50 protein-coding genes and 2 pseudogenes (2 of these 52 cut by a window edge) are annotated in these 57671 nt (G+C 59.2%); 25 read left to right on the top strand and 27 right to left on the bottom strand.

Features of this window, described 5'->3' with window-relative positions; genetic code table 11:
* Both J2X76_RS30030 and J2X76_RS30025 read left to right on the top strand, forming a co-directional pair.
* Positions 1-278 carry part of the coding region annotated (locus J2X76_RS30030; protein WP_310221351.1) for a PepSY domain-containing protein on the top strand (this coding region is incomplete at its 5' end). 271 nt of the annotated region lie to the left of the window's left edge, so 278 of the 549 annotated nt are shown.
* A 178-nt stretch (positions 279-456) separates the two neighbouring features.
* A pseudogene (locus tag J2X76_RS30025) lies at positions 457-814 on the top strand (transposase); the annotation flags it as partial.
* A 118-nt stretch (positions 815-932) separates the two neighbouring features.
* On the opposite strand, the gene J2X76_RS30020 reads toward J2X76_RS30025, so the two are convergent.
* On the bottom strand, positions 933-1796 hold the full coding sequence (locus tag J2X76_RS30020; protein WP_310221349.1) for an NAD(P)H-binding protein: 864 nt from the start codon (positions 1794-1796) through the stop codon (positions 933-935).
* Between the two features lie 86 nt (positions 1797-1882).
* Here J2X76_RS30020 and J2X76_RS30015 point away from each other — a divergent pair, with 86 nt between their 5' ends.
* Complete coding sequence (locus J2X76_RS30015) at positions 1883-2779, top strand: LysR family transcriptional regulator (RefSeq protein ID WP_310221348.1); 897 nt, start codon at positions 1883-1885, stop codon at positions 2777-2779.
* 179 nt (positions 2780-2958) lie between these two features.
* Here the strand turns inward: J2X76_RS30015 and J2X76_RS30010 are convergent, their stop codons facing one another.
* Positions 2959-3294, bottom strand: a complete 336-nt coding sequence (locus J2X76_RS30010) for a hypothetical protein (RefSeq protein ID WP_310221346.1) — start codon at positions 3292-3294, stop codon at positions 2959-2961.
* Positions 3295-3749: 455 nt separating this feature from the next.
* Positions 3750-4400 carry a LysE family transporter gene (locus tag J2X76_RS30005; RefSeq protein ID WP_310221344.1) on the bottom strand — a complete coding sequence of 217 codons (651 nt, stop codon included), beginning with the start codon at positions 4398-4400 and terminating at the stop codon, positions 3750-3752.
* Between the two features lie 613 nt (positions 4401-5013).
* Between J2X76_RS30005 and J2X76_RS30000 the strand changes: the two genes are divergently transcribed.
* On the top strand, positions 5014-6324 hold the full coding sequence (locus J2X76_RS30000; protein WP_310221342.1) for a sensor histidine kinase: 1311 nt from the start codon (positions 5014-5016) through the stop codon (positions 6322-6324).
* Between the two features lie 139 nt (positions 6325-6463).
* On the opposite strand, the gene J2X76_RS29995 is transcribed toward J2X76_RS30000, so the two are convergent.
* Together J2X76_RS29995 and J2X76_RS29990 are read right to left on the bottom strand one after the other, a co-directional pair.
* Positions 6464-6982: a hypothetical protein gene (locus J2X76_RS29995; protein ID WP_310221340.1), complete on the bottom strand. Its 519-nt coding sequence runs from the start codon at positions 6980-6982 to the stop codon at positions 6464-6466.
* Positions 6983-7476: 494 nt separating this feature from the next.
* Complete coding sequence (locus J2X76_RS29990) at positions 7477-7872, bottom strand: DUF1236 domain-containing protein (protein WP_310221338.1); 396 nt, start codon at positions 7870-7872, stop codon at positions 7477-7479.
* Between the two features lie 255 nt (positions 7873-8127).
* Between J2X76_RS29990 and J2X76_RS29985 the strand changes: the two genes are divergently transcribed.
* Entirely contained in the window at positions 8128-8433 is a 306-nt protein-coding gene (locus tag J2X76_RS29985) for a DUF1236 domain-containing protein (RefSeq protein WP_310221336.1), read from the top strand.
* Between the two features lie 49 nt (positions 8434-8482).
* Positions 8483-9358, top strand: coding sequence for a DUF1236 domain-containing protein (locus J2X76_RS29980; RefSeq protein WP_310221334.1), 876 nt, complete (start codon positions 8483-8485; stop codon positions 9356-9358).
* A 602-nt stretch (positions 9359-9960) separates the two neighbouring features.
* Here the strand turns inward: J2X76_RS29980 and J2X76_RS29975 are convergent.
* The 3 genes from J2X76_RS29975 to J2X76_RS29965 form a co-directional block, all read right to left on the bottom strand.
* Positions 9961-12138: an EAL domain-containing protein gene (locus J2X76_RS29975; RefSeq protein ID WP_310221332.1), complete on the bottom strand. Its 2178-nt coding sequence runs from the start codon at positions 12136-12138 to the stop codon at positions 9961-9963.
* 921 nt (positions 12139-13059) lie between these two features.
* On the bottom strand, positions 13060-13620 hold the full coding sequence (locus J2X76_RS29970; protein WP_310221330.1) for a LysR substrate-binding domain-containing protein: 561 nt from the start codon (positions 13618-13620) through the stop codon (positions 13060-13062).
* A 340-nt stretch (positions 13621-13960) separates the two neighbouring features.
* A complete protein-coding gene (locus J2X76_RS29965; RefSeq protein ID WP_310221328.1) occupies positions 13961-14869 on the bottom strand; it encodes a LysR family transcriptional regulator in 909 nt (302 codons plus the stop codon).
* Positions 14870-15102: 233 nt separating this feature from the next.
* Between J2X76_RS29965 and J2X76_RS29960 the strand changes: the two genes are divergently transcribed.
* From J2X76_RS29960 to J2X76_RS29915, 10 genes are all read left to right on the top strand, one after another.
* Positions 15103-17166, top strand: a complete 2064-nt coding sequence (locus J2X76_RS29960; RefSeq protein ID WP_310221324.1) for a hydantoinase/oxoprolinase family protein — start codon at positions 15103-15105, stop codon at positions 17164-17166.
* Between the two features lie 3 nt (positions 17167-17169).
* Positions 17170-18879, top strand: coding sequence for a hydantoinase B/oxoprolinase family protein (locus J2X76_RS29955; RefSeq protein WP_310221323.1), 1710 nt, complete (start codon positions 17170-17172; stop codon positions 18877-18879).
* 4 nt (positions 18880-18883) lie between these two features.
* Positions 18884-20002, top strand: coding sequence for a Xaa-Pro peptidase family protein (locus tag J2X76_RS29950; RefSeq protein WP_310221321.1), 1119 nt, complete (start codon positions 18884-18886; stop codon positions 20000-20002).
* Positions 19999-21054, top strand: coding sequence for an aminopeptidase P family N-terminal domain-containing protein (locus J2X76_RS29945; RefSeq protein ID WP_310221319.1), 1056 nt, complete (start codon positions 19999-20001; stop codon positions 21052-21054). Before J2X76_RS29950 ends, J2X76_RS29945 begins: the two co-directional genes overlap by 4 nt.
* Positions 21051-22337, top strand: a complete 1287-nt coding sequence (locus J2X76_RS29940) for an MmgE/PrpD family protein (protein ID WP_310221317.1) — start codon at positions 21051-21053, stop codon at positions 22335-22337. Before J2X76_RS29945 ends, J2X76_RS29940 begins: the two co-directional genes overlap by 4 nt.
* Before the next feature lie 64 nt (positions 22338-22401).
* Positions 22402-23382, top strand: a complete 981-nt coding sequence (locus tag J2X76_RS29935; protein ID WP_310221315.1) for an ABC transporter substrate-binding protein — start codon at positions 22402-22404, stop codon at positions 23380-23382.
* Between the two features lie 62 nt (positions 23383-23444).
* Complete coding sequence (locus J2X76_RS29930; protein WP_310221313.1) at positions 23445-24239, top strand: ABC transporter ATP-binding protein; 795 nt, start codon at positions 23445-23447, stop codon at positions 24237-24239.
* Positions 24236-25051, top strand: a complete 816-nt coding sequence (locus J2X76_RS29925; RefSeq protein ID WP_310221311.1) for an ABC transporter permease — start codon at positions 24236-24238, stop codon at positions 25049-25051. Before J2X76_RS29930 ends, J2X76_RS29925 begins: the two co-directional genes overlap by 4 nt.
* Positions 25048-25827 carry an ABC transporter permease gene (locus J2X76_RS29920; RefSeq protein ID WP_310221310.1) on the top strand — a complete coding sequence of 260 codons (780 nt, stop codon included), beginning with the start codon at positions 25048-25050 and terminating at the stop codon, positions 25825-25827. The genes J2X76_RS29925 and J2X76_RS29920 overlap by 4 nt, the downstream gene beginning before the upstream one ends.
* Positions 25828-25849: 22 nt before the next feature.
* Positions 25850-26860: an amidohydrolase family protein gene (locus J2X76_RS29915; RefSeq protein ID WP_310221308.1), complete on the top strand. Its 1011-nt coding sequence runs from the start codon at positions 25850-25852 to the stop codon at positions 26858-26860.
* 285 nt (positions 26861-27145) lie between these two features.
* Here J2X76_RS29915 and J2X76_RS29910 read toward each other — a convergent pair whose 3' ends face one another.
* From J2X76_RS29910 to J2X76_RS29865, 10 genes are all read right to left on the bottom strand, one after another.
* A complete protein-coding gene (locus tag J2X76_RS29910) occupies positions 27146-29116 on the bottom strand; it encodes a PAS domain S-box protein (protein ID WP_405030125.1) in 1971 nt (656 codons plus the stop codon).
* Between the two features lie 21 nt (positions 29117-29137).
* A complete protein-coding gene (locus tag J2X76_RS29905; RefSeq protein ID WP_310221306.1) occupies positions 29138-29569 on the bottom strand; it encodes a response regulator in 432 nt (143 codons plus the stop codon).
* Positions 29566-30693, bottom strand: a complete 1128-nt coding sequence (locus J2X76_RS29900; RefSeq protein WP_310221304.1) for a PAS domain-containing protein — start codon at positions 30691-30693, stop codon at positions 29566-29568. Before J2X76_RS29900 ends, J2X76_RS29905 begins: the two co-directional genes overlap by 4 nt.
* 286 nt (positions 30694-30979) lie before the next feature.
* Positions 30980-31690, bottom strand: coding sequence for an anti-sigma factor domain-containing protein (locus tag J2X76_RS29895; RefSeq protein WP_310221302.1), 711 nt, complete (start codon positions 31688-31690; stop codon positions 30980-30982).
* Complete coding sequence (locus J2X76_RS29890; protein WP_310221301.1) at positions 31687-32229, bottom strand: sigma-70 family RNA polymerase sigma factor; 543 nt, start codon at positions 32227-32229, stop codon at positions 31687-31689. The genes J2X76_RS29895 and J2X76_RS29890 overlap by 4 nt, the downstream gene beginning before the upstream one ends.
* Before the next feature lie 125 nt (positions 32230-32354).
* Positions 32355-32783, bottom strand: coding sequence for a DUF2177 family protein (locus tag J2X76_RS29885; protein ID WP_310221299.1), 429 nt, complete (start codon positions 32781-32783; stop codon positions 32355-32357).
* Positions 32784-32802: 19 nt separating this feature from the next.
* A complete protein-coding gene (locus J2X76_RS29880) occupies positions 32803-33210 on the bottom strand; it encodes a DUF2147 domain-containing protein (protein ID WP_310221297.1) in 408 nt (135 codons plus the stop codon).
* Complete coding sequence (locus tag J2X76_RS29875) at positions 33203-34435, bottom strand: class I SAM-dependent methyltransferase (RefSeq protein WP_405030124.1); 1233 nt, start codon at positions 34433-34435, stop codon at positions 33203-33205. The genes J2X76_RS29880 and J2X76_RS29875 overlap by 8 nt, the downstream gene beginning before the upstream one ends.
* Complete coding sequence (locus J2X76_RS29870) at positions 34432-35244, bottom strand: DUF1365 domain-containing protein (RefSeq protein ID WP_310221365.1); 813 nt, start codon at positions 35242-35244, stop codon at positions 34432-34434. Before J2X76_RS29870 ends, J2X76_RS29875 begins: the two co-directional genes overlap by 4 nt.
* Positions 35241-36608, bottom strand: coding sequence for an NAD(P)/FAD-dependent oxidoreductase (locus J2X76_RS29865; protein ID WP_310221363.1), 1368 nt, complete (start codon positions 36606-36608; stop codon positions 35241-35243). The genes J2X76_RS29870 and J2X76_RS29865 overlap by 4 nt, the downstream gene beginning before the upstream one ends.
* Positions 36609-36794: 186 nt before the next feature.
* On the opposite strand from J2X76_RS29865, the gene J2X76_RS29860 reads away from it, so the two are divergent.
* From J2X76_RS29860 to J2X76_RS29850, 3 genes are all read left to right on the top strand, one after another.
* The gene (locus J2X76_RS29860; RefSeq protein ID WP_310221293.1) at positions 36795-37601 is read left to right on the top strand and encodes a DUF1295 domain-containing protein; all 807 of its coding nucleotides are present in this window, start codon (positions 36795-36797) and stop codon (positions 37599-37601) included.
* A 445-nt stretch (positions 37602-38046) separates the two neighbouring features.
* Positions 38047-38286, top strand: a complete 240-nt coding sequence (locus J2X76_RS29855) for a hypothetical protein (protein WP_310221292.1) — start codon at positions 38047-38049, stop codon at positions 38284-38286.
* Between the two features lie 943 nt (positions 38287-39229).
* The gene (locus tag J2X76_RS29850; protein WP_310221291.1) at positions 39230-39433 is read left to right on the top strand and encodes a hypothetical protein; all 204 of its coding nucleotides are present in this window, start codon (positions 39230-39232) and stop codon (positions 39431-39433) included.
* 2069 nt (positions 39434-41502) lie between these two features.
* Here J2X76_RS29850 and J2X76_RS29845 read toward each other — a convergent pair.
* Positions 41503-42012 (bottom strand): ferritin-like domain-containing protein, encoded by a 510-nt coding sequence (locus J2X76_RS29845; RefSeq protein ID WP_310221289.1) that lies wholly within the window; start codon positions 42010-42012, stop codon positions 41503-41505.
* A 392-nt stretch (positions 42013-42404) separates the two neighbouring features.
* On the opposite strand from J2X76_RS29845, the pseudogene J2X76_RS29840 reads away from it, so the two are divergent.
* A pseudogene (locus tag J2X76_RS29840) lies at positions 42405-42794 on the top strand (hypothetical protein); the annotation flags it as partial.
* A gap of 354 nt (positions 42795-43148) precedes the next feature.
* Here J2X76_RS29840 and J2X76_RS29835 read toward each other — a convergent pair.
* A complete protein-coding gene (locus J2X76_RS29835) occupies positions 43149-43493 on the bottom strand; it encodes a hypothetical protein (protein ID WP_310221369.1) in 345 nt (114 codons plus the stop codon).
* Between J2X76_RS29835 and J2X76_RS29830 the strand changes: the two genes are divergently transcribed.
* From J2X76_RS29830 to J2X76_RS29820, 3 genes are all read left to right on the top strand, one after another.
* Positions 43463-46240 carry an EAL domain-containing protein gene (locus J2X76_RS29830; protein ID WP_310221287.1) on the top strand — a complete coding sequence of 926 codons (2778 nt, stop codon included), beginning with the start codon at positions 43463-43465 and terminating at the stop codon, positions 46238-46240. The genes J2X76_RS29835 and J2X76_RS29830 overlap by 31 nt on opposite strands.
* A gap of 338 nt (positions 46241-46578) precedes the next feature.
* On the top strand, positions 46579-46833 hold the full coding sequence (locus J2X76_RS29825) for a hypothetical protein (protein WP_310221285.1): 255 nt from the start codon (positions 46579-46581) through the stop codon (positions 46831-46833).
* A 548-nt stretch (positions 46834-47381) separates the two neighbouring features.
* Entirely contained in the window at positions 47382-47618 is a 237-nt protein-coding gene (locus tag J2X76_RS29820) for a DUF6894 family protein (RefSeq protein WP_310221283.1), read from the top strand.
* 485 nt (positions 47619-48103) lie between these two features.
* On the opposite strand, the gene J2X76_RS29815 is transcribed toward J2X76_RS29820, so the two are convergent.
* Complete coding sequence (locus J2X76_RS29815; protein ID WP_310221281.1) at positions 48104-49045, bottom strand: EamA family transporter; 942 nt, start codon at positions 49043-49045, stop codon at positions 48104-48106.
* Positions 49046-49122: 77 nt separating this feature from the next.
* Between J2X76_RS29815 and J2X76_RS29810 the strand changes: the two genes are divergently transcribed.
* Both J2X76_RS29810 and J2X76_RS29805 read left to right on the top strand, forming a co-directional pair.
* Positions 49123-49734 (top strand): CGNR zinc finger domain-containing protein, encoded by a 612-nt coding sequence (locus J2X76_RS29810; RefSeq protein ID WP_310221279.1) that lies wholly within the window; start codon positions 49123-49125, stop codon positions 49732-49734.
* Positions 49735-50191: 457 nt separating this feature from the next.
* Entirely contained in the window at positions 50192-51082 is an 891-nt protein-coding gene (locus tag J2X76_RS29805; RefSeq protein WP_405030123.1) for an alpha/beta fold hydrolase, read from the top strand.
* 403 nt (positions 51083-51485) lie between these two features.
* On the opposite strand, the gene J2X76_RS29800 is transcribed toward J2X76_RS29805, so the two are convergent.
* The 6 genes from J2X76_RS29800 to J2X76_RS29775 all read right to left on the bottom strand — a co-directional run.
* Positions 51486-51686, bottom strand: a complete 201-nt coding sequence (locus tag J2X76_RS29800; protein WP_310221277.1) for a hypothetical protein — start codon at positions 51684-51686, stop codon at positions 51486-51488.
* Between the two features lie 176 nt (positions 51687-51862).
* Entirely contained in the window at positions 51863-53500 is a 1638-nt protein-coding gene (locus J2X76_RS29795) for an FGGY-family carbohydrate kinase (RefSeq protein WP_310221275.1), read from the bottom strand.
* 2 nt (positions 53501-53502) lie between these two features.
* On the bottom strand, positions 53503-54231 hold the full coding sequence (locus J2X76_RS29790) for an SDR family oxidoreductase (RefSeq protein ID WP_310221274.1): 729 nt from the start codon (positions 54229-54231) through the stop codon (positions 53503-53505).
* An 84-nt stretch (positions 54232-54315) separates the two neighbouring features.
* A complete protein-coding gene (locus J2X76_RS29785) occupies positions 54316-55377 on the bottom strand; it encodes a sn-glycerol-3-phosphate ABC transporter ATP-binding protein UgpC (protein WP_310221273.1) in 1062 nt (353 codons plus the stop codon).
* A 152-nt stretch (positions 55378-55529) separates the two neighbouring features.
* The gene (locus J2X76_RS29780) at positions 55530-56963 is read right to left on the bottom strand and encodes an FAD-dependent oxidoreductase (protein ID WP_310221271.1); all 1434 of its coding nucleotides are present in this window, start codon (positions 56961-56963) and stop codon (positions 55530-55532) included.
* Between the two features lie 108 nt (positions 56964-57071).
* On the bottom strand, positions 57072-57671 hold the 3' portion of the coding sequence (locus J2X76_RS29775) for an extracellular solute-binding protein (RefSeq protein ID WP_310221269.1). It continues 696 nt past the right edge of the window; the window shows 600 of its 1296 coding nt (coding positions 697-1296); its start codon lies off the right edge, out of view; it ends in the stop codon at positions 57072-57074.

The following is a 57671-nucleotide window of genomic DNA, read 5'->3' as shown; positions in this document are numbered from 1 at the left end:
GCGGCTGGAATGTCGCGCTGAACACTGTCTTTTGTCTCTCGGTCATCTTTCTGTCCGTCAGCGGCATCGTGATGTGGTGGAAACGCCGGCCGTCGGGAGCAACCCGCCTTGTGGCGCCGGTCGTCTCGGAAAAGATGGCGGTCTGGAAAACCGGCGCCTTCGTCATGGTCGCAGTCTCGCTGCTCTTCCCGCTGACCGGCATCGTTCTTGTCAGCGTGCTCGCCCTCGACATGCTGCTTATCCGCCACGTGAAGCCGCTGAAGCGCGCGCTCAGCTAAACCCGCGCCGTACATTCCATGGAGCAAACCATGATACGAAATTTTGTCCAACTGGCCGCCCTGATCGTTTTTCTAGCACTGCCCAGAACGGTCTTCGCTCACGAATTCAAGGTCGGCGATATTGAGATCACTCAGCCCTACGCTCGCGCGATGCTTACCGGCGCCAAAGTCGGCGGGGGATGCCATCCTTGCCTGGTCAAAAGATCACAAGGTCGGGTGGCACTACATTGCGCTCGAAAACCGATGCAGAACGGCTATGTCGAGAGTTTCAACGGCCGGATGCGCGACAAACTGCTTAATGAGAGCCTATTCTTTGGTCTCGATCATGCCCGCAGCGCCATTGCTGAGTGGGCCGACGATTACAACCATTTCCCGTCGCACTCATCGCTCGGATGACCCCGGCAAGCTATGCCGATACCATTGCCGCAACCGGCTCCAACGCTGCGCGAGATGAAAGCTTCGCGTTTCCGCCGGTTGCTCACTCCGCGCCACTTGGCTTATTCAAAACCGCCGAGGCTCTAATCGCCGCCGGGTGAAAGTTCAGTGGCAGGTCAGGCTGCATAGAGGGATCCACTACAGGTACCGAAGCAAGCCACACCCCATCATAGTGGATACCCTTTCCTAGGATCCTTCAATGGACTTTGTTTCAAAACATCATTTCAAATTCGCCTTAAGGAACGAAAGCATTGTCTCGGGCTCTCGTCTGAGTATCCTTCCGAGAGTTGGATCAACAGTTCTAAATTCTCCAGCACGTGCTGCCTGATAGTATCCCAGCATCACGGCGATCGAACCGTCCGGCACGCCAGCCGCGCGCGAGGTGGATGCGAGATGTTCTTCGCTCACAGTGCTTCGCGAGATCGACTTCCCAAGTACCACTCCAGCCAACTTTGCAAGTTCAGCGAGGTCGATCGCCTCGCTGCCTGTCAGCGGAGGCGTCGGTCCATCAATTATCTCATTGCCAAACAACAGCGCCGCGTCAGCAGCGGCAAGGTCATCATGGGTCGCCCAGGCGACTTTGCCGTCTTCTGGAGCAACTATCGTTCCGGCGGCGAAACCGTGCCCGTTCATCATCAACGCGCTTTCAGCGTAGAAACCGTGACGCATGGCGGTCCATGCTAACCCTGACTCGGCCAACATTTTCTCTGTAGCGGCGTGGTCCCTACCCGGCGGAAAGTGCGAGGTGGGGGAACTTGATATCTGGCTGGTGTAGAATACACGCTGCACGCCGATCTCGCGGGCGACGCGTATTGCGTTGGCATGCTGCTTCAGAGGATCTCCCCCTGTTGCGGCAACGTTCGAGGATATCAGGAGGAGATATCTGGCGCCGTCCCATGCGTGTCTGAGGCCCGCGACGTCGTCATAATCTCCTTGGCGCACGCGTATTCCGATCGATTGTAACTCGGGCACTTTGGCTGGATCTCTGACGCTCACGCCAATGCTTTCGGGGGGAGTGAGCTCTAGAAGATTTTGTAAGATCTTGCGGCCGAGTTTGCCTGAGGCGCCTGTGATGATGAACATCGAGTTCACTCCTTGCTATGATGAACGCACCTTAAATTCGTAAGATTGTTTTGATAACCGGCAAATATTCGAATAGGCTGTTCTTCATGAAGAACAATGTGTCTCCAAACGATCTTCTCGTGCTTCTCGCAGTTGTGGGCGAAGGAGGATTTCGTACGGCAGCCAAACGCCTCGGCCTCGCTCCCTCGAAGGTGAGTGCGACTGTCTCAAGAATTGAAAAACAGCTTGGCGTGCCCCTTCTTCTGCGCACGACGCGAAGTGTCCATGCGACAGACCAGGGGCGAGCTTTGGTAGACCGCATCCAGCCGCTTCTGAGGGAGGTAGCCGCTGCTTGTCATGATGCTGCCAATTCCACTGGCCGCGTACAGGGAAACCTGAAGCTCAATGTGCCGGGTGCGGTCATGCCCGACATCCTGCCCCCACTCCTTGTCGAGTATCAACGAAGATATCCAGAAGTAGACGTTGAAATCGTTGTCGAGAACAATCTCGTCGATATCATCGCTGCGGGCTGTGACGCTGGCATTCGCTACGGTGCGTCAATTGAAAAGGACATGCTTTCCGTTCCGATTGGACCACGCGTCCAACAGATTGCTCTAGCTGCGTCACCGTCTTACCTTGAAGAGCATGGGCAACCTCAAAGCCCCTATGAACTCATGGATCACATAGGGATCCGCTATAGGCTTCCGGGCGGCCCGCTACTCCCATGGAGCCTGGTGAGCAATGATATGGTTGTGCGAGTAGAGCCCTTGAACCGGCTCATTTTGAGCGTAAACGCTATCAACACCGGTTTGAGCTATGCGCGGGCGAGCCTTGGCATAATAGGTACTTTTGCGAACTGGCTGGTAGACGACTTCAGGATGGGCACGCTCGTGCCTGTTCTTCAGCAATATTGGGCCGATGAGGAAGGGCCAAGGATTTATTACCCTAGCCGCTTCATGCCGTTGCCTCTACGCGCGTTTCTCGACGTCTGCGCATTAAGGTAGAAGGCCGGCAAAGACATTCTCTGCCTCAGCGAAGCCGGACAAAGCGCTGGGTGAAAAGGCTCTTGGACTTGGTTTTTTGCGGACTGGAGGCCGATCCACGGCGTCCCTGATTCGAGCCTTGTTCACGCGTAGAGTATTTGGCCCAGAGTTATCATTTACCTCGGCCGCCTAGGTCACCCTCACGGTCGGACGCAGCCCTTGCTGCCAATCATGGCGAAGGCCGGGCCTGAGGGTTCCGACCGATACTTGATGAGCGTATTCTCCCAATCGATAATCAGGTCTTCCCGATCCTTCTGTGACATGCCGAGATCAATGGCCTGGTTATGGGCGATAAAGACCATGCGTGAAACTTGCCCGCACAGTCGCTTCATGAAAATAAAGGCTGCCAGATCCTCGTCCTTCCAGGAAGGATCAATCTCAGGCGCATAAGCCTGCCTGATAACGGCTGGCGGAGCATTGATGAGCATTTCCATCGCGCGGTCGAATTGGCCTTCCGCCTGCAGGATAAAGTTCACGGCGGCAGTATCGGATTGTTTCTTTGCCTGCTGACGAACCAGCCGAAACTGCCAAATGGCGAGAAGTATAGCGATAGGCGTTGAAATGCTTGCGCGCGTCTACGCCACCATCAGCACGGTCTGAAGCGAAAATTGCAAATGATCCCCCAGGCTCACGGGCGGACAACGATGGGCTGGCTCGTCCGACCGTCGTTGTCCTAAAGGAAATATTGTAGCGCCCAATAAACTCCTATCGATGGCGGAAGCAGCCCACGGAACCAAGCTATCAAGGTGATCTGACCTTTGCGTCGGTGACTGCGGCCGGCTGCAGAATCCTTAAACGGCTATTCGCAAGCGCGCAAAATGGTCCCCTTGATAGAGATGTGCGACGGGAGATCTGGCATAGTATTTTATGGTCTCGTGTAAATCGGCGTTATCGATCGAATATCCTTGTTTGCTAATGCATGTGACAGGCATCAGTTCATTCCCGTTCGCATTGCCCCCATTCCCTCGATCATGAGTTTCATGCCGAGCGCGCCGACCACGGCACCGGCCGCGCGATCAATCCACCGTTTGGCCCGCAGGTAGATAGAGCGCGGTCCGTGAGACGACAGAGCAAAAGCGACGATCGCATACCAGGCGAACTCGTTGCAGAAGAGCAGGGGCGGCAGCACGAGAAGCATCCATAGCGGCGGTGAGGCTGGCAGCATTGCAGCGAACATCGACGCATAGAAGATGGCGGTCTTCGGGTTCGCAAGCTGCACCAACAATGCCCGCACAAGCGCCCGCCGGAATGAACCAGCCTGCACCGTCTCGCCATTGGAGATCTCCAGGGGTTCATTCGCGCCGCGCCAGATCTTGATGCCGATCCATAGCAGGTACGCGCCTCCGCCGATGCGAAGCGCGATGTCGAGCCACGCGAGCTGGACCAGCAGCGCAGTCAGTCCGGCCACCGCAATGGCCGCAAAAATGAAGCCACCGACACCCATGCCGATTGCCGCCGCAAGCCCTTCCGTTCGCTCGCCCGAAACGGCGATGCGCGAGACGACGACGAAACTCGGCCCGGGGCTCATCGCACCGAGCAGGAACACCCCGAGAATGGAAACGATCGTGGCAATTTCAGACATGGCTTTCTCCGGGTGTCTCTAAGGTTCTGTCTAGCCGTATTGGTCGGCCGCAACCGACGAACGACCATCCTTTCGGCACTATCGGGCGGAAGGTCAATGCCCCTTCACCTTCCGCCCAAATGACAGATACGCAGGCGAGTTCGCAACCTCCTGAAGCACTCGTTATACTCGGTCGAATGATCGCAGAAATCGCAATGCTGAAGATTTTCCGGGCACGCGGCCACCTCAATACTCCTCAGATATTCTGAAGTCTTTGGAACCATAGGGGGGACTATGCATTGAGGGAAAATACAATAAATCTCAAAATTACCTACAGGGAGGAGAAATCGTGAACAGCATCGTCTGGCTCGTTGGAGCAGTCGTCATCGTCCTGGCGATCCTTGGATTTTTCGGATTACGCTGATCATTTGCTTCAGAAAATTGGGCCCTCACGCCGATCGCGTCGGCCGCTCTTTTGAGGCATTGAAGGCCAGCTTGAACGTATCAGTTCTAATGCCGGTCCCCCAACGCAGACGGTGCTTGCTTGCGCCCCAACCCCCTCATATCCTTTTGGAGCTCTCAGTCTCTGGCGCGGCAGTTCCTTATTGCAGGCGGCGCCGTCGCAATAGCGGCGATGCTGCTGGTCGGCGCCATTGTCACTGAATTGATAGAGCATGCCGTCACGCGCAATGCTGCGGCGACCACCGCTCTTTATGTCGACAGCATGATCGCGCCGATCCTCCCCGATCTGACGACGACAAAGGAACTCGACGAGTCCGTTGAGCGGGCGCTCGACGAGACACTTGGCCACGGTGCGCTTGGCCGGCGCCTCAAATCCTTCCGGCTTTGGCGTGCCGACGGAACCATCGTTTATTCCAATGACAAGAGCCTGATGGGCAAGCGCGTCACGCCGAACGATAACTTACGCATGGCTTTCGCTGGGCAGATGGCGGCCGAGTTCAATCAGCTCGATGACGAAGAGAGCGTCGCGGAACGCACCAGCGGGCAGCCGCTCCTGGAAATTTATAATCCTGTGCTGCAACCGTGGTCAGGTGAGGTCGTTGCCGTTTCCGAATTCTATGAAGTAGCCACGGACCTCGAGTCCAGCCTGCGTCGCGCCCGCCTTGGCAGCTGGGGGGCGGTCGCGGCCGTCATCACCGTTTTCTTCCTGACGCTTTCGGCGATCGTTTTGCGCGGCAGCAAAACGATCGGCCTTCAGAGTACTCTGCTAAATGAGCGGGTCGAGGAGCTGAGCGCTCTGCTTCACCAGAACCAGTTGTTGAGTGCACGGGTTCAAAAAGCCTCACAACAGACGGCGGCTCTCAACGAGCGTTTCCTGCGTCGTGTGGCAGCCGACCTTCACGACGGTCCCGCTCAGCTTGTAGCCTACGCTTCCCTGCGGGTCGACAGTGATATGATCCTCGATTGCAAAGTGCCTCGCCTCAAACGCGCGAGCGAGGTCGCAACCATAAAGAATAGTCTTGATGAAGCCATGCAGGAGATCCGCGACATCTGTCATGGCCTGGCTCTCCCAGAAATTGAAGGGTGGGACATGGGGGAGCTCCTCCAGCGCGTCGTTTCTGGATACCAGTCCCGCACCGGCGTCACTGTGGAGCTCATGACGAAGGATGTGCCATGGGAAATTTCGCCGGCGGAAAAAATCTGCATCTATCGTTTCGTCCAGGAGGCTCTGAACAACGGCTTCCGTCACGCTGGAGCCAGAGGGCAGATGGTGGAGCAAAGGCTGGACGATGGATGCATCGTGGTTACTGTTAGAGATCAAGGGACAGGGTTCGATCCCCACAATGTAAAGACCAAGAGCCTCGGACTTACGGGGCTCCGTGAAAGGGTGGAAAGTCTGGGAGGCCGATTCCAGATCGTCAGTGGGAACAGTGGAACCACCTTAACCATGTCTCTGAAGCTTTGCCGGACGGAGACGGCCTGAAGATCTCAAGGTTGGGATTGGTGACGACCACTCTATACAAGAGGGACTGCTCGATCTAAAGTTCCAGAGGTATGCGTGAGGTGGAAGATGGAGGATGCGTTCGCATCGCGGAGGTTATGGGCGGATATGCGAACGCACCTTAGGGCCGGACCATCGAACGCACCCTAGATTCATCGGCAGAGGTCGCCTCGCGACTAATGATCGTGCGCCCGCGGCGATCCCGCATGGTGTAGCGGCCGTTCGCCAAGCTTTCCTCGATCCCTGTCTTATGACGCACCTCGATGGAGGAGCCGTTCACACTCACGGTGTCGCCAGCGGAATTATTGCCGCTATTCGCCGATGAACCGTTGCTATTGCTATTGCTATTGCCGCTGGCGTTCCCACCACTACCGTCGCCACCGCCACCCTTTCTTCCTCCGCTACCCCCACCATTGCCGCCTCCGTTACCCCCACCATTGCCACCTCCGTTACCGCCGCCATTGCCGCCTCCGTTGCCTCCGCCGTTTCCACCCCCATTGCCTCCACCATTACCGCCGCCATTACGGGCGAACGCATTTTCGCTGAGCGCCGCTGTGGAAAGACCGCCGACGCGCAGTATCATGCCGATGGCAATGGCTGAGCTTGTTTGGCCCAACAGAAAATATCGACGTGATAACATCGGAACCTCCATACAATTCCACTATGTCTACGTCAGGCTCAGCGGGTTAGACCACCCTCCTGAGCATTTCCTGGTTCTCAACCGGCTGCAACACCTGCGGCAACCATCCCAAACGCCAAAATGGCAACGGTGATAAGAAGCCAACGAGCCTGATATACACTCTCTTCCATATGAACCTCCATTGGCTCGAACACCGCGCAAGGCGGTCTGGACAAGCCGTGCTGCAAATTTATGCTCGACCTCGATCTCATCGACATTGGCTTCCGAAAGAAGCCTTTACGCCCTGTTGGGATGGTCAGGGGGCGGTGGCCTCTGACAACGCTTCAGGTACGAAGACCCTCGCCGAAGCGTGGTCTACCGGCGGGCCAAAAAACGCAAGCGCACCGACCATTCCAGCCATGACAAATAATATTCCGAAGAAAACCGATTTCATTCTTCTGCCCGCCGAATAACAACGCGATGGCGGCCGCTGCGTGTGCGGCCGCCGGAGCGGTTTAGTTGATCACCTGAATGACCTTACGCGACGTCGGTTCGACGATGACGCGCTGCTTGTTGACGACAGCATAGGCATATTTCGGGTTGTCCGGGACCGGCTGAACGACAACCGTCTGTGGCAGCGCTTGGCCTACAACGACCTTTTCGCGAACAACAACGGTATCGGCCGGAACCGGTGCATCGCGAACATAGCTTACGACGCGCTCCGGCGGCGGATCAATGACAGTACCTGCGACGGCGCCGACCACGCCGCCGACGGCGGCACCAACGGGGCCCCCAACGATAGCTCCGGTGACGGCACCTCCCGCGGCACCGTTGACCGTCGACTGCTGAGCGGACGCGGTGCCTGCCGCAAGGACGATGCCGGCAGCAATGATAATCTGTTTCCCAGACATGATCGTTCTCCCTGATTGGCTTTGATGTGCCGGAGAAAAACCCGGTCGGGTCACCACAGTTCCCGATACGGGCTTTGGTCCCGCCGGGAATAGGTCTTTAGTCTCAGTCACTTGGGGCGGCTAGAGCGATCCTTGGGACCTTGGTCTATAGTCCCATGCGACTGAAGGCCCTGACCTGGAACAATGGTGCATTCGCTCGGTTGAGATGCCGCTTGCAACAAGCAACAACATCCAGAAAATTAGGAGGAATACATCATGGCAAAGCACCTCTTTGGAATTACGGCCGCTTTCGCACTCGCTATCAGCACGAGCGCCGCGCTCGCTCAGGCGGTGGTCATCGAGCCCCAGCAGGAGACCGTCATCAAGGAATATGTTACCAAGCATAAGGTGACTGCGGTGGACGTTCCGAACGTCAAAATCGCCGTTGGTACCGCGCTTCCCGACACGGTCGAATTGCACACGATCGACGCTCCAAACGTGACCTACCGTTATGTCAACGTCAACGGTACGACTGCCTTGGTTGATCCGGGCACACGCAAGGTTATACGCGTCCTCGATTGACGCTCCTATCGCAATTCCAGCGCACAAACACAGCTTTCAGGAGAATCCAATGACCTCGTTGAGGAAGACAGCCATTGTCGCGGCGTTTTTTGCCGGTTCGACACTTTCTCCCATCCCCCTTCTTGCGCAGGACGCGCCGGGAAACCAGAAGCTTATCCCTCCGGCTCAGACCCAACAGGATTCCAAACCCAAGCAGGGATCGGCTTCGACCGATAGCAATGCTCGGATGAAACAACAGCCCGGCTCGGCCGACGCTGGCCCGAAGGCGGACGCTCAGATCAAGCCACAGAGCGACGAGCCGTCACGCAACACCGCCTCCGGTTCCGTCGCAAAGCCTTCTCGCGACCAGGCGCAGTCGGATCAGATGAAGAAGCCTGGATCGGCCGACTCGAAGTCCGATACCACGGCGAACCAGAGCGATCCTAAATTAAAGCCGAACGGCGACACCGCAGCCACACAGCAGCAGCAGTCAGATGGCCAGAATACCGCCGCTTCGCAAGACAAGCAGCCGGCAGGTCAGGATCAGCAGTCGGCACAGGGTACCCGTCAGACCGGCACCTCCGAGATGAACAAATCCAACACCGCCCAAAGCACGACGACCCAGACCAAAGAACAGAACAACGCAGACGCGGGCTCGGCTAATCGTCCGTCGAACGAGATCACCGGCAGCATCAACATCTCAACCGAGCAGAAGACCGAGATCCGTAACATGATCGTCGAGAACAAGGTTGAGACCGTGAAGCCAACCTTTAGCGTCTCCGTCGGGGTGGCCGTCCCAAAGACCGTGAAGCTGCACCGTCTGCCGCCGAAGGTGGTTGAGATCGTTCCTCAATATAAGAGCTACGAATACTTCGTGCTGGCCGACAATCGGATCGTCATCGTCGAACCGTCGACCTACGAGATCGTCTACATCCTGGTCGTTTGAAGGCGACTTTGATGTGCTGGGCGCGGTCGCCAGCTTCTGAGCTGGCGACCGTTGCTCATTTCTGAAGGGGTGTTGAGGTCTTGAGCATCTGTTCGCTCCAGCGCCATTTCTTCTTGACAGCTTAGTTTCCAGCACCCATCCGGATCAATCGTTCGACCATCAGGTCTGGTTTCGGCTTCTTTGATAATGAAATCATTCGAGCCAACATCATCACGGTAGCGGTAAGAAGTAAGATCCTGTTTTGCATTCGATCCTCCCGTGGTCGTTTGAACGCCGCAGGTTCTCCGAGTCTGCGGCTAAATAAGTTTGACCTCTTCACCACTCCCAAGAGTCTAAAACCTTCATACGCGGCTGGTTCGAATTACCGATGGCTTCGGTTCGACGCGGACGTGCTGAAGCATCTACTGTCCTCGCGGGTCGGAGGCGTCTGCGACATGCGTCATGTTTTCCAAATCATTTGTAGGGTAGCGTCCCGAGCAGTCTCACGCCATACGGTCAAAGGTCCGATGCAGCCGGCAAATTGCGCCGAAGCCACTTGCTCGCAGACGGCTCCGAACGACCGGCGGCGTCCCCGTTCGAAACATAAGGCCCCCTTGCCGCCTCTAATCAAGCCGTGAAAATTTCCTTTCCACTCCCTTGTAGAAATCAATAATGGCGGCACGGGCAAGAGGCCGGGAGAACAGAAAACCTTGTAGGCTATCGCACCCAAGGTTCACCAAAGCATCGCTTTGTTCATCCGTTTCCACGCCTTCAGCCGTTGTCTTAAGCCCCCTGGCCCGGGCCATCGTGATCATCGCCTCGACGAGCGGCTTGCTCTCCGTCTGCATCGCATCGACGAATGACTTGTCGATCTTGATCCTGTCAACCATCAGATCTTGCACTCTTGAGAAGGAAGAATATCCGGTTCCGAAGTCGTCGATTGCGATCCGCACGCCTGCCTTTCGGAGCAAGGCGATGCTACGATCGCTATGCCCTTCTCCAGCGATAGCCGAAGTTTCGGTGATTTCGATCTCAAGCCTCTTCGGATCGATGTTCCATTTCGCCAATCTGGACAGGACGCGAAGAGGATAGCCGTCAGAACAAAGCTCCCGTGCAGAAGCGTTGACCGCCATAGTGATGTGCGGAAGATCGGCCATGACGCTGCAGGCATCTTCAAGCACAATCTCACCGATCTGCTGAATAAGGCCAATTTCCTCGGCGATTGGGATAAAGACATCGGGACCGATGAAGCCTTCCTCCGGATGCTTCCAGCGGGCAAGCGCTTCCATCGATGAAAGGCTATTTTGCTCCCGCGAATATACCGGCTGATAAAAGGTCTCGATCTGAGATCTCGTCTCGATCGCAAGCCGAAGGTCCTGCTCAAGCTTCCGGCGCCTGCGCAGCAACTCGTCCATGTGGCTTCCGAAGATCGCGTAGGTGTTCCGACCTGCGGCCTTTGCGTGATAGAGCGCTATGTCCGCCTGGCGCGTGAGCTCCGAGGGATCGGCGGGGCCGTAAGCAATGGCAGCTCCGACACTTGCGCCAATAACGATATGGATGCCATCGATCTTGAAAGGCTCCCGCAGATGCTGCACGACCCGGAGGCAGGCGGCGGCCACTGCTTGGTCATCGGATTCTTTGGACAAGACGGTGAACTCGTCACCTCCGATGCGGGCGATCAATGCATTCGGCATGACCTCCCTCATTCGCTGGGCCACGAGTGAGATGAGTTTGTCTCCCGTTGGGTGCCCGAAAGTATCATTCACAGCTTTAAACCGGTCGAGGTCGATGAACAGCACAGAGTTGCCGTCGTCTTCAGAAGCGGCGATGAGCCGGGCGGCGATTTCGCTGCTAAAGTGCGCGCGGTTTGCAAGGCCAGTCAGAGGATCATGCAAAGCGAGATGCTGGAGTTGCTGACGACTTGAGGCAAGCCGAGCTGAACGTCTCCAGATCGCATTCCCGCACAGACTGGCCGCGGTGAATATGGCAACCGCTGCCAGGCCGATTGCCGGCAGTGTCGCTTTCATCACGCTCGCCCCAGGACGAAACGGCCGCCAGGTGAAATACCCGATAGTAGCACCCGAACGAGATGTTAAAGGAATGAATGCGTGCTCAGCGTCGTTCGGAGCATCATCCGCGAACCGCATTTCAGTGAACTGGTATTCTTTCCCGATCTCGGATCCGAAACCCTGGTCGAGGAACCTCACAGCAACATGGAGATTTTGCTCACCCGGCTTTTGCTCAAGATTACCGGAATCCGACACGATTGGCTTGACGCTCACGATCGCCGGTCGCCGTCCCACATATGCCAGGTCGCTTTCGCCAATCGAGAGCACGCGTTCCGTGATCCCTTCGGTATCGCTGGCGGCAAGCCGCTTCTGCAGTGCATCGGCCAGCGGCATGTAGGCCAGGCGCAGATCATCTGATGATGCCGCATTATCGGAGGGTGCTATGAATTCGTAGATCGGGGTTCGGTCGGAGGAAAGTACGATTGCGGCGTCATGCCCGAAATAGGTGTGCATCCACTCGCCCAGGTTTGACGTCAGCCATCCCAAATCGCGCTCGCCGGTTCTGCGAACAGCATCGTCCCAGACCGTCGCGCTTTCTTGGTCATGAGCGACCGCATCCTGCATCTTGGAGACGATCAGACTGACGAGATCCCGCTGCCGGACCTCCGCAACGATATCGGTCTTCACTGCGGCCCAGTGGAGGGTGCCCAAGAGAAGGCATCCGATGATCAATGACGCGGCCGCCGGTAGAACCCATTTTACAACCCATTGCGACCGTACCTGCCTGCTCATTTACATTACATCCTTCTATATGAGCAGAGGATAAAACGAGGGAGTTAATGCACGGGGAATGGGATTGGTTAGCATTTCCTTCCCAAAGTACGGCCGTTCGCCCAAGGTGAATAGAGACCTGCGCCTGCGACGCCTGCTGCAAAGGATTGCACCATTCTTTTGTGGAGGGCCACATCCTACTGCGGTCGTGCCCGTTGCTCTTAAAGGCAGACAGATCAGCGCCCCGTTCAACCTAAGGCGACGTCACTCCAAACGCATGGCCAGCGAGCCTGGACAGGACTTGGCGCCCTGATCCAAGGTTTGAAGCCTGAGGCACAAAAGGCCTGCGTCGGTCCGCCGGGACGCAGGCCCTCAACCCCACGCAGTACACCAGGGTCAAAAGAAGAGGGGCGCCCGTTTTTCCCGTGCGACCCCTCGACAGACTGGTGGCAGCCATATAATAGCACAACTTCGACGCGCGCGCCACTCTCGGAATCGGTCCCGGCCGATCTGCGACGGGGTGAATTTACTGAACCATCCTTATCAAGGCGTGCTGGTGTCATCCGTTCGGTCGCGTCCAAACCGAGCGATCTGTCGCAAGCCTTGCGCAAAAGCGCCGGTGTCGGCGCGAGGCATACGAAGCCAAGGCGCAATGCCGCCAATGTAGATCGGGTGCGAGGCCGTCGGAATCCTCTCTCGCTTCCAATCGTCTGTCTAAGCATCGGGGGCCTGATCTACATCGGTCCTTATGTGGAACTGAACCCAGCGCCAAGCTTTCGGGCATGATCTACTGCATGCCGATCTGTCCATCTTACTGATACCACTTCATCTTTCAATCTCTGCACTGTCTCAACCTGTGCCGAACGTCCCCGAGTGAGCCCACACCCAAGCGTCAAGAAGCATAAGATCGAAACAGTCTCTAAGCCCCACCTCGATTGCTTCTCAAAACAGGTCAGGCGCGATGCCAGCCTTGTCAGGCAGACAATCACGGCTGGACTCCAGCTCGGCCCTCTGCCTGGCAATGTCGTGACCGAACACCGCGCTTTGCCCGTTGCGGGCCTTTCCAGCGCATATGACGGTCGAGACGTTCGTGCGCTCCGTCAGCGTAACGGCGCCCGGCACATAATTCGTTGTCGGACGTTCAGGCCTGCGCGGCATAAACTCTTGCACCTCTTTCAACATCCAGTTCCGAAACGCGCGGATCTTCGGGTCGTCCTGATTGCCGACGCGGTAGAGCAGATCGTATCCCCACTCGACCTCAATGGCAGCTCCGGGGAATAGTGATACCAGCCTATCGGCGGCAAGGTCTTCCGCAACAAGGATGCTACGTCCGAGGGCGACGCCCGCCCCTCGAATGGCAGCGTCAATGGACATGCTCCCATGACTATATCCGGGTCCCCGCGTGCCGGGGTAAGGCAGGTTCATCGTCGCGAACCACCGCTCCCAGGTGGTGTTCATCCCGATCTCGTGAATGAGGTGGCATTTGAACAAGTCGCGCGGCACGCCAATCCCGCCGATCTTGGGCTGGCGGCCGCCGGAAAGCGAACAAGCTCGTAGCTGCTTTGAGGTTCGCCCTCTTTGAATTCCCCCGCTCGGTTACTCCCCGAGCGATTTGGCCCGCCTTTGGCGGGTCTTTTTTGCGCGGTGAACTATGACTGGTTTGGTCGAGCGCCGCGTCGACGAGCTACTGCCGCGGAATTTCCTTTCCTGTGATGGCTGACAGAGACGTTGGCCCACACAAAGCGCTCCAAAACGAGCCGCGGCGTGACCTAGTGGACTACTCGATGTGTTGTACCCATGCTGCCAATCTTCCAATTGCGTCGATCTCGCCAAACATGGAGCGTCAACTCGGCATCTGATGCCTGGAGCGGAGGAAATCCATCAAGTCACTGGCGGGCTTGGACAGTGGGCGGCGGATTGAGGCTATCTGCCGTACATTGAAGGCCAATTCATCTCCGTCGAAGTGGATTTTCACCAGTTCGCCGCGCTCGAGATCCGCCGCTACGCTTCGTTCCAGCGAACACGCAATACCCACACCAGCAGCGACGAACTCGCGCAGGAACTGGTACTCGGTCGCCTGCGCTGCGACCTTCAGGTGGTTGATGCCAGCATTCGCCAGAAGCTTTGAAACGCCCCGCCCGAACATCGAAGAGGGCGGCGGGCCAACGAAGTCATAACGTGCGACGTCTTGGGGCTTGACGCGCTTGCGGTGGGCCAAGGGGTGGTTTGGGGAGGCAATAAGAACCAGCTTTTCCCGGCCAATAGTTTCAGCCCGAACGCCTCGGAGGTCGTCATTGCCCAGAAAGCAGCCGACGTCGGCCACGCCATCGCGGACCTCAGAGAAAACATCTTCTTGCTTGCCTATCCTTAGAACGAGCTGGATATCCGGCCGCGCTATAGCAAAGTCCGTCAGATCTTTTCTTAGAACAAAGTTTGCGAGGCTTCGCTGGCAAGATAGAACCACCTGCTGGCCGGTCCCGCCACGGATTTTCACCACATCGGCGCGCATGTCGTCGGCCTCGGCCAGAAACTCGCGTGCATGTTGCAACACGCTGCGGCCGATCTCGGTCAGCAGGGGCTTGCGGCCGCGGCGGCGCACGAAGATCTGGCCGCCAATTTCCTTCTCGATTGCCATGATATGGGCGCTGACGGAGGGCTGGGCAATGCCGAAACGATCGGCGGCGGCCGCGAAGCTTCCCTCCTCGACCACTGCAACCAGGACTTCCATACGGCGGAGCGTGATATTGAACATGGTGATAACCTATAGCCTATAGGCTATCAAACCTGAAGCCCCCCAACCCGTTGCTAGTTCTCGTTCGAATGGATCAAATGCCGTTCGAGGATGCGGAATGACATGAACGATCTCATTGGGAGCCCGACGCTCTGATCGTCAGCCGAAGTGTTTCTGTCACCGCTGGCCGAGGTCTCGGCCCAATCCGCAAAGATCAGGAATTCCGCATGGGCCCCGTGCGGATAGGAGGACGCATGAATATTGTCGGAATTGATATTGGCGGTACGTTCACCGATCTCGTCGGTTATGTCGACGGCAAGATCGTGACGTCGAAGACATCGACCGTGCCGGCCGATCCGACCCAGGGCATCGCCCGCAGCCTCGAGCTCGCGAACTGCGATCCCAATGAATTGAACGAGATTCTTCACGGCTCGACGATCGCTATCAATACGGTGCTGGAGCGCAAGGGCGCCCGCACCGCACTGATCACCACGAGCGGCTTCCGCGACGTCTATGCGATCGGTCGCTCGAACCGCATCCAGGCCTTCAACCTGTTCTTCAAGCGTCCGCAGCCGCTCGTGCCGCGCGGCCTGACCTTCGAACTCCCCGAGCGCATTCTCGCCTCCGGCGAAGTGCTCGAAGCGCTGGACGAAAAGGCAGTCGCTGCCGTCATCGCCGAGATCGAGACCGCCGGCGTCGAATCCGTGGCCATCTGCCTGCTGCATTCCTGGGCCAATCCGGCTCACGAGCGCCGGGTCGGCGAAATGTTGCGCAAGGCGCTGCCGAATATCTTCGTCACGCTGTCGCATGAAATTCTGCGCGAATACCGCGAATACGAAAGATCCTCGACCACCGCGCTCAATGCGTTCGTCGGCCCCCGCGTCGAGGGCTATCTGAAGCGGCTGGAAACCTATCTCCGCTCCGGTGCCTTCGACGGCAAGATCCATATCATGCGATCGAACGGCGGCGTGATGTCGATCGGCCAAGCGCAGGAACAGCCGGTTTCGATGATGGAATCCGGTCCGGTTGCCGGTATGATCGGTGCCGGTCGTCTTGCCAGGCTGCTTGGCCTCAAGCGTTGCATCGGTTTCGACATGGGTGGCACGACGGCGAAGTCGAGCCTGATCACCGATGGAGCGCCGGCTATCGAAACCGGTTACGTGATCGGGGAGGAAGCCGACGGCCAGCCCATGCAGCTGCCGGTCGTCAACATCGTCGAAGTCGGCGCAGGCGGCGGCTCGATTGCCTGGGTCGACAATGCCGGTGGTCTACATGTGGGTCCCCAAAGCGTCGGCGCCGATCCGGGCCCTGCCTGCTATGGCAAGGGGGCGAACCTCCCGGTCGTCACCGACGCCGACCTCATTCTCGGCCGCATCAATCCGCAGCGGTTCCTCAACGGCGGCATGCCGCTCGACAAGTTCGCATCCGAACAGGCGATGCTGAACAAGGTCGGCAATGCGCTGAAGCTCAATCCGGTCGAGGCGGCACTCGGCGTGGCCAAGATCGCCGACAGCTCCATGTCGCTGTCGGTGCGTGCAGTGTCAATCAACAAGGGCATCGACCCGCGCGACACGGCGATGATTGCCTTCGGCGGCGCAGGTCCCCTGCATGCCATCGCGATTGCCCGCGAAATCTACATTCCGCTGGTCATCATCCCGAAGCTTCCCGGCACGTTCTCTGCACTCGGCATGCTGATGGCCTCCTGGCGGCAGGATTTCGTGCAGACCTTCATCGGCCGCGTCGGCGAACTTTCCGATGCCGGCGTCGAGAAGGTCTATGCAGAACTCGTCGCCAGCGGCCGCGAGCAGATGAAGCGTGACGGCATCGCCGAAGCGGAAGCCGATCATCGTTTCTTCGCCGACCTGCGTTATGTCGGCCAGGAGCATGCGATCTCGATCCCGATCGAGAACACCGGCATGCTGTCGGGCGATACGAGCGAGGTCCGCCGGCGTTTCGATGCCGAGCATGACCGCCGCTACAGCCAGTCGGCGCCGACGGAAGCGCTTGAAATCATCAGCCTGCGCCTGGTTCTGACCGCAGCCCGCACCGACCATGTCGCCGAAGAATGGCTGTCGCGTCCGTGGGAAGCCGAAGCGGAAGCCGAAGTCGGCAGTCGCGACGTGGTGTTCGACGATCCGGCCAAGCCGCTGAAGACGGCGATCTACTGGCGCCCGGCGCTGCCGGCCGGCTTCAAGCTCACCGGCCCCGCGGTCATCGAAGAACCGAATTCCACCATCCTGATCCATCCCGGCGACGAAGTCGTCGTCCATGAGGCAGGCCATCTCCTGGTGACGCTCGCCAAGCAGAGCGAGGAATAAGACATGACCCCGATGAAGAACGATCCGATCACCGTTGAAGTCGTCCGTAATGCGATCGTCGCCTATGCCGACGAGATGGCTGAGGCGCTCTGCAAATCCGCCTATAACATGATGATCTACGAGGTCCGTGACTATTGCTGCGGCCTGATCGACACGACCGGCCGGATGATCTCGCAGAACCGCGGCGGCCTGCCGATCTTCCTCGCCGACCTCGGCATCGCCGTCGAGGACGGCATCAAGAAATACGGGCTCCAGGGTTTTGAAGAGGGCGACGTCCTCGTCATGAACCACGGCCATATCTGCGGCCAGCACCTGAACAACGTCGTCGTCTACGCGCCCTGCTTCCATGAGGGCGAGCTGATAGGTTTTGCGGCCAACCGCGCCCATTGGGTGGATATCGGCGGCGGACGCCAGGGTTTCGGCTCCAACGCGACCACGGATATTTTCTCCGAGGGCCTGCAGATGCGCTCGCTGAAGATCTACAAGGCCGGGGAGCTCAACGACACGCTCTACCAGATCATCCAGGACAATATCCGTTATCCGGATGCCAGCCTCGGCGACCTGCGTGCCCAGGTCGCGTCCTGCCAGATCGGCGCCAAGCGTTATGCCGAACTGGTCGCCCGTTACGGTCGCGGCGTGGTGGAAAGCTGCGTCGAAACCATCTGGGACCAGACCGACAAGGCCGCCCGGCAGGTGATCGAGCGCATTCCGGACGGCACCTATTCCGCCGAAAGCTATCTCGACAATGACGGACGCGATCTTGCGACACCGCTCAGGATCGCCGTCAAGGTGATCGTGTCGGGCTCGACGATCACCGTCGATTTCCACGGCATGCATCCGCAGGTGAACGGCCCCTTGAATTCCGGCCGTTCGGGCGGCATCGCGGCTGCCCGCGTCGCCTTCAAGGCGCTCACCTCGCCGGAACTCGACGTTAACGAGGGTTGCTTCCGCGCTCTCAACGTCGACCTGCCGGATGGCACGATCCTCTCGGCGCGCCCGCCGGCAGCGCTCGGCCAGTGGAGCATCGCGCTGCCGACCGTCATCGACACGATCCTCAAGGCGCTGGCGCCGGCCGTGCCGGAACTGATCCCGGCCGCCCATAAGGGCGACATGGGCGGTTGCTCCTTCTTCGGCTTCTACGAAGATGGCTCGCGCTTCCTGCTGATGAACATCTTTGGCGGCGGCTGGGGCGGTCGTCCGCATGAGGACGGTGAATCCGCGGCCGTCTCGGTCTGCCAGGGCGACGTGCGGAACACCCCGGTCGAGTTGCAGGAGATCAAGTATCCGTTCATCGTCGAACGGCATGCCCTGCGTCCGGACTCCGGAGGAGCCGGCGAACATCGCGGCGGCCTCGGCATCGAACTCACCTATCGCTGCCTGCGCGCCTGCCGCGGCAATATCAATTTCGACCGCACCGTCACCCCGCCCTGGGGTCTGCATGGCGGCCATACCGGCGAGGTCAGCGTGGCGATCATCGATCGCGCCGACGGCACACAGCTGCGGGTCAACAAGGCGACCGACGTTCACTTCACGCCGGGCGATCGCATCACCTTCCTCACCGCCGGCGGCGGTGGGTACGGAGATCCCAGAAAGCGCTCGCGCACCGATCTGGATGAAGATATCGCCAATGGTCTCGTCTCGAAGGAAGCGGCTGTCCGCGACTACGGCTATGCCGAACCCCAGATGCCGCGCCGCATCGCAGTGAACGGCTGAGGGCATGGCGATGATCGGCGAAATCCGCAAGAAACGGTTGATCGAGGCGATGCTGGAGGCGGGGCTGGACGGCCTCGTGCTCTATGGCAATGCCTGGCAGAACGACTATCTGCGTTATGCCGCCGATTTCGGCATTCTCGAAGGTGAGGGCTTGGCCGTCGTCACCCGCGACGGCGACGTGACCCTCTATCTCGACGACGAGTTGGAAGGCGAACGGGCTGCCGTCGAATGCCCGGAGGTCAAGACTGTCGTTGCGGGCGATCTGATCGGCACGGTATCCGGCGTCATCGCTCGGCTCGGCAACAGCCGCATCGCCGCCGGCCCCAAGCGCCACCTGCCCTATGGGCTTGCCGCCCAGCGGGGCGACCTGCGTTTCGAAGACGCAACGGCGCTGGTCGATCGCCTGCTGATGGTGAAATCCGCCGACGAGCTGAATGCGGTCCGCAGCGCCGCCCGGCTGGCGGACGAAGGTTATGCGGTGTTCCGCAACGCCGCAGCCGTCGGCAAGAAGGATTACGAGCTGATCGCCGAGATCGAATCCTTCTTCCGCAACGAAGGCGTCGACGACAATTTCATGATCATCGGCGTCGGCGGTCCGGAGGTGCGCGGCATGGCGCCGCCGCTCGGCAAGGTGTTGAAGCCCGGTGATCTGGTGACGACCGAGCTCACCCCTTGCGTCAACGGCTATTACGTCCAGATCTGCCGCACGCTCGTCATCGGCGAACCGAACGAGGCGCAGCGCAAGGTGTTCGGGATCTATAACGATGCGCTGGAGGCCGGTCTCGCAGTGGTGAAGCCCGGCGTCACGGCCGCCGATATCGCCCGCGCCGAAAACGACATTTTTCGCGCCCACGGCCTCGGTGAGTATGTGACCAGCGAATATACCCGCGTGCGTGGCCACGGTCTTGGTCTCTTTCCCGACACCAAGCCGCATATTCTCGAAGATGTGAACACCGTGATCGAAGAAGGCATGTCGCTGATCGTGCACCCGAACACCTATAACCCGGAGATCGGTTACTTTGTGCACGGCGACTCGCTGATCGTGCGCGCCGATGGTCCGGAAATCCTGACGACGACGCCGCGCGATCTGTTCTCGGTCGGCGCCCGGAGGGTAGCGGCATGAGACACGGCCTGATCCAGTGGCGCGAAGATGAACTCTCGCGCGCGGACGTAAAGGCCCGGCAGGCGAGACTGCAGCAGGCAATCGCCGCTGCTGGTCTCGACGGGGTGCTGATCTATACCAACCACGTGCGCTCCGCCGGTGTCACCTGGGTTTCGGGCTTCACGCCCTATTGGTCGGACGGCTTGGTGCTGGTGCTGCGCGAAGGCTTGCCGATCTTCCTGACGGCGCTGTCGAAGCGTGTCGGGGAATGGGTGAAGTCCGTGGCCCCGACCTTCGAAGTCGCGCATTCGCCGTTCCCGGGCAAACTTGCCGGCGAGCGGCTGGCCAAGGTTGGGGCGAAGCGTCTCGGCGTCGTCGAACTTGACCGCATGCCGGGCGGCGTGGTGGACGAGATCCTGTCCGTCCTGCCGGTCGAACTCTCCGATGCGACGGAGCTTTTCACGAAGGTCCGCGGTCAGACGGATCGCGCCGAGCTCGATCTCGTGCGGATGACGGACCAGATCGCCCGCGAGGCCTTCAAGGCGGGTGACGTGACGTCCAAATTCGCCGGCGATTTCACCGGTCCGGTCGAGCGAGCCGTGCGGCTTGCCGGCGCCGAGGAATGTTATGTGGCCGTCGCCCCTGATCTTTCGAAGGATTGCCGTTTCATCCGCACCGGCAAGGACGCGCTCGGCCGCACTTTCGCGGTGCGCCTGTCGATCGCCTATAACGGCGTCTGGGTCCGCCGGATCGAAACCTTCTCTGCTGTTTCCGAAATTGCCGCGCGTCTCTCCTCCGTGGGCGCGGAGCTGGACCGGGCGTCTCCCACCTTGCCGGCCGACGGCTCGATTTCGGCTTTCTATCTGCCGGAGGGCGCCCAGCTGATCGACTGGCATCTCGAAGCGCCGCACGGCACTCGGCCGCTGAAGGTCGTGGCCTATGCGCAAACGCCGCTTGCCGCGCCGGTCCCCTACGGCATCCTGACGACCGCGTTTACGCTCGACGGCGAGACGATCGTCGCCTCACGGCCGGTCGGGCTCGGCGACAGGTCAATGCGCGAGGCGGCCGAATGAACGCACGCGATCTCGTTTCCAATCTTCTGACGATCGATGGCGGAGACCGGAAACTCCGCGATCTTGTCACCTTGCATACCGTCGATGCGCTTGCATGTCTGGCGGCTGGTGCCGGTGCGACCGAAGGTTCCTCACTCCTCGCCTTCTATCGCGGAACCGGTGCCGGTGACGCAGTCTCCTCTGCCGCCAGCGCGTCGACGGTCATCCGTTTCACGGAATGGGACGCGATCCATGTGCCTTCCTGCGCGACGCCCGATGCCATGGCGGTACCGGCGGCGCTGATTTTCGCGCAGGATTATGAGATCTACGTGAAGGCGGTCGCCGCTGGCCATGCAGTTGGCATAGCGCTTTCGGAAGCTGTCGGCGGCGTTTCGGCCTTGCCGGAAACCTGGCCGGGCCTGTTCGCGGCGCCTGCCGTTGCGGCGGTCAGCGCGGCGATTGCGCTTGGTCTTCCCGACGAGCAGGTTGCGCAGGCATTGGTTCTGTCGATGGCCGGCAGTTCGGGCCGTAACGGCCGTCCCTCCGGCATGCCGTCGGCCCGCTGGCTGGTGATCGGTGAAGCCACATTGAAGGGCATTCGGGCGGCGCTCGCTGCGAAAGCGGGTATCAAAGGCGACCTCGAACTCCTCTCTCCAGGCTGGATGAAGGGACAGGCGGCAGCAGCCATTGCCTTGAAAACTGGCCATGTCGATCCGCTCGCGATTACGCGTGTCGGAATGAAGCCCTTCGTCTCCGCCCGTCAGGGCGCCAATGCGATCCAGGTATTTCGCCATCTGTTGGAAAAGGGCGTCGATCCCGAGGCCGTCGACAGTATCGAAGTTTTTCTGCCGCCCGTGGCATCGCCCGTCGCCAGTCGGCCGCTTGTGGCCGAGGATCGTCTGTCGACCATCGCCCATCTCGGCCTGCAGCTCGGCATCGCTGCCTTTGAGCCGGCAAGGTTGATGGATGTGGATCGCGCCCGTCCCTTCAGTGCGGAAGTCATGGCCTTTGCCAAGCGCGTGAGGATTACGGCCGATACCACGCTCGCCGGTGAAGGCTGGCCGGCGCGTGTTGTCGTGACTGAAAAGGGACAGGTACGCGAGGGCACCTGGCCTCAGGTTTGCGGTGAGGACGCGCAGGCCATGCTCGGTCGCAAGATCGAAAGCCTTCCCGCCACGACGGCGCAGCAGTTGCAGCGCCTCAAGGCGGCGTTTGCCGATGCTGATCCAACTGCTGTTCAGGAGGCCCGCAACCTCCTCATGAAGTTTACGGATGCCTCTTTCCCGAGGAGCGAGGCGGCCTGAAGGAACACCTGAACTTGCGAAAAACAGATGCCGCAGGGAGTGCCGGCATCAGAAGGAGGAGAGAATGCTGAAATTTCTGAAAACCATGGCGACAGCGGCGGCCTTTGCCGCGCTGTCCTGGCAAGCGGCAAACGCCCAGGCGATCGAGAAGAAGGACATCACGATCGGCCTTCCGCTCAATACCTCGACCCTGCTGCCGATCTATGTTGCCGATGCCCAGGGCTTCTTCAAGGAAGAGGGCATCAACGTGAAGATCGTCGCTTTCAAGGGCGGCACGGATCTGGTGCGCGGCATGGTCGCTGGAGCGGTCGATATCGGCGTTGGCGCCTTCTCGGAAGCGCTCGTCGGCGTCGAGACCGGCCAAGGGGTGAAGATCTTCTACGGCGGCTTCAACATGGCTGTCTTCGACTGGTATTCGGTGCCGTCGATCAAGACGCTCGAAGAAGCCAAGGGCAAGCGCTTCGGCATCTCGACCTTCGGTTCGTCGACCGACTTCCTGACCCGTTATGCGCTGAAGACCAAGGGCATCGACCCGAAGAGCGAAGTGCAGATCGTCCAGGGCGGCGGCTCCGTGCCGCGCCTCGCTGCGATGGAAGCCGGCCAGCTCGAAGTCAACATCTTCGCGACGCCGGAAAAATTCATGGCGGCCGATCGTGGCTTCAACCTGATCCTGCAACAGAAGTCGATCGCTCCGGATTTTCCGTTCCACTGCTTCTATGCGCGCGAGGATTTCATCAAGAACGATCCGAATGCCATCAAGGCGGTGCTCCGCGGTTTTGCCAAAGCTGTCCGGTGGTCCAAGGCCCACAAGGAAGAATCGGTCAAACTTCTGGCGTCCAAGCTCGGTCTAGAGGAGACCTATCTCAATCGGGGTTACGACGATTTCATCGACGAGATCTTTGAAGACGGCCGTCTGGCGAGCGACGCGGGCATGAAGGCCTTCTGGGACGTCGGAATCATGAACGGCACCTATGAGGCGCCCATGCCGATCGACAAGTATTGGGTCGGCACGTTCCACGATACCTACGACCAATGGAAGCCGTGAGGTTCCTGTCTGTATGATAATATAACGAGAGGGGGCGGAGGCCCGCTCCAGGAGGACATAAAGTGGCGCAGATTGAAATCCGCGATCTCGGGATCGACTACCGCAAGCCGAAGAGCAACGAGGTGTTTTCCGCCGTCGACAATGTCGCGCTGTCGGTCGAAAAGGGCGAATTCGTCACCATCGTCGGCTCAAGCGGCTGTGGCAAGAGCACGCTCCTGATGGCGGTGGCCGGACTGGTCAGCCTGACGCGCGGTTCGATCCAGATCGATGGCAAACAGGTCACCGGTCCGGGCCCCGATCGCGCCGTCGTGTTTCAGGAAGCATCCCTCCTTCCCTGGCGATCGGTGCGCGGCAACGTCAAGTTCGGGCTTGAAATGCAGCGCTGGAACGGCGGTGATCTCGACGAACGGGCCATGCAGATGATCCGCCTCGTCGGCCTTGGCCGCTTCTCCGACTATCATCCGCACCAGCTTTCGGGCGGCATGCGCCAGCGCGTCAACATCGCCCGCGCGCTTGCCGTCGATCCCGAGGTGCTGCTCATGGACGAGCCGTTCGGGGCGCTCGACGCCCAGACCCGTGAGATCATGGGCACGGAACTTTTGCGCATCTGGGAGCGCGCCAAGAAGACGGCCTTGTTCGTCACGCACGATATCGACGAAGCGATCTTCCTGGCCGACAAGATCGTCGTCATGGGCCGCAATCCGGGTCATATCAAGGAAGTGATCAAGGTCGACCTGCCGCGTCCACGCAATGAGGCAATCCTCGACAGCGAGGATTTCCACGAACTGCGCAAGCGTCTGCGCGCCCATCTGGCCGAAGACATGTCCAGCATGCAGCTGGTGCAGGAGGTCGCATGAGATCGGCAGAGATGACCGCCGAACCGGCGGAAGCCCGGCAGCTTTCCCTTTCCTTCCTGCGGCCGTCCCGTTCCGCGGTGATCGGGACGCTTGCCGTCCTTGCATTTCTCGTCCTGTGGCAGATCGCTCCGACCATGGGCTGGGTGAACGGCCGTTTCACCAGCCGCCCGACGGAAGTGTTCTTCGCCGCGATCGACATCTTCCGAAACGACAATTTCCTCTATCACGCCCGCATCAGCCTCACCGAATTCGTCACCGGTTTCGCGCTGGCGATCGTGGTGTCCATCCCGCTCGGGGTGCTGCTCGGCACGTCGAAAATCGCCCGTTACCTGATCGATCCGCCGCTGATGGCGCTCTACATCGCCCCGACGCTGGTGCTGCTGCCGATCATGGTGATCTGGCTCGGCATCGACATGGCGCCGAAGATCGCCGTCGTTTTCCTCGGCGCGGTTTTTCCGATCGTCCTCAACACCATGGCCGGCATGAGCGAAGCCGATCCGCGGTTTCTCCGCATGGCGCGTTCATTCGGCGCAACCAGGTTCGACATCTTTACGCGCGTTCTGGTGCCCGGTTCGCTGCCAGCGCTGCTGACCGGGCTGAGGCTCGCCGTCGGCCGCGCTGTGCTCGGCGTGATCGTCGGCGAACTGTTCGTGTCGCAGGCCGGCATCGGTTACCAGCTCAATCTCTATGGTTCGGCCATGCGCATCGACCGCCTGCTCGTCTATGCACTGATCGTCAGCGCCTTCGGCTACACGCTGACCGTCATCGTCCGCTCCGTGGAGAACAAGGTCCGCGACTGGAGGTCGAAATGATCGCCGAACTTTTCTATCGCCGCCAGGCGCTCGTGCTCGGTACCCTGTCGATGATTGGCATCGTGGTTTGCTGGCAGATCGCCGTCGACACCGGCTTCATCAATCCGTTCTTCATCTCGACGCCAAGCCAGGTCGCCGCCGAGTTCATGTTGCAGTTCGAAGACGGTTCGGTCGCCACCAATGTGGCGGCGACGCTGTATTGTTTCGTCTGGTCGCTCGGTCTTGCGGCCGTGGTCGGCATTATCCTCGGCATGCTGGCCGGCTGGTTTGCGGATGTGGAATCGGCACTCGAACCGTTCATCTGGTTCAAATATTCGGCCCCGACCGTCGCCTTCTACCCGCTGTTCGTGGCCTGGCTCGGCTATGGCCGGCCGACGATCATCGCGATCGCCTTCCTATTCGCGCTGACGCCGATCTATGCGAACACGCTGTCCGGCATCAAGAATACCGATCGCGATCTTGCCCGCGCGGCACGCTCCTTCGGGGCCAAGCCGCTCGACATCTTCCTGCGCGTCGCGCTGCCGGGATCGGTGCCGGTGATGATGGCCGGCCTTCGCCTCGGCGTCGGCCGCGCGCTGACCGGCGTCGTGGTGGCCGAATTGTTCGGCGCCAATGCCGGCCTCGGTTATGCGATCACCTATTACGGCCAGCTGATGCAGACGACAAAGATGATGGTGTCGATCGTCATCGTCATCGCGCTTGGCGTGTTGCTGACCCAGATCCTGTCGTTCCTGGAAACAAAGACCGATTCCTGGCGTGTCGATAGCGGCCGCTGAAGAACATCTTAAGGACAATGTCATGAAGATCATCGATTCCCATTTCCACTGGTGGCCGCGGTCGATTTTCGAACCGCTCCTGAAGCGCGAGGGCTTTCCGAAGGCGGTGGTGAACGCGCGCGGGGGCTACACCTATCACGGCGCCGATGGGCGCCGCGGCACGGTAGCGAGCTGGAAGGAATGGTTCGATCTCGACGAGCAGCTCGCCTATATGGACAGTCTCGGCCACGACATTTCCGTGGTCTGTTCCATTGGCCCGCTGTCGATCTATTTTTCCGAGCTTCCTGTCGAGGAAGGCCGGGATGCGGCGCTCGCCTGGAACGAGGAAATGGCCTGGGCGCAGCGCCGTTATCCGGGCCGCGTCTGGGCGTCGGCCGCCATTCCCCTCGTCGATACCAAGGTGGCGATCGAAGTGCTCGACGATGCCGTCAACCGGCTCGGCCTGATGGGCGTCAACCTGCCCGGCAGCGTCGGCAAGGACGGGATGATCGATGATGTCAGGCTCGAACCATTCTATGAACGAGTGGCGGAACTCGGCCTGCCGATTTTTCTGCATCCGACCGATGCCGTTTTCGCCGATGTCATGCAAGGCTACAACGATGCGCTGCACCTTAGCCTTGGCCGTGTGGTCGAAGTGAGCGCGGCTGCTTCCCGCCTGATCCTTTCGGGCATCATGGACCGCCATCCGGGCTTGAAGGTCGTCATGTCCCATACGGGCGGTGCGCTGCCCTATCAGTCCGGCCGTATGGACAAAAACTCCAAAACCGCGGGCTTGGCGAAACCGGTGAGCCACTACCTGCACCGGATGTTTACCGATACGGTGTCACCGCATTCGGCTGGCCAGAGGTTTGCCATCGAATACTTCGGCGCGGATAACGTCATGTACGGTACGGACTATCCCTGCTGGGATCCCGCCGTCTGTTTGAAGCTTCTCGATGAGATCGAGATGGGCACAGAAATCAAGCGGAAGATCTTTTACGATAACGCGGTGCGGATTCTGGGCCTCAAGACGCCTGGAGCTGTGGCTGCGTAAAGGCCCAGGATAGAGGGCCGCTGTCACGACGCACGATCGATCGTCTCGAATGCGTGGAGTGATAGGCACTGTCTCCACTATCGGAGTTCAAGCTTTATATAAGCTGCAGTGTCCCTTCAGATCGATCCGCAGTGCTTGGACGATGTTCGTTGCCGGCGGTGTCCGCCAGAGTGGGTCGTATTTGGATCTCAACAGCGATGCAGCGGCCTCCTCAGAGCCACCCTGCGCCTCAAGGTTGTGACCGATCCGCCATGATCGATCGTTTCACCGAAATCGGTTTCCTCGTCAGTGAGGCGACGTCGCAGACGGAGCGCTTATGCGCAGCCAGGGAAAGGCCGCATTTATTGCGTGGCTTTGATTGTCGGAGCGCAAATTTGAAGCAGAGAACTCGTCCGCGATTTCCGACATGTCCGCGGAAATGATGCATCGAAGGCCGTCTCGCTCGAAGATCATCTTTGAAGACCCTTTCAGCTCTGCTGTCAAAAGGCGCTCGATCAAGGTCGATCCAAAACCGCTTCGCGTGGGCGACATTACTTCAGGTCCGCCCTCTTCCTTCCATTCGAGGAGAAGAAGAGGACCGGCAGGAGGATCAGTGCGCCAGTGGATATGAACCTTTCCGCTCGGGACTGAGAGCGCACCATATTTGGCCGCATTGGTCGCCAGCTCATGCAGTGCCAACGAAAGGGATACGACAGCTCTTGGGGGAAGCCGTACCGGGTCGCCTGCTATCTCGAATTTTTCGGAGGAATAAGCTGAGACTGCTTGTTCGACGACCGCTTGGAGGTCGGCATGTTCCCACTTCCCAAGCAACAGCAGGTCCTGTGCTTTTCCGAGAGATCCTAGTCGCTCAAGGAAAACCTCGACATCCTCTCTGTTGGAAATGCTGCGCCCGATCGTTTGCCGGGCAATTGCAGTAACGGTCGCTAGGATGTTCTTGACGCGATGGTTCAACTCCCCGGTGAGCATTGCCTGCAGACGCTCCGCCTCCTTCCGGGCGGAGATATCGTGTGCGACTTTCGACGCCCCGATGACCTTTCCGGATGCATCGAGAATGGGAGACACGCTGAGAAGGACGTCGACTTGCCGACCGTCTTTGCGAAGACGTCTGGTCTCATATGGCTCCACCACGAGGCCTGCCTTGATTTGTTTCAAAATCGACGGCTCCTCCTCCTTGCGGTCATCCGGAACAAGTTTCAAAACGGTTCGGCCGACGGCTTCCTCTTCGGCATAACCGTACAGTCGTGAAGCGGCGGCATTCCAGCTCGTGATGAACATGTCGAGATCGATGCCAAGGATGGCATCGTTGGAGGAGGCGATCATGGAGGCCAAATGCCGCTCCACGTCCTGTGCACGTTTGCGGTCGTTGATATCGACCGTGATTGCGACTGCTTTGGAGATTCGCCCTTGTTCGTCTCGTATTGCCGAGACCGAATTTGCGACCCAGATCAGGCTGCCGTCGCCGCGGATATAGCGCTTTTCTATATTGAAGCTCTCGCCCGTTTCGGCCAGTCGCCGAAATAAGCTCAGATTTTCCGCCACGTCTTCTGCGAAGGTGATGTCTTGCATCCGCACACCGATCAGTTCGGCCGCCGACCGTCCGGCGATTTCGCAGAACCGCTGATTAACGCTGATAAGCTCTCCGGTGAGGTCGCCGAGGGCGATACCTGCGGCGGACTGCGAAAAGATCGCTCTAAGACGTTCCTCGCTTTCACGAACCGCGGCATCAGCTTTAACGCGTTCAGTTGTCTCGTTGACGATGCACAGCACACCAAGGACGGCTCTTTGCTCATCCCGGATCGGCGAGTAGGAAATATCAAAATAGACCGTCTCCGGAAATCCGTGCCGCTCTATGTAGAAGGGCCGATCCTTGGCTGCGACAGTCTCGCCTTTATCCAGAACTCGCCTGAGAAGCGGCTCGAGATCGTCCCATAGCTCCGACCAGTATTCCTGCGCGGGCCTGCCAAACGCGTGGGGATGCTTGTCTCCAATCGTTGGAGCGTAGCTGTCGTTGTAGAATGCGACAAACTCGTCGCCCCAGAACATCACGATCTGCGCCTGAGACGGTACCATGATGTCGATGGCAGCATGCAGACAGGACGGCCATTGCGACTTCGGGCCGACCGGGCTCACGGCCCAATCCATCGTCGCAAGAAGCGTCTCGACGCTCAGAGGATCTACGGCTTGTCGCAGTTTTTCAGCCAGTGTCGCCTCCCCTTTGTTTCTCACCGGTCCTGACACCGGTGATGATTTCGCCATTAGCAGGTTACGGACCGCCCATCACGCGGGTCGACGCGCGGCCTGTGGATGAGCATCGCCCGCTAAAACCAAGCTTGCAGGCGGCACGATATCTTCGTTTCCAGCGACAATTGCGCTTATGTATGATAGAGCGTTTTTCATTCCGTTCATCGTATAAGGTTTTTCGATCGCGCCGAGGGCTCCTGCGAAGTCTTCGGGAAGACGCTTGATGTTTCCACTGACGAACACGAACGGAATACGCGCCTCAGCTAAACGCCGGCCGACCTCTACCCCTGTCGGCCCGTCCATGAGATGGATATCGACAAACGCAAAATCTGGCGCTGAACCGGCCAAAAGATCGTTAGCTTGCTCGCTGCTCATAGCAAGGCCGATCACCTGATGACCAGCCGCCTCTACTTCACTCTCCAGTTCCATCGCAAGCAGCATCTCGTCTTCAACGATCATGACCTTCAATGCTCATTCTCCTGATGTTGATCGACAAGAAGTGTCACATCCACAGTCGTTTTCCGGCCATGCTTGCTGCGCTTTATTTTGGCCCCGAGCTGCTGAGCGGACGCTTCCAATAGTAGTCTGCTAAATTGGGCCGTCTCCGCGTCCGGTTCCGTCGGTTCGACGGTATCCTCGACACGGATGAGAAAGTGACCGTTCAAGCGCTTCACGACGACATGGATTTCACCGCCACCGTCGCTCAAACCGCGCCTTACGGCATCGCCAACCAACTCGTTGACAATGAGCGACAGCGGCGTTGCTTTCATGGCAGGAACGTGAAGGGCCTGCAGGTCGAGCGTCACTTGAATATCATCGCGGCCGATTGCGCTGATCAAATCGGTGACAAGCTCACGCGTGAAATCGGCGACGTCGAACCGTGATACATCGTCGAGGGTAAACAGCTTGCGCTGAACTGTGCTCAGCGCCTCCACTCTATTGAGGACGGCCATCAGGGTCCGCCTCCGGCCCTCCTCGTGCGTCAGGCGGGCTTGTAGCTTGACGATCGAAGCCATGGTCAACAAATTGTTTTTAACTCGATGGTCGACCTCATGAACGAGAAGGGTCTTTGCGGCGAGGGCTGCATGAAGATCGGCGGTACGCTGGGCAACCTCCTGCTCGGCTTGATGGCGGGCCGCGGCCAACTCTGCTTCTCTGCTCTTCACGTTGGTGAAATCAAGCTGTGACGCGAAGAAATAGACGATCCGACCCTCCTCATCTCGGACGGGGCTGATGAAGAGGGCATTCCAGAATGTACTGCCGTCCTTGCGGTAATTCAAAATATCAACGGAGACGTCGTGGCCTGAGGCAACTGCCTGTCTAATCCTCGCCACGGCGTCTCGATCGGTTTTCGGCCCCTGCAGAAGCCGACAATTGCGGCCCACCAATTCTTCGTCCGAATAGCCGGTAAGCCTCGCGAACGCGGAGTTGCAGAAGATGATCGGATTATCGGGTTGGTTCGGATCAGTGACGATCATCGGCATGCGCGTCGCTTTGAAAGCTGCGGCAAAAGGATCTTCCCGGACGTGACTTGCCACGAGCCTGTTGCCAGCGTTCTGGGCGTCGGTTCGGTACTGATCCTTTTCCTGCATGAGCATCTCGCCGAAAGTGGAGCCGCAAACAACGCGGTGTTTCCGCGTTGGTTCCGAAGGCCCCACCGGAACGGGCTTTGCCGGAGCGGGGTATGCCCTCACCCGCAACCGGCCCGGTCGGTTCCTATTCGCGGAATGCATGAGGGAGCGCGGGGAAGGCCCCACGTGGATTATTCCTACCTTGGCTTCAAGAGCGAAGCTCGACGTCGAGCCGGGTTCGGCATCGCCTTTGCAGCAAGGCTGATCGCACTGCTGAGGGAGGTTTCCACCCCATGACGAAGTTGGCCTATGGTCGGTGGGCAATTCCGCTTGCGACGATTGGACCTGTCGCGCGGCCGGTGGGAGAGCCGCCGAAGGGTTCGAGGGTGACGGCAAGCGTTGCGCCCTCGGCGAGATCCTCGCGAAGCTCAGGCGGAATGACAAGTTCGCCACTTGTGCCCGCAGGGAATACGCCGAGGGAAAGCGGGCTGCCGCGACTTGGCACAAGCCAGAGCTCAAGCGACTTTTCGTCCCGCTTTCCGGCCGCGACAGGGACGATCCGCATCCGGCCGCCTGCAGGATCATAGGTGGCGAGCATGTTGACCGCGTTACCAGGCGCCGACAGTTCCGCGAGTAGCGGTGTGCTGCCCGTCGACGGTCCCATAATACCTGAGGCATAGACCAACGCCGCAATTGCAATCAGCGACATGCCGACCGACAGCCATCGCCAGAAGCCTGCGGAGTTCCAAAGGGTGGGATAGGATGATTCAGCGCGGCCAAAAAGGCGCTGCTCGATCTTCCCGAAGACGTCAACTCCCGGCGCCACCTCTTCATAGTCGTCGTTCAAGGATTCAAGATCGAGCTGCCACTTGTCCACGATGGCGGCGAAAGTCCGGTCGGATGCCACGCGTGCTTCCACTTGACGGCGGGCCTCTAACGACAGCACGCCAAGCACGTATTCGCCGGCCAGGACCTCGTCCCGGGCATGGCTGCCGTCGCTCTGTTCGCCGGGTGTCATCGCTGCATGCATTCTCTAAGTTTAAGCAGGCTGCGGCGCAGCCATGTGCGCACGGTGTTCAATGGAACCCGCAACTCGTCGGAAAGTTCGAGATAACTTAAACCCTCCAGATAGGCACGCCGAACTGCGTGCGCATGGACCTGATCCAGTTCCCGCATGCAATTTTCGATCCGGCGGCGCTCGTCAGTTATCGCCGCCTGCCGTTCAGGGTCAGGAATGGTTTCGTCAGCAATATCGTATGCTTCGTCCATGGCCTCGGCGCCGGGCTTGCGGGCCCGGATCGTATCGATGGCGTGGTTGCGGGCAATTGCGGCCAGCCATGTCGAAGGCTGACCCGCGCCAACGGCGAAGGTTTTAGATCGCTGCCAAATTTTGATGTAGACTTCCTGAAGTACTTCCTCGGCTTCAGCTTTGTCCTTCAAGATCCGTAGGCATATCGAAAACAGTTTCGCGCTTGTATCCCGATACAATATCGCAAATGCCCCGCGATCACCCATCGCAACGCGATTGATCAATCCCGCGATATCACTGTTCGCCATTCCACAAGAACCTCGCAGCCGCGCCTTTATAGATTTTGAGGTTATAATAAAACAAGCTTCGAGAAGGTTTGAAAAGAGGCGACGTCCGTCGGGTGCGAATAGAGGCAAGCCTCGAACGGGGGCCATCAGGAGTTGCTGATGCCGGCAATTGGTCCGAGCAGGCGCTCCGTGACCCACTGCCCGGCGCCGGCCGCAATCGCGGAAACAAAGGTGCCCCACACAAGATCAGCGATAGTCAGGGTCGTCGACCAGTTTTTAAGCGTCGATTGGTTGGTAAGATCGTAGGTGGCATAAGCGGTAAAGCCAAGGACGGCTCCTTGGAGGATGGCCGTGGCGAGCGAGCCCGACGTCAACCCGGGACGTACCGCCAGAAACATCAGCCCCATGGCGTAGAGCAGGTAGAAAACAACTGCGGGAGCCAGCCTGAAACTCGGCGCCAGCATGTCCCCCATGGTCGGCCGGTAGAGACGATCCGCCATACTGCTCAGCCAAATGAAATCGACCGCTACGAATGCGATAAGCGTTACCAGATAGGCGACGAGATAGATTTTCATGATTTTTCTCTTCGTACGTTTAGTCGATGCAGGTCCAGTCGATGCCCTTGCACAAAAGACCTGCCAGAATGCACCCGCGCGTCGTCACCCTGTCACCGTTCACCGTCACGGTGATCTTACAGGTCGTGTTACGTTGAGGATCGAAGGCGGTGCCCGAATAAGAGCCTGCTCTCGCGGGCGCGATGGTCATCACCAGCCTGTCGCCGATCTTTTTGCGCGGCGTGCCAGGCTTGATCCAGGTATCGATGGCGCAGATGTTGGAGCCACAGGATGTGACTTTCAATCTTGCTTTTCCATCGCCCCTTGCCCACTGGCCGCCGAGATCGGCTCCGTGAGCCATGCCCCAGAATCCAGGCACCAGTGCGGCCGCTATAACCGACACCCTCAACAGGCATCGGCCTTCACGCGCCCTGCCGATCTTATGCATGCTCGATCGTGTAAAACCCGACATTGATGGTTCCCTCTTCGAAACCTGCCTCGCAATAACAAAGGTAATAGTGCCAGAGACGTTTAAAGCGCGCGTCGAAGCCCTGCGCTGCGATTGCCGGCCAGCGGGTGTGAAACCGCCCCCTCCATTCGGCAAGTGTGCGAGCATAGGATTTGCCGAAATGCTCTACCGCGGTCAGCTTCAGGCCAGCCGCAGTCACAGCTGCATGCAGCGCCGTGTCGGATGGCAGGAAACCACCGGGAAAAACGTATTTCTGAATGAAGTCGATACTGCCGCGATAGGCCTCGAACCGCACTTCCTCGATGGTGATGATCTGGAGTAGCGCGCGGCCGTCGTTCTTCAGGCAACGCTTCAGCGTTTGGAAATAGCTCGGCCAATACGCCTCGCCGACCGCCTCGAACATCTCGATCGACACGATACGATCGTAGCAGCCGTCGGTATCGCGATAGTCCTGAAGACGCAGATCGACATTGCTCGCCTTGCCGGCCTCCGCCGCCGTGTTGAGGGCCCAGGCGAGTTGAGAAGGCGAGAGCGTGATGCCGGTTACCCTCGCATCGGACTTGGTGGCGAGATCGACGGCCAACGCTCCCCAGCCGCAGCCGATTTCCAGCACGGTTTCGCCGCCAGCAAGCATGAGCTTCTCCCGGATCAGGTCCAAACGCTTCGTTTGGGCGGCCTCGAGCGTCTGCTTATCCTCTTCGAATATTGCCGACGAATAGAGCATCGATGGGGCCAGCCACTCCTTGTAGAAGTCGTTGCCAAGGTCGTAATGCGCTTCGATATTGCGCCGGCTTCCGCGTTTCGTGTTGGCGCGCAACGCATGCTGAAGCCGGTTCAGCAGCCGTATCGGGAGGCTGCCCTTGATTGCCGACGTCAACGCATCACTGTTTCTGGCCGCGAAGCGGATGACCGCCGTCAGATCCGTGCTTGTCCATTCGCCCCTGATGAAACCTTCGGCAAAGCCAATATCGCCGGCAATGATCACCCGGCGCAGCATCCGCCATTTGTAGATGACGATATCGGCTTCCGGACCCGGTTGCGTGCCGCGCTTTTCAATGATGTGCCCGGAGGGCAGGGAGATCCTCAGGCGACCGTAGCGGATATCGCAAAGCAGCCTGTCCATCGCCTTCCTGGCCCAGCCAAGTTGTCCGGTCGCTCTCGAAGGAAAGAGAGACCCGCGAGGGGTTTCGTCAATTGAACTCATATGGCTTGACCCTTGCCTTTTGACGGCTCCGCGACCGTTGAGTGGACGATGGAAGCCGATCTGACGGGCGGGGACGGCCTCAGCCGGAACCCTTTGAGCCACATCTTCAATGCTTCCCAATGGATGCCTAAAACGACTTTGATTGTCAGGAACGGAATGGCGATGAAGGCGCCGAGCAATACTAGGTCTGTCAGCTCGACCCGCTTGGCGAGATGCCGGGCGGTCAGCACCAGACCATGGTCATCGAACACGTCGATAAGGATCGACAGATTATCGGCCGGCGGTGACACCCGAAACGCATAGCGGAGATCCATATCCATGAAGGGCGAGACGTAGAATACCTTGTCGCATTCTTGGACAATCTCGCCCCCAGATCCGATTTCAGCCGGGATCATGTAGCCATGTCGTCCGCCGAAGGTATTGTCCACCTCCCACAGAATGGCCTGGATGGCGCCGTCGTGCCGATAGCAGAAGAACACGCTGAGCGGGTTGAAGGCCCAGCCGAGGAGCCGCGGCATCGTCAGGAGACGGATGGCGCCGCCGTCGGGCGCGATCCCGGCTGCCCGCATCGTCTGCTCCACCTGGATGCGCAGGTTAGAGCCTGAGCGGTCTCCTCGATCCCTTGTGCAGAAGGAAAACAGATTGAAGCGATCGACCGAGAAAAGACGCAGCCGCCGATCCAGCGTGTCGAATTCGTCGATGTCGATCAGTATCGAATAGATGCGGTAGGCCAGCCTGTGCTGCTTTGGCTTCAGGCGGGCATGCATGACATGGCCGGGAAACAGCGCGGAATTGAGTCTTTCGCTCATGCGACGACATCCACAGGCAGACCGACAGGCCATTTCAGCGGCTGACGCACAATACGGGCGCTTTCCTTCGGCACCTGCCATGGCCGCCGCACGCCCCCAAGATCCTCCGCGACCGCGAGGCCGGCCTGTATTCCGTCCTCGTGGAAGCCGGAACCGAAATATGCGCCACAAAACCATGTATTGCGTACGCCCTGCAGGGACCAGATCTCCTGCTGGGCCCGGTCCGTCCCGAGATCAAACACTGGGTGTTCGTAAACCTCGCGGCGGATGATGGTCTCCTCGCGGGGAGCGTATCGAGGATTGAGCGTCACGAAGGTCGGTGGGGCGTGCCCCAATGGCTGCAGCCGGTTCATCCAGTAGGTGATCGAAGGCTGCGCGGACACCTCCCCCCTCTCCGCCACATAATTCCAGCTTGACCAGGCCGCACGACGCTTCGGCATCAGTCTTGTATCGCCATGCAGTACGGCTTCGTTGCGGGAATAGCGGAAGGCGCCAAGAATGCGCCGTTCGTCGCTCGTCGCATCGTCGAGCATCCGCAATGCCTGGTCTGCGTGCGTGGCGATCACCACATCGTCGAACATATGCTCTGCCCCATAACGGTCGCGGATCGCCACCTGTCCGGGCCGGCGGCAGATGGTTGCGACGGGCGTCGACAGGCGGATCCGATCGACGAAGCGGCGCGTCATCCTCGCCACATATTCGCGGCTGCCGCCCTTGACAGTGCGCCAGACAGGACGGTCCCAAAGCTCCAGAAGTCCGTGGTTGCAGCAGAATTTCACGAAGCCTGCCGCTGGATATGCCCCAACCTGCATGGTCGGCGTCGACCAGATCGCCGCCGCCATCGGGTAAAGGTGATCGTCGCGAAACGCGCGGCCATACCCATTGCGGTTCAAGTAGTCCTCCAGCGAGATACCATCCATGATGGCAAGGTCACGCGGTGCCCTGCGGTAAAACCGCAGAAGATCGCACATCATCCTCCAGAACCGCGGCCGCACCATGTTGGACCGCTGGGCGAAAAGACCGAAACCGGTCCCTCCCGAGTATTCGAAGACCCCGTCATTCAGCGAAACTGCAAAGGACATGCTGGATGCTGCCGTCTGCACATCCAGGGTGCGAAAGAGCGCTGTCAAGTTGGGATAGGTGACTTCATTGTAGACGATGAAGCCGGTATCCACCGCAACCGCTCCTTGTTCGCTCTGAAACTCGACGGTGTTGCTGTGGCCGCCGATGCGACCCGCCGCCTCGAAAACGGTAACGTCGTGGCGTTCCGACAGAAGCCATGCGGCCGCCAGACCCGAAATCCCGCTACCGACGACCGCGATATTCAGACGCCTGCCTCCGGCGGTACGCTCTCGATATCCCATGCAATTTCCTCGTTTCAACGTCGGCATGTCCAGCCACGCGCGACAGTTACGGGAGGCGAAGGAGAAGAGTTTCAAATCAGGGAAATATTCCCGATGTTTTTTCCACGATCGCGAAACTCGATCGGGTCGGCCGCCGTACTTGGGCGATGAAGCTCTTGGTGAACCACGACATTTGCGAGGACGGATATGGATATTCTCCCGATCATCGCTTTCGCGATTTTGCTGTCAATCGCCATGGCCATCGCGTGGGCGATACAGCGCACGACGGGCCTCAGCGGCTGGATCGACACGATCTGGTCCGTAGCGGTCGGCATCGGCGGCATACTGGCAGCACTTCTTGCAAATGGCGACACCGGCCGACGCACCGCTGCCGTGCTCATGATTGCAGCCTGGGCGCTCCGGCTGGGTGGCCATATCGGCTGGCGGACAAGAGGCGGCGGCGAAGATCCGCGATATGCGAAACTTATCGAAGACTGGGGCGGCAACGCCTCATGGCGCCTTTTCATCTTCCTCCAGATCCAGGCGCTCGCAGCATTCGTACTTGTGCTGGTCATCCATCTCGCGGGAATTAACGCCAGTCCATTCCCTCGTCCCGCCGATCTGCTCGGGCTGGCAGTGGCGATCGCAGCGCTTGCAGGTGAGACGGTCTCCGACGCCCAGCTTGCTAAATTCCGACGGACACCGCAGGCAAAGACCGAGATTTGCGAGGCGGGTCTCTGGCGCTATTCCCGTCACCCAAATTACTTTTTCGAATGCCTTTTCTGGTGCTGCTGGCCGCTCCTCGCGATCAGCTCGCCGCTCTGGACCTGGCTGTCGCTTCTGGCGCCGATCCTGATGTATGCACTCCTGGTGCATGTTTCGGGTATTCCGCCGCTCGAAGAGCATATGCTGCGTTCGCGCGGCGACAAGTTCCGCGCACTCCAGCGCCGCGTCAATGCATTCTTCCCCGGCCCACGCAAACACGATCCCGCTCATCAAGGAAAACAGCCATGAACATGCTGGCCTTTGCCATCAACACCGCCGAGCGCGTGCCCCCTGGCGACGGCCTGACGCTTGCCGGCATCGCCGACCCGGTTATGAGGAATAGGTAGGTCATCCTGTTGAACAATCCCCGCTACCCATTTTATATCTGTATCTCGTGGGCAACAGCGTGGCCGCATCGCTCGTCACTCTGATCGCGGCACCTTCCTGATTTCGGGACACCTTATCGGGTCACCTCTTTGCAATTGAAGGTGACGCGACCCGGCACTCGCAGGCTGTGCGGGTCGCTTCGCGACGGATCAACTCAATCGCACTCACCTTCACGATGTCCGAGCGCGTTCCTTCATTTGTGTCGGTTTCGTAGATGGGTCGTGAACCCGGGTATATCGGTTAATCAGAAAATTCTTATATGAAAAATCGTAGTTTGTTTTTGATAGCGACCCGGTAGAAGAGTCTCGTGGAAACTGGGATCCGCGCAATGTATTTTTCATCGAATGACTCGCTAGAGCCGAGGGATTTGTCGCTTTTGCGCCGCGTTCTTGAAGAGGTCTGCAACGCCGAGAATATTTCGATCAAACATCCGGACGCTGAACAAATCGCGGCAGATTTGGTGAATTGGTATCTGTTCGGCATCAAGGATCCGGATCAACTTAAGGCGATGCTGAACCCGATGGAACTCTGCGAACGCGTCGAATAGACATGCATACTTTCTTCTGGTTCGAATATTCCAGGCTTAATCTCGCCTAAGGTGGATTCTTGTTTTGAAGTGATGCAGCGTGTGGACGCATTTATTTGCGCGCAGTGACGACAGGATTGACTTGCGACCTTTAATTGGAGGCATCGCGAGTAGCGACCTTCCTCCATGCGCCAATTCGCCCCAGTTGATCAGCTTGCGGTCGTCGATTCCGGAGGCCATACCGGCCGCGCGTCGCGTAGATGGATACTCTCATATCTACGCGCGCGATGCCCGGCGCAGTGATCACACGGGGCCTGTGCCGGGCTCTTCTGGAATTCCACCACTCGCCCGATTTCATGAGATATGCGATGATTTCGTCCGATGAGGAAACACTACATTGAGCCCGCGAAAGTCTGAGTTCGTTACGGCAGGCGGGAGAATGAAGATGAATCCGGCTAGTGGACCGTCTATAACGTCATGACTGGCCAGCCGGCGGTCGTGAACGGCGCGATCCTCAACGCTTGCGAAATGGAGGCGGCGGACGACTCGGTTGACCTGCTCAATACCCAGTTCGGAGAACGGCGCATCAGTCGACATCACTCTGGTTCAGGTCTAAGGACGGTCACCGGAGCTGGAGAGATGTAACCGCCGTCGCGTCAGCACCGCCCCACTTTAACCCCACCTCCAAGGATGACGGGGTTGGAACACACTGATCATGATGCCTTAGCATGGCACGGGCGTTGTACCTATAGACCACAGATGCTGCGGCCATCTCGTACCTGGGCCGCCCGCGTCGCGGCCGCGGTCGTCATCAAGTTCTAGCTGCACGCGTACTGCATGAGGAAAGCCTAAAAAGTCGGTTTTTGGGCTTACCTGCTGTTAATTACCTATCTCTCGGATGTTCGCAGTGGGGAGCAAGAAGCCGTACAAGACGTTGAAGCACGTGATAACTGGGGGAGAAGATATGCTGATTCTTAGAGAAGCCGATCTGCGCCTTCTTCGGCAAGTGCTGGACGATGTATGCGCTTCTCGCGATGCTTTCGGTAAGGCCCCGAACCGCGAGGCAATATCATTAGCCGCGCTCGAGCTTTATAGAAAGGGCTTCAAAGAGCCCGAGATGTTGAAGAGGTTCCTCAATCTTTCGCCGACAGCTTTTCAGCACCGGTGATTATTTAGTCGGGGAGCTGAATCGGCGGTGCCTCTGGATCGCGCGACCCCCTCTGAAGGAAGTATGATTTGAGTTTTCGTCTTTTGTGAAGGCGCAGAGTCGATTCGATAATTGCGGGCCTTGGATCACCGCGGACGCTCTATCATGCCTGGCATCCATCCGCGACGCCTGATCGTCCTCCACCTCCGTTCCAGGCAGGCTCTCATCGCGGAACCAACTGGAGCGTAAGGCATTTTTATGATGTCGCGAGGGTGAAGCCCCCGTCCCCTCATGGTTCGATTCCCTCTCGAACACTCCCTCGCGACCCCCTTTCAACGTGCCAATCCGCGACGGGTTATCCGGAAATAAGCTTCGTCTGCGCGACGGCTAGTGCGGTTATTTCCCATCACTGCGTGCTCTTAGTGTCGCGCATGCGGCATTATTAAATTTCGGTCTCGTGCGGTCGTCGCTCGTTGGCTTCGAAGAGAGGGCTGCTAAAGCTATTCGGCACTGGGGCCAAAGAATGAGAATCCGGGTCGGGGAAAAAATAGCAATAAATGGAACGGATTTCCCAGGCCGTTGAAGACATTTTCATTGCGGAACTATGCGTGACTAACGAGGTTCGGCGATGATCAACGGAGAGAGCCGCATGTTTCGCCAATACCTTGTAGCAATCGCACTTCTCGCGACGATGACCTCACCCGTTCTGTCGCAGTCGACAACGAGTGGCGGGAACTCCACTATGGATACCGCACCATCGCAAGACACTCATGGCGGCGGCCCTGTCGGCACGGAAGCCATCCCGCGCGCGGATCCGAGCGCTCCCAATAGGGCGAACGGGAACCGACCTTGCCAGACCCTTCCTGGCACCACGGCGCAAAGGCCGAAAACGCCTGGTTCGCAAGCCGAGCCTCAGCCGCAGGCCAACTGCCAAGAGAATTAATCCTGAGCCTACCGGCCAAAGCGTACTCTTCCTGCGTCGTAGACGCGGAAGACGCGCCCAAGGCCAGCCAGCGTCCGTCCAGAGGCGGTATTTGATTCATGATGCATCACCCTCAGGCTCGTCTCCGGCACCTTTGCCATCGTTAGTGTGGCCAGAGCCTTAAAGTGGAATGCAGATTCGAGAAAAACATAAGGGGCGATCGTCCCCCGGAGCGGTGAGGAGGTAGACAAATCATGGGAGGCCAAACTCCTTAGGTTCTTCCCCGCCGGTGGCATCTTCCCGTTTGCGACTGTTGGAATCCCATGCTCCAAACATGCGGATGATTGGGCTCGTGTAGGGTAAACATAGAAAGCCCCGCGGTTTTAACCCGCGGGGCACAGGTTCGGAGACATGACGCGATCAGCAGGAGTTGGCTTGGTTCACGGGGCTGTTTGCGCTGGACGTGGAAGCATTGTTGCCATTCGCCCCTGCAACAGTCGGGCTCTTGCCGCAATTGGAATTGGAGCTTCCGGCCGTGCCCGCGCCTTGAGCGTTGGTTGCCCCTGTAGCCGAGGTACCCGACGTTCCGGAGCCGGCGGCACCGGCGCCCGTTGTGCCCGTTGTGCCCGTCGACGTGCCGGAGCCAGCCGTACCGGTCGAACCCGAGCCGCTAGAGCCAGAACCGCTGCCAGCTCCTTGAGCGAAGGCTGAGGTGGCGAGGCCGAGCGCAAGAGCGCCCACCGTAAGTAATTTTAGCACGATGTGTTTCCTCTCTTTGATCATGGCTTGATGCCACATACAGGTCCAAACCGGCTGATACGGCCAGGGTTCCCGTCTGGGCTTCTGTTCTCGTCATTTCGTACGCTTCCAAACCGCCGGAAACATTCGTTATCCATCCGTGTTCTGTAGGTTGGGATCGTTGGGCTGGTTTCCTCTTCGGATTTGCCTTACAGCAAGCTCGGCGATCCCGCCGTCGGAGTGACCGATTGCTTCGAAGATGTGGCCGCAAGAACGGCCCGAGACGCCCGGATCGTGCCGGCGGGCTGGAGGCCCGATTTCAAGAAATCGACACCTTGCCCGGTGACGATATCACCACTCGGCACGCGCGCGTTTCGTGACGAAGAGGCCTATACCGAGATCGAGCAGGGCCGAAGGGGATGAACGCGGCCTAGACCTTCGCGTTGGCGCCATGTTGCTGAAGTGCCGCGAATTTTGTCGTGAGCGCTGGAAGATTGTCCTCCAGCCACCGGGCCATTGCCAGTTCTTCTTCGAGATTGGCCCTAAGCGGCGTGGCAAGCGCCGGCAGTTCAGCATATTCCGCGAGCGTGATGAGAGATTTGTAGGCGGCGATTTCAAAATTCTCGAAGGCAAAATTGGCCATCGCGTTCTTGACGATCTCGTCTTCCGCGAAAATATGTCCCAAAGCCGCGACGGAGCCGCTAAAGGAAAGGGCTGCATCCTTCAGCGTGGAATGATCTTCCTCCAATTCCTTCAGCACGCCCTCAAGGCGGGCTATTTGGCCTTCCGTCTCGCGAATATGCTCCTCCAGCTTTTCGGTTACTTCCGGATAGAACTCGATCCGACGAAGCTGCGGCTTCATGATCGAAATTGCCTGGTTTTCCATAGCATGAGCATTCTTAAGCCCTGTCGCAAAAAGAGCGCGCGGCAGATGGGTCATTTCTTTTGTTTCTCCTATTTCGGGCGGTGCAGAACAACCATCCCCGCGGGAAGTTCCGCAGCCTGAGGCGAGAGAGGATGTGGGACGTGATGCACGCGAGAGCCCCGGAAACCGGTTGAAAAACTCTGGTTTCTTTTGATCTGCCGCGATTATCATCGGTGATAGCCTAGAGTGGAAAACACTTGGGTTGCGCGCCCTACAGCGGAAGGGTTTCCGGGATGCAAGGTCGTGAGCGGGTAGTGCCGAACGCATGAGGGCGCGACGTCCCGGCCCGCCCATCCATGCCGGTGAGGTCCTGCACATTCTGCACATATGCGACCTTCTTCTGGAATGATTCAAAGGAACTTAAGGACTTTGATGATTAAGTCCTCCTGATATACGAGGAGGCAGGAATGTTTCGGATCTTCGCAGCTTTGGCCGCCAGCCTATTCCTATCGGCTTCCGCCTGGGCCGCCCCAGGAGATTGGCAAGTCGCGAGAGCGAGCCAGCAGGTTACCGTCACCGTCGACAGGAAGACTTGGGAACCTGTGCGAACCGGAGACATCGTTCCGAACAATGCCTGGATTCAGACGGGCCCGAAAGGGCGCGTCCAGTTGGTACGGGGAGTAGAAAGTGTAACTTTTCAGCCCAACAGTTTAGCCGGCATTTTTACAGCCGGATCTACCGAAACCAAAACCGAGATCGTCCAGCAGGTCGGCGTGCTCGATCTGGAAATCGAAAAACGCAACCAGCCCCACACGACTGTCCAGACGCCGTTCCTCGCGGCTGTAGTAAAAGGTACCAACTTTAGAGTTTCGGTCTCCAGACAAACCGCCGCGGTCGCCGTGAACCGCGGACTTGTTCAAGTCACATCCTTCCAAACTGGCCAACGAAGCAGTGTAGGACCGGGCCAGAAAGCCTCGGTCGATACGGACAAAGGCATGACAGTGTCGGGGATAGCATCGGTGCCTGCCGTAACGACCGTTGCTCCTTCCTCTGCCCGTGTCCCTGCCGTAGGGCGCACCAGCGTCGTTGGGCCTTCTTCTAGGCAGAGTAGCACCACGACCTCGGCCAATGGCCCGTCACCTGGATCGAGCACTGGAAAAGGCTCGCCTGGCGCCAGTGCTAGCGGAAGCAACGGCCATGGAAACCAAGCCTCATCCTCCGATTCCGGTCGAAATGGCTCGAATGGTGACAGAAATGGTCATGGCGAAAATGGCAATGGGAATGGGAGCGGTCAGGGCAACGGCAACGGAAACGGCAACGATACCGGCCACGGTAACAGCGGCGGCGGAAATGGAAGCGCTGGAGGAAACGGTCAGGGCAACAACGGAAATGGGAACGGCAACGGCGGTGGAAATGGTACCGGGAACGAGGGGAACGGGAACGGCCATGGTAATAGTGGTAACGGTGGCGGGAATGGAAATGGCAACGGCTCCGGCCACGGCAACTAGACGAAAGACCCTGTCAAATGCGACAGCTTCGTTTCCGATCGTCAGCATCGCGGGCCGTCAGGCTTTTCATCATCGGCGCTATCCTTCTCGCAACTTTGATCGGAAATGCATCACCAGTCATCAGGGGCCTTGATAACGCTTTTCTCGACTGGCGATTTTCAGCCGCCGCGCGTTCCGCCTCAGGGAACGTCGTTTATCTGGCGATCGACAAGCAGACGCTCGACCATGTCGGGACATGGCCGTGGCCGCGCAGCACCTATGCCGAACTCCTAACCAAGCTTTCGCAGATCGGCGTCGACGATGTGTTTCTCGACATCGACTTCAGCACGCCATCGACAGCAACCGAGGACGCGCGGCTGAGCGCGGCATTGAGAGACGCAGGTGGAGGGGTGATCCTTCCGGTGTTCAGGCAGCACCAATCCGCGGGTGGGGGAGTGCCCGCCATTGTGACTCAGCCCCTGGGTTCCTTCGCCGATAACAGCTGGCTAGCATTCGCAAACGTGGCTCTGGAGAGAGACGGGACCGTTCGACGCTTCGAGCTCGGGGGCTTTTTGGACGAGCGTCTCATTCAATCCGTGGCGTCGGTCCTCAGCAAGGCCGATCCGGCTGCCGGCACCGAGCTAATCGATTATTCCATCCGACCCGCCACCGTACCTACGATATCGTTAGCCGCGGTGTTGAAACCGGATTTCGACAGCCGCAGCTTGAGAGGCCGGTCGGTGGTCATCGGCGCCTATGCCACTGAGCTCAAGGACGTCTTTCCAGTACCGGTCTACGGCCAATTGCCCGGCCCGTTAATCCACATCCTGGCGACGGAAACGATCCTCCAGGGACGCATACTGGTGGAAAGCTTCCAGCTTCCGTTGGAACTCGCCGTTGCCGCGGCAATGATTGCGGCGGCGCTTGCTTTGCGTACAGCACCTGCGGCTCTTTCCTTCCTGCTGGCATTCAGCCTGCTCATCGGCACAGAAGCTGCGGCCTTCCTCCTCCAGCGCGACCAGGGCTTCGTCCTACATACCGCAACGTGCTGGATAGTCGTTTGCATGGCTTTGGTGTTAACGTTGACGGAAAAGGTGGATTTCACCCAGTTTCTTGCCGAGGTCGCCAACGCGGAGCAGCGGAATATCCGCCGCCTCCTTCGTAAGATTGTGACGGACAGCACCGATGCGGTGCTGGCATTCAACGATCGGTTCATCATTTTCGAGGAGAGCGGATCAGCGAGATCGATGCTGGGTTGCGGAGACACCGGCTATAAGGGGCAAATGCTGGCAAAGGCAATTCCCAGCTCGCTCCATGACTTTGTCCTCCAACTGGCATCAAACCACGAAAGGGAGCCGGATGTTGCCCAAAGCGCCGCCCGGCGGTTCTCTATAGAGCTGGGCGGTTCGGTGAAGCACCTGGAAGCAACGATAACGATTTCGCCGATTGAACGTCCTGACGAAGCGGGGGGGAGCCAAGCGGCAACCTTCGTCGGAAGCATGATGATCAGGGACATGACGGCACGGCAGCTCTACGAAGAACGGCTCCAATATCTGTCGCAGCATGATGACTTGACGGGCCTAATGAACCGGCGGGCCTTTTTGGAGCATCTTCGTAACTGCCAACAGCCTGTGTACGTTGCCGTCATCGGTCTGCATAGGTTCAGCGTCCTCAACGCCACGATGGGCCGCGATGTCGGCGACGATCTGCTGCGGGCCGTGGCTGAGCGTCTCAAAAGTGACCGGAGGATTGCATCGACCGGGCGCCTTGGCAGCGACGTATTTGTGGTCAGTGCGGTGGCTTCAGCTTTCTCGGGTCACGAAGACTGTGCGCAAGCTGTCTTAAGCCTGTTCGACTTCCCGCTTGAGCTTGCTGAGCGCCAGATTCGTGTCAGCGCCCGGGTCGGCATCTGCTCCAGCATTACAGTCGCCAAGGAGGCCTATCCCGCAATCGAACATGCGGAACATGCGCTTGATGCCGCCAAGACTGTAGCCGGCAGCGGATGGCGTGCCTATGACATGATTGCGGCTCAGCAGCAGCACAGGTCGCGTGAACTCGAACATGCCATGCGCGAGAGCCTTGAGAATGGCGAGTTCTTCCTATTGTACCAGCCTCAGGTCGAGCTTCGCACCGGTGCACTGCAAGGTGCCGAAGCTCTATTGCGCTGGAACCATCCGCAATACGGCATGGTATCCCCTGGCACGTTCATTCCTGTCGCGGAGTCCAATGGCTTCATATGTGAGCTTGGGCGTTGGGTATTGGCGCAAGTCTGCCTCGAAGCGGTAACCTGGCCCGGAGTCCTTACTGTGGCAGTCAACGTGGCTCCGATTCAACTGATCCGGACCGATCTGGTTGCCGACGTTAAACAGGCATTGGCCGCATCCGGACTGCCTGCGTCCCGACTGCATCTGGAAATCACCGAGTCAGCGTTGGTGGACCATAGCTGCCAGGTCCTAGAAACCATCAAGGAACTTCGAAAGATGGGCATCAAGATTGCGCTTGATGACTTTGGTACAGGCTATTCATCGTTGAGCTACATGACAGGCTTCCCGCTCGACAAACTGAAAATCGACCAGTCCTTCATCGGTAGGATGACGAATGATCAACAAAGTCTTGCGATCGTGCAGACGGTTAAAAGGCTCGCGGAAGGTTTAGGCCTGAGCGTCGTCGCCGAAGGTGTTGAAACGGAACAGCAATGGCGACTGCTGACTGGGATGACCTGTGAGGAGGGCCAAGGCTATTTCTTCGGAAAACCGCAACCTTCTGCCGACCTGGTTGACCTGTTGAGCAAGCGCCCGTGGCTTGCTTCAGCCTAAAGGTTAACCGCCGCATCCAATGTCGACGGATGATCCGATAAGCATTCGGCCGCCGATAGCCGCCGTTATTGGAACGTGGAGACGGGACGCGTTCTTCCCAGTGCATTGGAGAGGGCCATAGACGCGTGGTTATGTTGCGGGGCTGCGATATTGCAGCTTTTGCTTGGTTTTCACCTCATCCGTCGTGGTTTCCAAAGGAAAAACAACAAAGGCGCCGCTTGCAAGCCTTAGTGCTTGGTGACCGAGGGCGAACAGCCCGGCACAAGCAAGCTCGGCTATTGTTCGGGCGATGTACAAGAGGGGCGGAACTTTACTTTTCCGGCCACGGCGAGGATAGAATGCTTCCGCAGTCCGAGACACCGTCTAAGGCAGCAATTACGCCCGATGATTTGGAAGTTCTCGAAAAGTTTCTGGACGCTTGGTGCGAAGAGAACGGAGTGGACAAATCTGATGACGCCGCAAAGGACGTCGCTTCAGCGTTAATTGCCTTGTATCAAGAAGACCCCAAATACCGGAGCCGCATACAGCTGGAGAGTTCAGACGCCCTCCCGGTATCGCGTGAAATCGAGATCCTCCTCCGAAAGATTACTTGAGCTGAGTGCGTAGAGCATCAGCTAGATGTCGGATGCAATGTCTGCTTTTCCAAGATTAGCAATGCAGCCAGGTCAGATCGTGCCCCCGTTGGCCCAACGTTCGCCGCGGAGAGCCCAGGGGCCACCGCACGATCATCCGCGTGGACGTCAAGCGACTCAACATAGTTTGAGGCCCAGTTCAAATCGCGGTGATCCACTAGAATTCGGATCCCTCAGATGTAACCGAAGTCTTACTCCACAGGCCACGGCCGTAATGTCGAGCGCTTCCGACAAGACGCGGAGCTGCGACTTTTAGGAAGGTGCAACCAAATACTGAGACCACAATCGAAGTTTGCAGCCCCTCCTCACCTAACCCGTTACCAAGAACAGCTCCGAAGCGGGCGGCTGTCCGGCCCCAGATGCCGATCTGAAGCCACCGTGAGAAGAACCCCCTATGGCTCGAAAGTGTATCGCCACGCCACGGACGCCGGGGTGAAAGCGGACCTGCCGCTTGCGGAACGATTTTCACAGCACGGGATTAGGTTTTTTGTTTTTGCAGGGTTTAAAGCATGCCGCGGTTTTATTTTGATGTCACCAGCGGCGGGAGCACCGAGCGAGACGACGTGGGGCTCGATCTTCCGTCTGCTGATGCAGTTAGAAGCTACACGGCAAAAGTTGTAGCCGAAATTGCGAGGGAGGAGTTGGCCGACGAAACGACGGCGACATTTACGGTCAGCGTGCGGGACGATACGAACTTCGTTATATTTTCCGGCGAGCTCACCTATCGCGCGGAATGGGATGACTAGCCGCCGCCAGCCAGAACCGCCGCGGTTGGAACTGAGCACCGCACGCTGGACGCTCCCATGGATATTGCCCAAGCCAACATCCTGGACGCCGGCAAGTGATTTGCGATCAGCTGAAGTCTCTCTTGGAGCGCGGTTGCGGCGATCTACAACAAATGATGCCTCACGGCATTGCTCTGCACGAAAGAACTCCGTGGATGAACGGAGTAAACGTGTGATGCAGATTTTGATCGCGGAGAAGATATCGACACAGGTCGGAGCTGACCGTCGCCCACTCTTGGAAAACGGCGCGTGGGACGGTCGTTGATCAGGCGGACGGTTTCAAGGAACTGCTCTTAAGACCCTATTCGACCAATCTCGGCCGTCAAGCTGAGCTAGTCGCATCGCGTCCCAACGAGGTGCGTATCTCTATAACATGTTATTCCGTCCCGCGGGTCTGTAGGCGCGAGCGAGCTGCCTGCCAACCGCGGTGGCGAGGCCCGCCGCGATCATCGGTGACGGCTAACGCCCGCCGCACTTTTATTTGAAAACCGCGGCAGGCGGTCGGCGGAGAGACAGATCACCGCAGCGAGCACCATAAGCGCCATGCCTATAAATCGGTGCGTTTCGGCGGGTTCGTTCGCGAAGGCGACACCGACCAGGACTGCAATGGCAGGAGACACGAAAGCGAAGCTGCCTGCCTTTGCGGGGCCGGTGTCCCGCAGGAGCTGCATATAGATGCTGTAGCCGAGTAGCGAACCGAAGACGACGAGAAAGAGCCAGCCCGCAACCGCTTGCCACGCCCAGGGTGTGACAAGGCTTTGGGTTGAGCGAGACTCTATTGCCAGCGAGGCAATCAGCAAGACGCTGCCGCCGATCAGTGTCGTCAAACCGGAAAGGCGCGCGCTGCCATAGCTTGATATCAGAGGTTTTGCCAGTACAGATCCCCAAGCCGAGGAAATGGCTGCCCAGGCAATCGCCACGAGCCCTATCATCGGCAAACCTTTCTCAAGCCCAGTCAGATCTATGGATGGCGCGAACAGAAGGGCTAGGCCGCCAGCTCCAAGCAGCATCGCGAAGGCCCGAAGGCCATTCCAATGCTCCTCCCCCAAGGCAACGCCAAACGCGAGCAGCGCAAGTGGTGTCAGCGACATCTCGATAACCGCTGCGGTTCCGGAAGGCACGAACTGCATGCCCCAAAACAGTGGACCGTAGCAAAGCGTGATCATCAGCAGGCTAACGATGAGGAGGCGTGCCTTATCCGCCTTTCCAAAGGCCGTTCTTTGTCCTCTTGCCCACGCTAATGCCATCAAGACGGCTCCCGCCGCCATAAATCGCGTCGCGGCAAAGAGCATCGGGGGCACCCGTTCAATGCCAACTTTCACGGCAATCCAGGTCATTCCCCATACGAGGCATAATATGCCGAATTTCAGGAAATTGCGGGGAGACATGTTTTTTGCCTTGTGATTGTAACGGTTAAATATCATTTGTACCGTTACAACTACGCTCTCCAGGAGTCGTTCCAGGCATGGCCAATTCGACAGCTGACATGCGCCTGAGCGGGGGGCACCCTGCCCTCGACCTCGTCAATACCGTCGACAGCAGGCGTGGCCGCTGGGGGCCGGACCTCCTGCGGTCATTCGAAGATTTGCTTATCCTTACTGATCGGCTCGGCCTCGTCGATCGGCAAGCGACGGCCCGTCTTCGCAGGCAGGCAGAACACGATCCACATGAGGCAGCTGCGGCGCTGGCAGCCGCTCTCGAGCTACGAGAATCCATCTATCGCCTCTTTCTCTCCGAGAACGCCGGAGAGGCCTATCCCATCGCGGATCTGCGCCTGGTGGAGGATCATGCGCGACGCGGCCGGGCACGTCAGGTCCTCACAAGAAATGAAACCGGTTATATATGGATGTTGCCTTTTGACAATCTTCCGCAACTGGCTCAGCTGTTTGCCGTGTATGCCGGCGATCTTCTGACAGCGCGCCATCGGCGGCGAGCTGTGCGTGAATGCACCGGCGACAACTGTGGATGGCTGTTTATCGATCATTCCAAGAGCGGACGACGAAGGTGGTGTTCAGACGCAACCTGCGGCAGCCTCGCTCGCGTCAAACGCTTCCGATCCCGAATGAAAGTCAATTAGGTCTTCGCCCGAAGAGCTCCTCCCAGAGGTCTACCCGACGAAAGGCGATGTGAGGGGATCGGTTCAGCATCAAGTCCGGCGCAACGGGCTTCGGCCTTGGACATAAAAGCGATGAGTGAGCATCCACCGCCTCGGCCGCTTACCAGCGATGCCGTTGAGGTATGGTCAAACGCTGACACTGCCGCCAACCTCATAGAAGAATGGGAACGGGCCAGCACCCTCACTCATTATCGGTAGATAGGAAGCTTGCGAATGGACCAGGCTGACGGAAAACGGACACTCTTCCCGGGCCGGCCCGGCTGCCGTTCAATAAGCAGATCGGTCATACGCGTTAGGTCCGCGCGATGACGGCATCAACACGAAACGAGGTCCCGCCACTCGCCGGACTGGCTCGACACGGTTTACACCCTTCGTTCATCGGAGCGGTGATGACGATTGCCTTGCAAGGAGGATCGACGTGCCAAACAATGGTCGCGCACAAGCAATATCCGTATCGGCAGGATCCATATTTACCACAATTGCCGGAAGTGGGCCGCCCGTTCTCTTGTTACATGGCTTCCCTCAAACCCATCTCATGTGGCGTGACATTGTCCCTCTGCTAGCCTTCAAGTTTACCGTTGTCTGTGCCGATCTACGTGGATACGGCGCCAGCGCTTGTCCTCCGTCTACCCCCGATCACTTTCCTTATTCAAAACGAGCGATCGCCGCCGAGATGATCGAGGTAATGACAAACCTCGGGTTCAACCAGTTCATGGTCGCCGGCCATGACCGTGGCGGACGGGTTGCTTACCGCATGGCGCTTGATCATCCCGCGAAAGTTTCAAAACTTGCTGTCCTCGATATCGTCCCAACTGCGGCCGTCTGGGATCGAGCCGATGCTCGCTTCGCATTAAGCTTCTGGCCTTGGAGCCTTCTTGCGCAAACGGCGCCCTTGCCAGAAAGACTGATTACGGCTGCACCCGAGGCGATCATTGACAGCGCGCTGGCGGGCTGGGGAACGTCCGCCGCGGCGTTCCCGCCGGAAATCAGACAAGCTTATATTGACGGGCTCCGACATGAAGACCACGCCCGTGCGATCTGCGAGGAATATCGCGCTGCAGCAAGCATCGACCGCCAGCACGACGTTTACGACCAAAACTCCGGGCGGCGGATTGAATGCCCTCTCATGGCTTTATGGAGCGGAACCGGTGCATTGGCGACGTGGTATGCTGGCGAAGGAGGAGCACTGACGTTGTGGCGGCAATTTGCAAACGACGTCGTGGGTCGCGATATGCCGGGCGGCCATTTCTTTCCGGAGGAGCATCCCACGGAAACCGCGAAGGCATTACTCGAATTTTTCCTGCATTGACCCGAACGTTTGCATGTTCCGACTGCGGGACAGCCCTGCGCATGTTAGGCATTGGTACGGAAGTATATCGTACAACCGGAGCGGCCCCTCTCACGTGCTGGTTCTTCAAGTTCAGCTGATGTGACCAGAGGCGCGGGCTCGCCTTACGTTTCCGAGAAGCCCCTTACCGCTTCCACGGACCGCTGGACGAGCCCGAAGCGGGCTTTTCCAGGGCCCGACTGATCCAAGACAAAAGCGAGAGCTGAACTCAGGGTTTGGCCGGTATGTGATGGCACAAACCGCACGGCTTGTCGCAGCTATGAAACGACCGAGTAGCGCTTATCGAAAGTAGATCCACGAGTCGCAAATCGCCCTGTGGGTCACCCTAGATCGCCCGTGGTCCGGCGGTCTTTGCACAGCCGGATCACAGGACCATCGCTATCAATTGCCGTTCCAGGCGGATACCGTGCTGGTAGAGGTTCATGATCAGCCTTGCGACGTCGACTGCCTCGGGCGTCTGCTTTCGAAAACCACGGACGTTGCAAACCTGGTCAAAGACCCGTTGCAGCATCTCCATTTCTTCCGGCTCGATAGGGTCGAGCACCTGAACATGCTTGAGCAGCATTTGATCACCTCAAAACATCCTCGCCGCCAAGCGTATTTCAAAGGGTTCCTCATTGCTACCCGATGACAACAAGTGTCAGCTCCAGCGAGAGCTTTATCGGCGGCACGTCAGTAATCGAGGTTCGAGGCGCGGGCGAGATTGATCAATCTTGGAGAGAGGCCGCTTCGGAGGACGTATCAGGAAGATGCAGTTCGGCGACCGGACCGTATCTGCCTTTCCACCTCCTGCAGCCTGCCAAAAGCGAGGTACCGGTGATCGTGGATCTCTCGAACCTGGCCTCCCGCTGGCCTATAGAGCGTCGAGAGGCGAGACATGGCTCCCATGGCTTCCTGTAATGATCCATATCTGCCCGCGGCCGTTGCCCCAAGCATCGCGGTGCCCAGCAGGACCGGTTCCTCGGTTTCCGCAACGGTGACCGGCAGGTTGGTCGTATCCGCCAGTATCTGCCTCACAAGGGAACTTTGCGCGGCACCGCCACTGGCGATGATCATGCCGAGGGCGATACCGTTCTGCGAAAGCTTGTCGAGAAGCTGCCTGAGGCCGTAGCCGATGCCGCAGAGTCCAGCGATATAGAGAGATATCAGGCTGGGAATATCTGTATCAAGCCCGATGCCAGCAATAACCGCTCGCGCATCCGGGTCCGCAAAGGGGGACCGGTTGCCGATGAATTCCGGCACGACGTGAACGGTGCCGGCGAGTTCCGCGACGCGCGTCAGGTCGGGGTAGAGGTTCGTCGCCTCGCGGTCCAGCCAAGCAATCAGGGAAAGGCCGTCGGCCTCCGCTTTGGCTCGCGCTTCCGCATGGGCGGGATGCATGGTGACAAGATGGTCGATGGCGGCGCCGGCTGCCGACTGGCCGCCCTCCGTCAACCACAATCCCGGGACCATCGACGAGTAGTAGGGGCCCCACACGCCGTCAACGAAAACCGGTTTGTCGCTGGATGCCATGGAACAGGCGGATGTCCCGAAAATATAGGCAAGCCTGTTGCGGACATCTGCCTTGCCCTCGGCATCTTCTCCGCCGAGCGTGCCGATGCCGCCCGCATGCGCGTCGATCAGGCCGGCGCCAACGGATGTCCCCGGGTTGAGACCGAGATCGGCGGCCGCCTCCTCCGTCAGGCCGTTTGCAAGTGGCGTTCCCGGATCGACGATGTCGGTCCCGATCCGCTTGAAAGCTTCATCGGCGAGTTCTCCAAGGCCGATCGCCCTGAAATATTGCCCGTCCCAGCGATTCTCGTGGGCGAGGTAGGTCCATTTGCAAGTGACGGTGCATGCCGAGCGGCTGAGCGATCCTGTCGCCCGCCACGTCAGATAGTCGGCGAGATCGAAAAAATGTCCGGCTGCTACAAACGATTGCGGCAGGTTGCGCTTCAGCCAGAGAAGCTTGGGTGTCTCCATCTCCGGCGAGATCCGGCCGCCGACATACCGCAGGACTTCGTGTTGCCCGCAGTTGATTTCGGCCGCCTCGCCGGCGGCACGGTGATCCATCCAGACAATGATATTGCGATCCGCGTCCCCCGAAGGGCTGACCGTGACCGGCTTCCCGTCGGCTGTGACGACAACCAGCGAACAGGTGGCATCGAAACCGAGGCCCGCGACCGCGGACGGCTGGATGCCGGCGGACGCGACGGCCTCCCGGACGCTGTCGCAGACCGCCTGCCATATCTGCCGACTGGACTGCTCGACGACATGGCCGGGCTCGTGCCAGATGGTGATCGGGCGCTTGGCGGATGCCAGCAGGGTGCCGGCTTCATCGAACACGCCGGCCCGGGCGCTGCCTGTTCCCACATCGATGCCGACAAAGAACCGGTTCATGGTCAGAGATCCGTGCTGAGAGGCAGAATGACGAGATCGCGGATGGTGATGTTGCGGGGTCTCGATAACATGAACATCACGGCTTCGGCGACCTCGGTCGCTTCCATCAATCCGCCGGCCGCGATCGCCTCGTCGAGTTTCGCTTGCGGCCAATCGCTGATCAGCGCGGTGATAACAGGCCCGGGGGCGACCGCGCCGACGCGGATGCCGTGTTTGGCAACCTGGCGACGCACGGTGTGAACGAAAGCCTGCACCGCATGTTTCGAGGCCGTGTAGATCGGTTCCCAGACGACCGGCACGAGGCCGGCAATCGAGCTGGTCATGATGATATCGCCGGTTTTGCGCTCCACCATATGCGGCAGCACGGCCTGGACGGAGCGGAAGGCGGCGTTGATGTTGAGGTTGAGCATCCGGTCCCAGGCGTCCGGATCGCCCTCCGCGACCTCGCCGCCGATATAGGCGCCGGCATTGGCGTGGAAGATATCGAGCCTGCCGAACCTGTCGAGGATGCGCGGCATCATCGTCGCGACGCTTGAGGCATCGGTCAGGTCGATCGCCAGCGGAAGGGCGTTCGGTCCCAGTTGCGAGCACAGCGTTTCGAGCGTGTCGCAGGCCCTGTCGACAAGGGCGACGCTGACACCTTCGGCCAACAGGGCTCGGGCGCATTCGAGGCCGATGCCTGAGGCAGCACCGGTGACTGCGGCAACCTTTCCAGAAAGATCCTGTCTCATGTCATTCCTTACTTCGATAGTATAACAAGCAATATGGGCCACGTCGGAGCCGACCGCCGGGGACCGGCTCGGTCAGTGCCGCGATCAGCGAAAGAGATGGGCCGCGCCCGGGTTGAACTGGAACTCCGCCGCATCGCCGAACGCCAGTTCCACATCGATCGGAATTGCTGCCACCACTCTCTCGTTTTCGGCGGTGTCGACCGCAATGATCGTCTCGGTTCCCAGGCGCTCGACCAGTGCAATGCGCCCGCGAAGGCCTCCTTCGCCGGCCGCCGGCTGTCCCGGTTTCAGAAATTGCGGCCTGATGCCGAGCCACGCCTGATCGCCGATCGCAAAACCTTTTCCGCGGACCGGGATCGGGGACATCGAACCGGAAGCGACAGTTGCGGTGTCGCCGGCGACGGACTGCACCTTCACGGCTAAGAAATTCATCTTCGGCGCGCCAATGAAGCCTGCGACGAACTTGTTTGCCGGGTTCTTGTAGAGTTCCATCGGAGAGCCGACCTGCTGCACCAGGCCGCCGTCGAGAACGACGATCTTGTCGGCCAACGTCATCGCCTCGATCTGGTCGTGGGTGACGTAGATCATCGTCGCGCCGAGATCGCGATGCAGCTTGGCGAGCTCCATGCGCATGTCGACGCGAAGGGCGGCATCGAGGTTGGAGAGCGGCTCGTCGAACAGGAAGACGCCGGGCTTGCGCACGATCGCCCGGCCGATCGCGACGCGCTGGCGCTGACCGCCGGAGAGCTGGCTCGGCTTGCGGTCGAGTAGGTGTTCCATCTTCAGGATGCGGGCCGCCTCGCGCACCCGCGCGTCGAGCTCGGGTTTCGGTGTCTTGTTGAGGGAAAGGCCGAAGCCCATGTTCTCATAGACGGTCATATGCGGATAAAGCGCATAGGACTGGAATACCATGGCGATTCCGCGCTCGCGCGGTTCGACCTCGTTGCAGAGCCGGTCGCCGATATGGAGTTCGCCGCCTGATATATCTTCGAGCCCCGCGATCATCCGCAGCAGCGTGGACTTGCCGCAGCCGGAAGGTCCGACAAACACCACGAACTCGCCGCCCTTGATCTCAAGATCGACGCCCTTGATGATATCCACCGCGCCAAAACTCTTCTTGAGCCCGGCCAGACGCAAACTTGCCATGCTTCCTCACTTTCTTGAAATCTTCGGGGCGCGGCACCGGGGCCGATAGGCCTTCACGCCGCGCCCGTCGCCCACGGTCCGCCTATGGGCAAACAAACGGTTCAAAACGATGCCGGCCCCGCAGCGTGCGCCGCCGGGCCGGCAGTCCGCGATCAGGCGTCTTCCAGTTCCCTTGCGCGCTCGGTGCTGTCCTTGACACGCAGATAGGCGCCCTTGGCGATCAGCTGGCGGCGAAGTTCCTTGACGTCGATATCGGCCGGCGCGCGGTTGCTGCGCACCGAGATCTTCGCCGCGCGTCCCGCCGCCTCGCCCATCGCCATGCAGGTCGCCATGACGCGGATCGCGCCCATCGCCTCATGGGTGGTGGAGATCGCCCGGCCGGCAACAATCAGGTTGCTGACCTTGGTCGGGATCAGCGAGCGATAGGGAATGTCGTAACAATCGCCGCACCAGATCAGGGTGCAGCCGTCATCGGCGGGCCGGTGGATGTCGATCGGATAGCTGGCCACCGCAATCGAGTCGTCGAAATGACGGCAGCCGAGCACGTCCTCCTGGTTCATCACATATTCGCCGACGATGCGGCGGGTCTCGCGGATGCCGAGGAAGGGCGCCGTCTTTGTGAAATAGGCCTTCTCGAAGCCAGGGACGTAATTGATCAGGTAGGTGACGATATCATCGATCTGGCTGCGGGCTTCGATCTCGCCCATGGTCAGGCTCGCGGCATCGGTGCCGTCGACGCCCTTGACGCGGGTCATGTTGATCCAGACCTCGCCGGCTTTCAGGCCGGTGATGATGATGGTGCGTTCGTTGGCGATCTTCAGCCCCATCTCGTCCTGCGCCTTGGCGATCAGCTCGCGAAGGCCGACGATGATGAACTGGCGGTTCTGGCCGAAATATTCCGCCGGGATGAAGTCGGTGAGATAGGTGCGCGCCTGCGGCGGCTGGTTGGCGATGCTGAGGCGCAGCTTTTCGGTGTCGACGCCGGCGATGCAGAACATCAGGGTCGGCGGCTGCATGCCGCCATGTTCGTTGCCCTTTTCGCAAGGGACGCCGGCGCGGTAGGCGACATCCGCATCACCGGTGCAGTCGATGACGACCTTGCCGAGAATGGCGCCGCGGCCGGTCTTGCTCTCGGTGATGACGCCGCGGATCATGTCGCCATCCATCACGACGCCGGCGCAGAAGGTGTAGAACAGCACGTCGACGCCCGCTTCGGTCAGCATTTCGAGCGCCACGGTCTTCACCGCTTCCGGCTCGACGAGCGTGATGCCCATGTGGAGCGGGCACGGCCGGTGTTCGCTGGCACCGTCGCGGGCCTTCAGCCGGTCGATGAATTTCTGCGGCAGTCCCTCGATGATCTGGTTGCCCTTTTGGCCGAGAAAGCCAAGGACCGGGAGGCCGATCGTCATGTTGCCGCCGACGAAGCTGCGGCTTTCGATTAGGCCCACCCGCAGCCCGTCTTCCGCGGCGGCGAGCGCCGACGTCAGGCCGGCCGGTCCGCCGCCGATAACGAGCACGTCATATTCCGCCGTGACGGGGGTCGCCCGGGCGGGCTCCTGGATCGATCGGATAGTGGTGTTCAACATTGTCCTTGTCTCTTTCGTGGATGGACCGTCAGGGTCCAAAAACAGTCATGCCGGTTTCGGCGATACCCGACGTCCGGGCGCTCGGCGCCCGGACGGTCTTCGCGAATTTCAGGCCTGAAGCAGGGGCTTCACGCGGGTGGCAATGGAGGCCACGGCTTCCTTGACCTCCTTGCGACCGAGAACAGCAAGCTGCACCTCTTCGAGGAAGATCGACTGGGCGCGGGCCGCTTCGGGGAAGGGCGGGAAGGCGCCGCGGGCGTTCTTCAGCACCGCCGCCTCGACGGCTGCGACCGGGTTGCCCGCCGCGAATGACTGGTCCCCATAGGTCGAGACGCGCACCGGACCGTTGCCGTTCTTGGCCATGCCGAGCGTGGCGCGCTTGCTGGAAACTTCCTTGATGAACTTCCAGGACAGGTCCTTGTCCTTGGAGTTCGCGGGGATGACCATGCCCCAAGCTTCTACGATCGACGACATCGGCATCTTGCCCTTGAGGCCTGCCGAGATCGGGAATTCGATCGCCTTGATCTTGCCGGGGAATTTGCTCTGTTCCTTGTTGTTGAGCTGCGCGAACCGGGCAAACGGCAGGACGGTGAAGGCGGCGCGGCCCTGCTGCAGCCAAGTCACCTGGTCGTCGTTCTTGGTGGTCGCGTAGCTGCGCGGCAGTGCGCCGCCCTCGAACATCTTGCGAAGAACGGTCAGGCCCTTTTC

Source organism: Neorhizobium sp. 2083 (genome assembly GCF_031455615.1).
Classification (GTDB): Bacteria; Pseudomonadota; Alphaproteobacteria; order Rhizobiales; family Rhizobiaceae; genus Neorhizobium.
Note: the sequence above shows the minus strand (reverse complement) of the source record. Positions and strands in the feature narration are given on the sequence as shown.

Excerpts from the sequence above, each read along its gene's own strand:
- J2X76_RS30020 (WP_310221349.1), bottom strand. The coding sequence starts at position 1,796 with ATGTTCATCATCACAGGCGCCTCAGGCAAACTCGGCCGCAAGATCTTA.
- J2X76_RS30015 (WP_310221348.1), top strand. The coding sequence starts at position 1,883 with ATGAAGAACAATGTGTCTCCAAACGATCTTCTCGTGCTTCTCGCAGTT.
- J2X76_RS30005 (WP_310221344.1), bottom strand. The coding sequence starts at position 4,400 with ATGTCTGAAATTGCCACGATCGTTTCCATTCTCGGGGTGTTCCTGCTC.
- J2X76_RS30000 (WP_310221342.1), top strand. The coding sequence starts at position 5,014 with ATGCTGCTGGTCGGCGCCATTGTCACTGAATTGATAGAGCATGCCGTC.
- J2X76_RS29995 (WP_310221340.1), bottom strand. The coding sequence starts at position 6,982 with ATGTTATCACGTCGATATTTTCTGTTGGGCCAAACAAGCTCAGCCATT.
- J2X76_RS29990 (WP_310221338.1), bottom strand. The coding sequence starts at position 7,872 with ATGTCTGGGAAACAGATTATCATTGCTGCCGGCATCGTCCTTGCGGCA.
- J2X76_RS29985 (WP_310221336.1), top strand. The coding sequence starts at position 8,128 with ATGGCAAAGCACCTCTTTGGAATTACGGCCGCTTTCGCACTCGCTATC.
- J2X76_RS29980 (WP_310221334.1), top strand. The coding sequence starts at position 8,483 with ATGACCTCGTTGAGGAAGACAGCCATTGTCGCGGCGTTTTTTGCCGGT.
- J2X76_RS29975 (WP_310221332.1), bottom strand. The coding sequence starts at position 12,138 with ATGAGCAGGCAGGTACGGTCGCAATGGGTTGTAAAATGGGTTCTACCG.
- J2X76_RS29965 (WP_310221328.1), bottom strand. The coding sequence starts at position 14,869 with ATGTTCAATATCACGCTCCGCCGTATGGAAGTCCTGGTTGCAGTGGTC.
- J2X76_RS29960 (WP_310221324.1), top strand. The coding sequence starts at position 15,103 with ATGAATATTGTCGGAATTGATATTGGCGGTACGTTCACCGATCTCGTC.
- J2X76_RS29955 (WP_310221323.1), top strand. The coding sequence starts at position 17,170 with ATGACCCCGATGAAGAACGATCCGATCACCGTTGAAGTCGTCCGTAAT.
- J2X76_RS29950 (WP_310221321.1), top strand. The coding sequence starts at position 18,884 with ATGGCGATGATCGGCGAAATCCGCAAGAAACGGTTGATCGAGGCGATG.
- J2X76_RS29945 (WP_310221319.1), top strand. The coding sequence starts at position 19,999 with ATGAGACACGGCCTGATCCAGTGGCGCGAAGATGAACTCTCGCGCGCG.
- J2X76_RS29940 (WP_310221317.1), top strand. The coding sequence starts at position 21,051 with ATGAACGCACGCGATCTCGTTTCCAATCTTCTGACGATCGATGGCGGA.
- J2X76_RS29935 (WP_310221315.1), top strand. The coding sequence starts at position 22,402 with ATGCTGAAATTTCTGAAAACCATGGCGACAGCGGCGGCCTTTGCCGCG.
- J2X76_RS29925 (WP_310221311.1), top strand. The coding sequence starts at position 24,236 with ATGAGATCGGCAGAGATGACCGCCGAACCGGCGGAAGCCCGGCAGCTT.
- J2X76_RS29920 (WP_310221310.1), top strand. The coding sequence starts at position 25,048 with ATGATCGCCGAACTTTTCTATCGCCGCCAGGCGCTCGTGCTCGGTACC.
- J2X76_RS29915 (WP_310221308.1), top strand. The coding sequence starts at position 25,850 with ATGAAGATCATCGATTCCCATTTCCACTGGTGGCCGCGGTCGATTTTC.
- J2X76_RS29910 (WP_405030125.1), bottom strand. The coding sequence starts at position 29,116 with ATGGCGAAATCATCACCGGTGTCAGGACCGGTGAGAAACAAAGGGGAG.
- J2X76_RS29900 (WP_310221304.1), bottom strand. The coding sequence starts at position 30,693 with ATGCAGGAAAAGGATCAGTACCGAACCGACGCCCAGAACGCTGGCAAC.
- J2X76_RS29895 (WP_310221302.1), bottom strand. The coding sequence starts at position 31,690 with ATGACACCCGGCGAACAGAGCGACGGCAGCCATGCCCGGGACGAGGTC.
- J2X76_RS29890 (WP_310221301.1), bottom strand. The coding sequence starts at position 32,229 with ATGGCGAACAGTGATATCGCGGGATTGATCAATCGCGTTGCGATGGGT.
- J2X76_RS29885 (WP_310221299.1), bottom strand. The coding sequence starts at position 32,783 with ATGAAAATCTATCTCGTCGCCTATCTGGTAACGCTTATCGCATTCGTA.
- J2X76_RS29880 (WP_310221297.1), bottom strand. The coding sequence starts at position 33,210 with ATGCATAAGATCGGCAGGGCGCGTGAAGGCCGATGCCTGTTGAGGGTG.
- J2X76_RS29875 (WP_405030124.1), bottom strand. The coding sequence starts at position 34,435 with ATGAGTTCAATTGACGAAACCCCTCGCGGGTCTCTCTTTCCTTCGAGA.
- J2X76_RS29870 (WP_310221365.1), bottom strand. The coding sequence starts at position 35,244 with ATGAGCGAAAGACTCAATTCCGCGCTGTTTCCCGGCCATGTCATGCAT.
- J2X76_RS29865 (WP_310221363.1), bottom strand. The coding sequence starts at position 36,608 with ATGGGATATCGAGAGCGTACCGCCGGAGGCAGGCGTCTGAATATCGCG.
- J2X76_RS29860 (WP_310221293.1), top strand. The coding sequence starts at position 36,795 with ATGGATATTCTCCCGATCATCGCTTTCGCGATTTTGCTGTCAATCGCC.
- J2X76_RS29850 (WP_310221291.1), top strand. The coding sequence starts at position 39,230 with ATGCTGATTCTTAGAGAAGCCGATCTGCGCCTTCTTCGGCAAGTGCTG.
- J2X76_RS29845 (WP_310221289.1), bottom strand. The coding sequence starts at position 42,012 with ATGACCCATCTGCCGCGCGCTCTTTTTGCGACAGGGCTTAAGAATGCT.
- J2X76_RS29830 (WP_310221287.1), top strand. The coding sequence starts at position 43,463 with ATGCGACAGCTTCGTTTCCGATCGTCAGCATCGCGGGCCGTCAGGCTT.
- J2X76_RS29835 (WP_310221369.1), bottom strand. The coding sequence starts at position 43,493 with ATGCTGACGATCGGAAACGAAGCTGTCGCATTTGACAGGGTCTTTCGT.
- J2X76_RS29825 (WP_310221285.1), top strand. The coding sequence starts at position 46,579 with ATGCTTCCGCAGTCCGAGACACCGTCTAAGGCAGCAATTACGCCCGAT.
- J2X76_RS29820 (WP_310221283.1), top strand. The coding sequence starts at position 47,382 with ATGCCGCGGTTTTATTTTGATGTCACCAGCGGCGGGAGCACCGAGCGA.
- J2X76_RS29815 (WP_310221281.1), bottom strand. The coding sequence starts at position 49,045 with ATGTCTCCCCGCAATTTCCTGAAATTCGGCATATTATGCCTCGTATGG.
- J2X76_RS29810 (WP_310221279.1), top strand. The coding sequence starts at position 49,123 with ATGGCCAATTCGACAGCTGACATGCGCCTGAGCGGGGGGCACCCTGCC.
- J2X76_RS29800 (WP_310221277.1), bottom strand. The coding sequence starts at position 51,686 with ATGCTGCTCAAGCATGTTCAGGTGCTCGACCCTATCGAGCCGGAAGAA.
- J2X76_RS29795 (WP_310221275.1), bottom strand. The coding sequence starts at position 53,500 with ATGAACCGGTTCTTTGTCGGCATCGATGTGGGAACAGGCAGCGCCCGG.
- J2X76_RS29790 (WP_310221274.1), bottom strand. The coding sequence starts at position 54,231 with ATGAGACAGGATCTTTCTGGAAAGGTTGCCGCAGTCACCGGTGCTGCC.
- J2X76_RS29785 (WP_310221273.1), bottom strand. The coding sequence starts at position 55,377 with ATGGCAAGTTTGCGTCTGGCCGGGCTCAAGAAGAGTTTTGGCGCGGTG.
- J2X76_RS29780 (WP_310221271.1), bottom strand. The coding sequence starts at position 56,963 with ATGTTGAACACCACTATCCGATCGATCCAGGAGCCCGCCCGGGCGACC.